Here is a 57671-nt window from a genome sequence, read left to right as displayed (position 1 = left end):
TATACGGCTGCCAGTTCTGGACGCTCGGCGTCTGCTCCATGAGCATAAAAGGCTGCCCGCCCTTAAGTCCCCGCATCAAGGCATGCGCCATAGCCGTATAGCTATATGGCGTATCCAGAGACGGGTAGTTGTCCCAGGATACAACATCCATCTCTTTGGCCCATTTGAAGTAATCCAGCTCCGGATAGAAGCCCATCAGATTCGTGGTCACCGGAATATCTGGCGTGATCCGCTTTAATTCATCCCGCTCCAGCTTATAGCAGTCCAACAGGCTGTCCGACTGGAAACGGCGGTAATCCAGGGATATGCCTTGGAAATTGGTCCGATTACCGGACCACTCCTCGCTTAATGCGTTAGGTACGACAATGTCGTCCCAGTCGTAGAAGGTATGTCCCCAGAAGCGGGTATTCCATGCCTTGTTCACGGCATCCAGCGTGCCGTAGCGCTGCTCAAGCCAAGTCCGGAATGCCGCAGCGCAATTATCGCAGTAACAATATCCGCCGTATTCGTTCGATACGTGCCAGATCAGGACGGCAGGATGATCCTTATAACGATCCGCCAGCTTGCCGGCCATGGCTTTGGCGTATTTACGGTAAGTGGGGCTGTTCGGGCAGGAGTTATGACGACCTCCGAATTTGCGTTTACGTCCCTCGTAGTCGACGCGCAGCACATCCGGGTATTTACGGGCCATCCAAGCCGGATGGGCCCCTGTGCTGGTTGCCAGACAGATATATACCCCGTTCCGGTACAGCCGTTCGATCGTCTCGTCCAGCCAGACAAAATCGTACGTATCCTCATTCGGCTGACTCAAAGCCCAGGAGAATACATTGACGGTGGCCACATCGATGCCCGCCAGCTTAAACATGCGGTCATCTTCCTTCCACGCTTCTGCATCCCATTGCTCGGGATTATAATCGCCGCCATACCACATTTTGGGTAACTTTTCGTTAATCATTTAGGGTTCAGCTCCTTTAGCTTTTTAATTCCGAATCCAGTTCGCCATCAACAAAGCATTCTACACTGTACGATCAATCGTGTTTGCGGCTACCTTCGGAAGTCGCTGGCGTGATCAGGTATATCGCTCCGCTGACCGTTTCAAATGAGCCCTGCTCATCCATCGTCACCACACTTCCGTCTTCCCTTTTAACGGCGAGAGGCACGGAACAGCTAATTCTACAGACTCGGCCATGCGTAGAGATTACGCGCGCAGACGTTAGGATGCCTTCGCTCCATTCCATGTCCACAATAAACCCGCCGCGAGCCTTTAATCCTCTTACGGATCCTGCTGCCCACGCTTTCGGCAGCGCCGGTAGCAGCTGAATAGCACCCAAGTGGCTCTGGAGCAGCATTTCCACAAGTCCGGCCGTGCCTCCAAAATTCGCATCGATCTGGAAGGGAGGATGGTCTCCAAGCAGATTAGGATGCATGGAGCGAGAAATCAGCGTCCGGACATAATCATACGCCTTGTCCGGCAGCTGTAGCCGGGCAAACAGGTTGATCAGCCATACGCAGCTCCACCCCGTGTGCCCTCCTCCATGGTCGATCCGCGACATCAGCGTACGATAAGCGGCTTCCGCAAGCTGCGGCGTATCCTGAAGGGTAATGTCGGAGCCGGGGTACAGCCCATACAAATGCGATACGTGCCGATGTCCGGGCTCCGCTTCCGGGTAAGGCTCGCTCCATTCCATGAGTTTGCCCTCGGCATCAATGGCGTAAGGCAGCAGCCTCGCTGCCGCTGCCCTCCACTCCTCCCGCAGCTCAGCATCCTGGTCCAGCAGCTGTGATGCTTCAATACAATTCTGGAATATATCCCGGATGATGGCCATGTCCATAGTGGAGCCTGCCGACACGCTGCAAGCCAGGCCTTCCGCGGTAAGGAACTGATTCTCGGGCGATGTCGATGGGCTGGTCACCAGATGCCCTTTCCCGTCTTCAATAAGCCAATCCAGGCAAAACAATGCCGCATCCCTCATAAGCGGATAAGCCGTTTCCCGCAAATATTCGAGATCCGGTTGGAATTGGTAATGCTCCCATAGATGCCGGCACAGCCATGCTCCGCCCATTGGCCAGAAAGCCCACATGGCCCTGCCATCGCTCGGGCTGGCCATTCGCCATAGATCCACGTTATGGTGGGCAACCCATCCACGGGCGCCGTAATGAATCTTCGCCGTCCGGGCACCACTTACACTAAGCTCCCGGATCATCTGGATCAGCGGCTCATGACACTCGCCCAGATGCGTCGTCTCTGCGGGCCAGTAGTTCATCTCAGTATTGATATTCGTTGTATAATCGCTGTTCCATGGCGGCTGTACATGCGGGTTCCATATGCCCTGCAGATGTGCTGGCTGTGTACCTGGCCGAGAGCTGGCAATGAGCAAATACCTTCCGAATTGAAACATCAGCGCCTCGAGAGCAGCATCCTTCCGTCCTTCCCGGTACGCTTCCATCCGCTCATCGGTGGCTAAAGCTTCTATGGAACGTCCATTCTCTGAACGGCCAAGCTGAAGCTCCACGCGTCTGAACAAGGCTTGATGGTCCTGGACATGCCGTGAACGCAATTCTTCAAAGCCACGCCGCCTCGCGCCCTGAAGCCTCTCTCTGCATATACCGGACGGATCGGTTCCTCCAGAACCCGGAGCTCGATCGAAGCCTTCAAAATTCGTGGCAGCCGCAATCAGCAACGTGACGGAGCCAGCGCCGTTGATGCGTATACCGCCGCTGTCATCCACCGTAACCTGCCCGCTATCCGTTAAGGCCAGCAGCCGCATTTCATACCGTATGCCAAGCCCGTCTTCATAGAGCACCGCCCCGGGGTGATCACCTCTGTAATTCTCAGCAATATGGGTGGGAGCGTGTCCATACAACACCAAGGATCCGTCTTCTGCACTGCGGGTATCATGCCGCAGCGGTGAACGAAGCCCGATCTCCAATTGGATGGTTCCGGCGTTCGTGCTCGTATAACGAATAACCGCTACCTGATCAGGCGCACTGATGAATACTTCCCTGCTGAAGCGACCATCGGAGCCGCCGGCTCGAAAGTGAGTAGATGCAATCCCTGTATCCAAATCCAGTTCGCGCCTATAGTCCGTCCAATCATCCCCAATTCCGCTCTGACTGATAACCAAATCTCCTAAAGGCAAAAAGGACTCCGTGTTTCTGCCGACCATCTTGCCCTCAATCAACTGTTCGGCTTCGGTATACTTTCCGGACGCAATCAGCTCTCTTGCCGATGCCAAATGCCGAAGAGCCTCATAATTATTCGTGTCCCGGGGAAATCCGGACCAAAGTGTATCTTCATTCCATTGAATGCGTTCTTCCTGTACGCCCCCGAACACCATGGCGCCAAGACGGCCGTTTCCAATCGGAAGCGCTTCTTCCCACTTGGCCGCGGGCTTCCGATACCACAATGTTGAGGCCTGCTGCTGTACTGAATTCAGTGTAATCCCCCCTTATTCCAATTTGATAAAGGTTTTCTCGAAAAACAGCTTAAATCCTTCATCTTAGGTTGTATTTATTCGAATAACTTAAGGCCCGCCGCTAGCAGCAACTGCCTTGAATATCGGCAAAAGGGGCCGCATACAGCCGGCCCCTTCTATTCGCCTCTATCCTAATTATTCCAGAGTTCCACGCGTTCGCGTACCAATTGGGTGTATTCCTGCTCCATCTTCTCGGCGCCGGCATCATTCAGTTCTTTGATGAACTGATCATACAGCGCGTCAAACTTCGCCGGATCGGCAAGAATGACTTCCGGAATCCGCTTCCGGGTAATCTCTTCCACCTTTTTATAGGTGATATTGATGTTGGAGTCGCTCGGTACCGGAATGTTGTAAGCAACGCCCCACGGCTTTACTTCAAATTCCTCTTGTTTCGGCCACAGGTCTTTCCACATTTCCGCGCCGTACGCTTTCAGCGTTTCCTTCGCGGATGGCGTATAGTTCTCTATGATCGTCTCCGGGAAGTTCGTTGTGTAATAGTTGTCCGTCGAATCCTTCACGCCGTCGCCGTAACGAGGGAACATGGCGTTGTACAAGCCGATTCCTGTTTCCTTGGTGAAGTTGGCGTTGTCATAGGTTTTGCGCTCTTGGACGTCCTCAGGAATAACGCGCTTGCCGTCCACCACGTTGTAATGTTCGCCTTCGATACCCCAATTCATCAAAACTTGCCCTTCTTCGGAAGCCAGATAATCCAGGAACTTGATGATTCGAACCGGATCCTTGGCGGATGTCGTAATGCCTACGCCCCATCCGGCGACGTAACCCGTGTCTTGGAACGTTGCATCCTTCGTCGACTCATCCAGCTGGATCGGGAATCTCGCATAGGTGCGGTTTTCCTTGCCGGAAGTTCTCAGTGCATTCGTTGCATTGCCGAAGCCCCACTCCTGATCAATGACGCCAAGGACGCGGCCGGAGGAAATTTTAGCTTCGTATTGGTCCGTCTTCTGCACGAACGTTTCTTTATCCAACAAGCCCTCGGCGTTCATATGATTCAGCCAGCGGAAGTATTCCTTCTCTTCCGGCCGCTTGTAATGAAGCTTCGCCTCGGTTGTTTCCGGGTCGATATAATACTCGCCGTCATCCGACACCCCTGTCGCGATAAACGCCGGGTTCGTTACCGAGATCATGATTCTCCATCCGTCCGCATTCAACGTCAGCGGAATCGTCGGCTGGCCGTCAATGGTCGGGTGTTTCTCGGCATACTCTTTCAGTGCGTTCTCATAATCCTTCACCGTTTTCAGTTCAGGGTAACCGAGTTCTTTCAGCACTTCATGCTGGATCTGGAACGTGCCGCCGGCATCAAGGGCCTGATGGTCCACCGCTGCAAGTGTCGGGAGGACATAGATGGCCTCATCCTCATTGCTCCATTTCAGACGGCTCATATATTCTCCATACACCTTTTTGATATTCGGCGCATGCTCTTCGATCAGATCTGTCAGATCAATAAACGCTCCGGAATCCACAAACAGATTGGCGTCACCCTTGGCAAATACCAAGTCCGGATATTCCCCGCTCGCCACCATCAGCGGGAGCTTCTGATTGGAGCCGTCCACCGCGTATTCGGCCTGGATCGTAATGCCGGTTTTCTCAGTCAGCTTCTTGCCGACCGCATCCTGCATGTTGGCCCAGTTTGCATTGGAATCCGCGCTGTAATACGTCATGGTCATCGGCTCGAGCTTCTCTTCCTGCTGCGTATCGTTGCCGCCGCTGCCTTCTTCGCCGCCGTTTGCGCTATTGTTGCTGTCGCCGTTACCGCATGCCGCCAGAACGAATGTGGCCATCATCATGATCGCGAGCAGCAGCGACAATCTCTTCTTATGTTTCATTGCTATACCCCCTAAATCGATTTTTAATCATCTATCGTATAACAGGACATGCTGCCTGCTGATACCATACTTGCGCTTAGCTTTTTACGGCTCCAAGCGTCATGCCTTTCACAAAATACCGCTGCAGGAACGGATAGACGAGCAATATGGGAACCGTAACCACAATCGTGATCGCCATTTTGATCGATTCCGGCGACACCTGCTTCACGATTTCGGCCATGTTCTGCCCCGACATCATGCCGCTGGTTTGTCCCTGCGTGCTCTGCAGCACCTTCATCAGCTCGAATTGAAGCGTCGTGAGATGGGGTGCGTTGCCGTTATAGAGATACGTATCGAACCATGAGTTCCACTGCCCGACGGCCAGAAATAAGGCGATGGTAGCCAGTACGGGCTTACAGAGCGGAAGAATGATTTTGTAATAGATCGTGAAATCGTTAGCTCCGTCAAGCTTAGCCGATTCCTGCAGCGAATATGGCAGGCTGTCGATGAAAGACCGGATAACGAATACGTTAAACGCGCTTACCATGCCCGGAATGATGTAGACCAGAAACGAATTCATCATGTTCAGGTCGCGGATCAGAATGAACACTGGAATCATTCCGCCGGAAAAGTACATCGTCAGCGCAAGAAAGGTCGACATGAACTTTCTTCCCTGAAAGTCCACCCTGCTGAGGACGTAGCCCAGCATAGTGCCGCTTAACAAGCCCAAGAATGTTCCTGCCAGCGTACGGAGAATCGTAATTTTGGCCCCTGTAATCAAACCGTCGTATTTGAAGATCTGCACGTAATTCTCAAGCGTAAACTCCCGCGGCCAGAGATAGATCCCCCCGCGTACTGTATCTACGGAATCGTTCAATGATATCGCAAGAACATTCAGGAACGGATACAGAGTAACGATCATGACCAGTGTCATAAAAGTAAAGTTACCAATATCAAACACGCGGTCGGAGAGCGTGGGCTTGAATGCTGTTTTGGTTCGTGCCATGCTGCTTCCCTCCCCTACATAATCGATTGCTTCGTGAATTTTTTGAATACGCCGTTAGCGAGCAGCAACAAGAGGATACTCACAATGGAGTTGAACATCCCGATGGCCGTACCGAATGAGAAACGACCCATCCCAAGGCCATAATTCAACGCATACAGATCCAGCACCTGGGAATAATCCACCACCAGCGGGTTACCCAGCAAGAACTGCTTCTCGAAGCCGATGCTGATCAGATGTCCGATGGACATGATCATTAGAATTGCAATCGTAGGGGCGATGCTTGGCAGCGTAATATGCCATATTTGGCGAAGTCGGCTCGCGCCGTCAACCTTGGCTGCTTCGAATTGCTCCTGATCAATGCCTGAAATCGCTGCCAAATAAATGATCGCGCTCCAGCCCATTTCCTTCCATATATCGGAGCCCGTTACGATGTACCAGAACAGGTTCCCCTGAGCCATGAACTGTATGGGCTGATCAATGAACCCCAGCCACATCAGCAGCTGATTGACAGCACCTCCATCTGTGGACAGCATTTTGGTCACGATACCGGCAACCACGACCCAGGACACAAAATGCGGCAGATAAGATATCGTCTGTACGGTCCTCTTGAATACGCTTCCACGAAGCTCATTCAACAAGACTGCGAATAGGATCGGAATCGTGAACCCAACGATCAATCCCATGAAACTCATGGCGAGTGTATTCCGCAACACCAGATAAAACTTATCGTCCGCGAAAAGTGCTGCGAAATGGTCCAGGCCCACCCATTTTTGTTCGAATATCCCTTTGCCTGGCTTGTAATTCTGGAATGCCATCAACCAGCCCCACACCGGCAAGTAGCTGAAAATGAATACTATGACGATGAATGGAAGCGACATTCCGTACAGTACTTTCTGCTCTTTGAAAGTGGCCCAAAAGCCTTTCTTTTTCTTTGCGGCAGGTTGGATGCTACCTTCTGTCTTTGTTACCGCTTTCAAACCAACCCCTCCTCTCTTGTATATCCTGATGATAAACCAAGCTGGGGCAGGGAAGTACCCGAAGGATTGGCTTAAAAATCATATAAAAATTAGACATTAACGGTGGGTGGAAAAATGCGAAAGACCTTTATGCCGCTCCGTGTCCGGATCGTATCTCCGATCGCTGTTAAATCCGGGAAACTTCGGATGGTAGGGTAAGGTTGTTTCCCGGCTTTAAAGGCGACCGCTGTCGCTTCTCCGATACGATTCCGGCCCCTCCGCTCTATGCTTCGCAGCATTTGAATTCCCCGATAATGCCTTGGGAAGGAAAGGGGGAAAACAAAAAGACGCGTACCTTAGTCGCGTCTAAAGGGCACGATATGAAAGTATTTATGTTTAGTCTGGTTGTAAGTGAGAATGTGGCGACTGATTACAAGTCCAGCTCCTTACGGAAATTGGATGGAGAGGTACCGACGTATTTTTTAAACTTGCTATGAAAATAGTCGACATTCGTATACCCGACCTTCTCCGCAACCTGATACACCTTCATGCCCTGCTTCAAAAAATCCTTGGCCTTGTCGATCCGGACCTTATCGAGGTACGTATTGAAGTATTCTCCGGTTGTATTTTTGAACATCTTCCCCAGGTATGCGCTGTTGTAATTAAATACGGAGGCCAGTGTTTCCAGTTTAAGATTCTCATTGTAATTACGCTGAATCAGATCCATGATCCGCTTCATCTCCTGATCCCGTCCGCCATTGCCCGCCTGCCAGATCAGCTCCTCCAGGAATTGGGACGAATGGCGGCACAAATCATAGGCTGTGCGCTGGCGGAATATCGCCGCAATCCGATCCGAGTATTCCTTCGTGCGGGACTGCAGCTCGGTATGATGCTGCATCAGCTTGTTGTGGACCCCGGTCAGAAGCTCCACGAAGGCGCTTTTCATCCTTTCCTCCGTATAATCTTCATTCACCATGGCATACGCTGCAGCATGCAGCAGCTTCCGCTGCACCTCCACATTACCCACATCTACGGCGTAATAGAGCTGTTCCATCAGCTGCTCCGGATCATAGGGCTGCCGTTCTTCATCCGTTATGCTGCCGGCAAACCGCTCGGATTCAGGGAATAACAACTCGCCGGGAGCATAGAAGAAGCGTTCGCGAATCCGTTCCTTGGCACAACGGTACGAATCCGCCACATCTTCCAAACGGTGGACCTGACGGCCCAAAGAGGCCGTTATCGCCGTGCCAGCCCGACTTGCGGCTTCCTCCACCATATGCAGCAATTCTTTACGCCCACCTGCCGTCAAGACCGGCGTGTGCATTAGGACGCCGAGCTGTCCATGCATGGAAAAGACCGCGCCGTGGCCGTTCTCTTCAAAAGCTTCGATCAGCTGGTTTTTCAACCGATCATCGGCCCCCTCAACGGATTCATCGTAGCCGTTATGATGAACAAGCAGCACTTGGTAGTGGTTCCATAACAGTCCTGATCGCTCGGCCATATTCCGCAAAGCTGCCGGATCGGGATTGCCCTCCGGGTTGAACCATGTCTGAATGAACTGCTCGCGGCTCATATCCGAGGCTGCCCTATTCAGTGCCTTCCGCTCCTGTTCCTGCTCGATGGCTTCTTTAATCTGCAGCAAATACATGCTCAACTCGTCCTCATCCACCGGTTTCAAAAGGTATCCGTCCACGCGGTGGGACATCGCCCGCTTAGCATAATCAAAATCGGCATATCCGCTCAGGATGAGCAGATGAATCTCGGAATCCAGGTTTCGGATGGCTTCGATCAGCTGCAATCCGTCCATTCCTGGCATTCGGATATCAATCAGCATCAAATCCGGATTGTACATCCCGTGCTTCTCCAACGCTTCGCTTCCGTTCGCTGCGGTTCCAACAACCTGGTACCCAAGCTCGGTCCATGGCACAATGCTCTTCAGCCCTTCGCGCAGCTTGGGTTCGTCATCCACGATTAATACTTTCATCATCGCTCTCTCCTCCTGTCGGGATACTGAATTCGATACGTGTTCCTATGCCCGGCTCGCTGTAAATGATCAGACCTGCATCAGGGCCGTAGGTAAGCTGCAGACGGACATGAACATTCCGGAGCCCGATCCGTCCTCCGTCCTTCTCATCGGTATCGTTCAAATAACCGTAGATCATCTGCAATCTCTCCAGGGTTATGCCCGCCCCATTATCCTCGGTAATCACGAGCAATTTCCCTTCACTTGCCGAGACCCTCACCCTGATGAAAGTGCCCTCTTCCTTGTGATCCATCCCATGTATGACCGCATTCTCCACAAGCGGCTGTATGATCAGCGGCGGGATTCTTACCCGATCGGCTTCGGGATCCACCAGAAGTTCATATTTCAGACGATCCTCATAGCGGAACTTCTGAATATCCAGATAACACTGCACCATTTCGATCTCGTCTTTTATCGTTGTTTTTCCGCTGCCGATCTCAAGATTGCTTCGCATCATTTTACCGAGCAGCCGCACAATCCGGGCGATTTCGTCCTCACCCTTGAGATGTGCCTCCATGCGAATAGACTCTAAGGCATTAAACAAAAAGTGCGGATTGATCTGACTGGCCATCATTTTGAATTTAATTTCGTTCTGCTTCTGTTCCATTAACCTTTTCTGTTCATTGGACTCCTGCACTTCGTTCATCAGGTCGTTAATGTTACCCACCATGGAGTTGAATTGGCGGGATAACTGACCGATCTCATCCTTGCCGTCAATTTGCATGGCAACGCCGAGGTTACCGGTACCTAACTTCGTAATATGCTTGCTGAGACGCAGCAGCCGGTTAGAGATCAATGAAGAGAAGCTATAGATCAGAAGAACGGCCAGCAGCAGGCTGATGATGATGACCGACATCGCCAGCTTGCTGATCCGATTGGCGTCCGCCACGATGCTATCAATTGAAAATATGGAAATAATGCGCAGGCCGTTAACCCCGGATTCCGTATTTAACGGTTCAATCAGTACCTTGGAGGCTTCGTCATGGATAACCGATTCATAGCTTCCGCTCGCATTGTATACAACCCCGCTGGTATCTTGAATCTCGGCTAGCGTTTTCCCGTACAGCTCCGGACGGTTAGCGGCGACAATATTGTTCTTGCTGTCCACAATAATGGTATCAAACGTTTCCTGGCTGAGGATCGTGTTCAGCATACCCGTATTGACATTGATCACAAGCACGCCACGGTTGTCTTTGCTTCCAAGATCAACCCCCTTGATTAAGCTGAGGTACACCTTCTGATCGCGTTCATCCATAATATAATCCCAGTAAATGACGCCAATATCATCCTCGGCTCGCTGATACCATTCCGTTCTCTTGATCTCCTCCTCGGGATAAAGAAACTCCCAATTGTTCAGCATGGTGGAGTTCTCGCTATAGAAACGGATATTCGATATTTCCTTGTACATCCGTATCGCCTGCTGTAAATCAGGATACTCCCTGTAAGCCACGAATACGTCGTATACGCTTTCATATTGCCGACTGGCAAGATTTCTCAGACGCTCGTCGTAGGATAGCCGATAGGATAAATCGTCTGCCACGTTGATGACTTCAGTTGACCGTTTCTTGACCCGGTCCACGTTCTGGTAAGCTTGCTCCAACGCATTGTTGAAGGCAAATTTGCGGAGCTCGCCCGTAAGGAATATCCCCACGATGGCTACCGGTACAAAGACCACGACAACAAAAGACAATATCAATTTGTTGCGGATTTTCATGTCATTCACAAGTTGAATGAAATAGGATAACATCGGACCGTCTTCGCTCCTGTCCTTTAATCTTCGGCAAGCCCTTTAAAAGAAAACGGTTACAACCATTCGTGAATAAACCTGCCGCAGGCCTATTATATCAGCACAGCCCTCCTTGCACGGCCAGCTAAAATATGGAAGAAGCCCGACTCCAGCATAATGCTGGTCCGGGCTTATCTTCGCTATGCTTTTTTCCTTATATCGAGCAGGTGTACCCAGAGCTTACCCTTCCAGAGTTGCCGTGAAATTCACCGCTTGTTGTCCGGCTTCCACTTGAATGCTGCCTTCTTGCAGGCTCACTCCCGAGCCCTCTACAGATGAGACGGCTCCGGTGTCATGCAGCTTCACGAAGAATGGCTTACCGCTGCCTTCCACCGTAAAGTCGATCCGGCTGCCCGCACGGACCGCCCGCACAATCAGCTCGCTTTCCCCGTTCATGTTGCGAACGGTGACCGAAGCTTCGCTGCCGTCCTCCAATGCATACAAGCCAAGCTCAACTCCGTCGGCATAGTCATATTCCGGACGGGTGTCGTTTGCGCCCAAAGCCAGGAACGAGTTGCCGCGTACAAACAACGGTAATCCGAGGAAATCGTACGTCTCCTTGCGCCAGGTTCCGCCATCCACCGTTTCTCCGGTTAACAGATGCGTCCAGCGGCCCTTCGGCAGATAGTACTTCACGTCGCCGTTCTCGCTGAACACCGGTGCCACAAGCAGGGAATCTCCCAGCATGTATTGACGATCCAGCATTTCAACTGCCGGGTCTTCAGGGAATTCCAGGAACATGGCGCGCATGCTTGGCACCCCTTGCTCCGATGCCTGTACGGCGGTATGGAACAGATAAGGCATCAGACGGCTCTTCAGCTTCGTGAAGAAGCGCGTAACGTCCACAGCTTCTTCGTCATAAGACCACGGCACCCGGTAAGAGCTGCTGCCATGCAGACGGCTGTGGCTGGACAGCAAGCCAAATGCCAGCCAGCGTTTAAACACATGCGCCGGAGCCGTATTTTCGAAGCCGCCAATATCATGGCTCCAGAAGCCGAAGCCGCCGAGACCGAGGGACAAGCCGCCGCGCAGGCTCTCCGCCATCGATTCATAATCCGCATAGCAATCGCCGCCCCAGTGAACAGGGAACTGCTGTCCGCCTACGGTTGCGGAGCGTGCGAATACCGCCGCCTGATTCTTCCCGAATTTCTCCACCAGCACATCAAAGACCACTTTGTTATAGAGCTGGGTGTAGTAGTTATGCATTTTATGAGGATCGGAGCCGTCAAAATACACAACGTCCGTCGGAATGCGCTCGCCGAAATCCGTCTTGAAGCTATCAACGCCCATATCTGCCAGCTCGCGCAGGTATCCTGCATACCATTCGCATGCGTCCGGATTCGTGAAGTCCACCAGCGCCATACCCGGCTGCCACAGATTCCACTGCCACACATCGCCATTCGCTTTCTTCACCAGGTAGCCTTTTTCACGTCCTTCCTCAAAGAGACGCGAGCGCTGCGCGATATATGGATTGATCCATACGCAGATTTTCAAGCCTTTTTCTTTCAAACGCTTCAGCATGCCTTCGGGATCCGGGAACACCTCTTCATCCCATTGGAAGTCCGTCCAGTTGAGCCCCTTCATCCAGAAGCAGTCAAAGTGGAACACTTCCAGCGGGATATCGCGTTCCAGCATACCGTCAACAAAGGAGTTGACGGTCGCTTCGTCATACTGGGTTGTAAAGGAGGTCGAAAGCCACAATCCGAAGGTCCATGCCGGCGGCAGTGCCGGTTTGCCTGTCAGGTTCGTGTATTTGTCCAGCACGCCTTTCGGATCAGGCCCGTCAATAACAAAGTACTCCAATGACTCGCCTGGCACGCTGAACTGCACCTTCTTCACTTTCTCCGAAGCCACTTCAAAGGATACGAGGTCCGGTTGGTTGACAAACACGCCATAGCCTTTGTTCGTCAGATAGAACGGAATATTTTTATAGGCTTGCTCGGAGCTTGTACCGCCATCCTGATTCCAAATATCCACGACCTGGCCGTTCTTCACAAACGAAGTGAATCGTTCGCCAAGCCCGTATACCCACTCGCCTACGCCAAGATCCAGCTCTTCGCGCATGTAGGTCTGTCCGCCATTTTCCACGATATGTGCCATGGATTTGGCTCTGCTGCCGGTTATGCGTTCTTCTCCTCTATAGAAGTGAACCGACCATTCCGGACCTTTCTTGATCACGACGCTCAAATTGCCGCTGCGAAGAACCGCTTCCTGATCGTTCTCTTCAATGACAGTATGGTCACCTTCCTGCTTGTACAACTCGAATGCAGGTCCTCTATCTCTTACGCCCGCATAGTGAACCAGCTTTACGCCGATAACGCCGGGTGCCGGAGAATGAAATTGCACGGTGATCAGCTGGGCGTTAATCGTTGCTCCTCTGCCCGGGATCGGGGCCGTGGAGGCATAGGCTGTCAACGTATCTCCTTTTACCGCAAAATCATAAGCCTGAACCGCTCCCGAAACGGAATATCCTTCCCGGATAAGCCAATTGCCGTCTGTAAATTTCATTTTTTAATCCGCCTTTCTATATTATGAAAATTGAACTTTAAGATGAAAGCGTTATAATATCATTATACTGATCTATTTTAAGCCTATCTAACAGTATTCCATTGTTTTATAGCACAATTTTGATATAAGATGACATCATTCAAGCGGCAATTCATTCCAAGGAGGTACATCATGGATCAATCCTTTCGCCAGTCCTTAAAAGAAAGCACCGTTCACGGGAATGAACGCTTCCCGTTTGGTGCCTACTGGTATCAATTTGCCCCCGGGGCCCATGTGGTAGACTCCCATTGGCATAAGGAAGCGGAAATTTTCCACGTGCTGGAAGGCGAGGTTCTGTTTCAGATCGACTCGGAATACATTCCTGTCCGGGCGGGTGAAGCAATATTTATCGATGGAGGAGATCTCCATACCGGTCATGCCCGGGGCGATCAAGGATGCAGCTTCTGCGCCATGGTGTTCGATCCCGGCATGCTTGCCAGCAGCAGCTACGATCTTGTACAGGAAGGAATGATTGTTCCCTTTCAGGAGCGAAGAGCCACCTTTCCGAGATGGATGACATCCGAGACCGATGAGCAGCTGCTTCAGCATATAAAGGAAATGACACGGCTGTCGAAGCATAAACCTGCCGGTTATGAGGTCGCTATTAAGGGACATCTGTTTCTCATGTTGTTTCAGGCCGCATCCTCTGGCCGACTGGTCAACAGGAGCCGGAGCGAAGCAGCGGATATGGTGAGAACGGAACGATTGAAGAAAGTCATTCTCTACATCCAGAATCATTATCACCGTCCTATCCGGCTGAGTGAGCTGGCTGATCTGATCCCGATGAGCGAAGGCCAGTTCTGCCGTTTCTTTAAATCCATGACCGGGCAAACGCCAGTGGACTATATGAATTCCTATCGCGTTCGCCAGGCTGCTGAACTCCTTCGTCAGCCAGACAATAAAATATCCGACATCGCACTCGATGTCGGATTCGGGCATATCAGTTATTTTGTTCGGGTCTTCCGTAAGATCATGGACTGCACGCCTTCGGAGTATCGGAGAAAATTATAATTTCGGCAGGCTCGGTATGGTCTGATTGCAATCTCCCGGAAGCGGCAGGTTTCGGCATACGTACTGGCCCGCGCTGTTCTCATTCGCTGCGCCTGACGGGGCGGGCTGATGAACGCGCTGTTTCCAGAGCTGCCACAGCATGAATCCATCATTCGCCCTTCCCTTATTTTTCATATAGTTCACCATCGTTTCTACATTATAATAGGGTGTTGCGATATTATTCTGACCGTTCATCATGTCGGCATCGTATACCGTGCCCGGCGCGGCATTCAGTTGCAGGACGGCCCCGCCGGATCCCTCCGGCGCAATTTGCATGCCCATGTTGATAGGTCCATTGTATATTGCCTTATACGATTCATAGCCTTCACGCGGATCGTAATAAATACCGCCATCGTAGGACATCAGATTGATGAAGTCGATCTTGCCGCCATGATCCTTAACTACGCGGTACATGGTACCGCCAAAAGGAGATCCCCATTGGACCTTGCCTTCCTCAAACGGCGTTCCTTTCATGTAATAAGCGCCCGTAGACCAACCGGCGATGGAAATCTGCAGATTCGCGTTTCTTGCATGGATTTCATTATAGAGACTCGTAATAATGCCCGCGATCTCTCCATCCTTGGTGCAGCTGAACTGGGAGGCTGTTCCTTTGTTGCAGCTGCTGCCGCTGGATTCCCAGTCAATGTCGACTCCGGCAGCGCCAAGATCGAGAGCCAAATCCACAATGTTCTTGGCATTGAATCCGGACCACTGTGAACCTTGGCTGTATGACCAGCCTCCTACCGATAGGAACGCTTTCGTTCCGCGGGCTCTGAGAGATGCGATATGGTTACGCAGATCCTGAGACTGCTGGGCTGTAAATTTACGTTGACCGTTCGGGGTGGTCGCCCCTTCCACAAATTCCAAGCCCGCAACGGCTTGATCAAACGCGTAGGACCCTTGAATATACGTGGTATCCGGCCTTACGAATGCAAGATTGAGATGGGTGATGTAATTGGGAATGCTCGCGGTCGTCAGATCGTAAATACTGGTGTTCCAAGAACTCGCATAAGCGACATACATACGGTCACCAGGCAGCGGAGGATCTACAGGAGGGTCTACTGGCGGATCCACCGGGGGATCGACGGGCGGTGTCCCGGGAGTGCAATTTCCAAGGTCCTCCCATACACCCCACGGACCCGTCGTTCCAGGCACCTCGCCCTGTGTCCACCATTTCGCTTTCCAGGCATGGCCGTTGAAGGATACGATATTCCCCCCGCCATATACGGCAGAACTGCTCCATGCAGGCTCCGTACAGGCCTCAGCGGCTTGAGCCTTGTGCACAGGGAACATACCAAGCACCAGCACGGCGATGAATCCGAGAATCCATCCTCTCATCGTTCTGGACAACCTTGTCATTCATCAAGCAACTCCTTCGCCAATTGATTTTGTTCATTAAAGCGGTTTCAAAGCTGGTGAAAGCCTCGTACCTTGCACACCTCCTAACGCATATAGATGAAATGATATGACGCACTTTAAGTGTAACTTGGTCATTTTTTGTACAACAAGGATAAGATTTACTTATTCAGGGGCAAAATCCTATACCCTGGCCAACCAGCGCTTTCACGCAAAAAAGCTGTCACACTGCGGATTACCGCGGATGAGGCAGCTCTTAAATAGAAAGCATGGTTAACCCTGACTCCGATTTAGGGTATGATGATAGCAACGTGTTATTTCTTATCGTTGATTGATCTCTTTGTGCCGCCTTGCAAACGGACATTTCGATAGTGACTCCGTGTTATCCCGCAAAAAATATTGCTTCCATTCATAGTTATCCTCCGCCCCGTAGAGCTTTAAGTCAGGGTGCGGTGGTACGGGATCATATTGGGCCAATCGCTGACGAATCAATCCCTTGGTGTGTTCTGCTTGCCTTGTTCGGGCATTGAACTGCTTCAGAACCCAACGAGGCGTAAAAGCAAGCATCATGTAGGGAAAGTATCTGCTCTGGCGAAGCTCATGTGCCGGTGTAGCGCAATAAACAAAATAAGGCTCGCCTGCAAAACAATATTCCCATAGATGATCCGTCGGTTCCTCCGGCAGATCCGTAGGCCAAGGTTCCGTATCATATTCGGTTGTTCGGCTTAAAAGCTGCCAGAACAAGCGCTCATAATACTGGACGCCTTCCAGGCTATCGCGGCCATGCTCCGTATAGATCATGACGACAAGTGAAGTATAGGGCCCAAAGTCCCTGGAGCCGAGCCCGAACTCGCGCAGCAGAGCAGCCAGCTGTTCCGCCGCAGCCTGTGATTCGCCCTGATGAATAAAGCCGTATCTAAAATGATTCAGTGCATGTCCTTGCACAGCCGGAATGCAGGGGAATTTGGCGTAACGGTCCGTCATTTTCTCGGTCAGCTTGGTTATCGCTTTCCGCTGCCATTCCTCATGCAATCCATGGACAGCATCCATATGATCCAACCTCAATAAACCGCTCATTACCAGTCCTCCTCTTCTACAGCATATAAGAGTGAGTAAAAATAGGTGACTGTCACGAGCGAAAAGCACATGAATTTCGAAAAGCGTTTCCCAAAAGCTTGAACTTTCTGATATCTTAAGTAGAGAAGAAATTAAAATGACCAGGCTTATGCCTTAATTACCATAGAGAGGATTCTTTCACATTATGTCTAAACCCCTGCTAACAGATCAGATTCAAACGGCCAAGCCCGCCAAAAAACCGAGGCCTTCCGCTCCACCCGTGCGCATCTTTGCGCTGGGGGGGCTTGGCGAGATCGGCAAGAACATGTACGGTGTGGAATTCAAAAATGAGATCATTATCATCGATGCCGGCCTGAAATTCCCGGATGCCGAAATGAGCGGCGTCGATTACATTATTCCGGACATTCGTTATTTACTTGATAACAAACATAAAGTAAAAGGTATGTTCCTGACCCATGGTCATGAAGATCACATCGGGGCTATTCCCTATGTGCTTCGTCAAATCCAGATGCCGATCTATGGCGGGGCCCTGACCATCGGCCTGGTTCGTGCGAAGCTGGAAGAGCATCGGCTGCTGGATCAGAGTGATCTGCGCGTCTTCCATGAAGACGAAACGATTGCATTCCGTCATCTTTCCGTTCATTTCTTCAGAACCACCCACAGCATTCCGGATGCCTTCGGGGTCGTAGTGGAAACACCGTACGGGCCGATCGTACATACCGGAGACTTTAAATTTGATTTTACGCCGGAGGACAAGCCCGCCAATCTGCATAAAATTCTGCATATCGGCGCACGGGGCGTCCTGGCCCTGATGGCTGACAGCACCAATAGCGAGCGGGACGGGTTTACCCCTTCGGAACGCACCGTCGGCGATTCCATCCTGCGTCTGTTCCGGGAATGTCCCGGACGGATCCTGTTTGCTACCTTTGCATCGAACGTTCATCGTTTGCAGCAGGTTGTTGAAGCTGCCATCCGGACAGGCCGCAAAATCGCCATCGTCGGCCGCAGCATGGAGAAGGTGTTTGTGATCGGTCAGGAGCTTGGTTATATTCGCGTACCGGACGGCATGATGATTGATGTTAAAGCCGTTAACCGTTATCGCGACGACCAGGTGCTGATTATCTGTACAGGCAGTCAGGGCGAACCTAATGCGGCGCTGACACGCATCGCTTCGGGTGCCCACCGTTCGATCCAGATTCATCCGGAGGACACCGTTATTTTCTCGTCTTCACCGATTCCTGGGAATACCCAGAACGTCAACCGCAGTATCGATCTCTTGATGCGGGCAGGAGCGGAGGTTAAATACGGCTCCATTCTCGATATCCACACTTCGGGTCACGGCTGTCGCGAAGATTTGAAGCTTATGATCAGCAGCTTGCGTCCCAAATATTTTGTGCCGATCCACGGGGAATACCGGATGATGCTGAATCATCGTCACCTCGCCGTGCAGGTTGGGGTTCCTGACAGCAACGTTTACTTGATGAACATCGGGAATACGCTTTCCCTATTCCGCAACTATGCGCGTAAAGGGCGGAACATCCCCTCCGGAGATGTCTACATCAACAATGGTGAGCTGCGTACCCATGAGAAGGAATTGCTCGAGGAACGGGTACAGCTCGCTCACGATGGCGTTGTCATTGTCGCTATCACCATTCATCGCGAGACCCGCAAGCTGCTCTCCGGGCCGGAGCTTATTACCCGCGGGTTTGTGTATATGCAGGACTCCAAGCCTCTTCTGCGCCGGGCTGAAGCGATGCTGCGCAAGCAGCTGAACAAAGCCGGTGAACAGCGTGAATACAACCGCGCTGCCTGGGAACAGATGACGAATAACACGCTCAATCGTTATTTTAAAAGGGAACTGGGCCGAAGCCCGTACATTATGCCTTCCATTATGGAAGTATAAGTCTCATTGACTTTGAGCCTTAACTGTATCTCAAACATAAAAAGGGTGGATCCAAGGTAATTTGAACCTTTGGATCCACCCTTTTCTTCCGATATCAGAAAGCATACACTTCGAAGCATGTCCTGCTGTTTTGCAAGAAAAACGTCATTAACGGGGGCTCTTTAGCCTTAGTCCGCAAGCTCCAGCCCTTTCGTTTCCTTACCAAGTACCAGTACGCCGAGGGCACCGATCAGGATGGTCACAAAAAACATCACGAAAATGAATTCGATAGGGGTGCCATTTTGCTTCAGCACACCCACGAGCAGCGGCGCAATAACGCCCCCGATCCGTCCGAACGAAGTGGCAAGCCCTACCCCCGTTGAACGAACCTTCGTCGGATAGAGTTCCGGACTGTAGGCATATAAACCTCCCCATGCTCCCAGATTGAAGAATGACAGGGAAATGCCTGCTGCGAGCAGCGAACCTTCCGTGTTGGCGTAGCCAAACCAGATTGCGCTAAAGGCCGTTAGCACCAAATAGGTAACGAGCACGAATTTCCGCCCGAACTTTTCTATAAAATACGCGGCCGTAAAATAACCCGGCAACTGGGCAAGCGTCATAATCAGCACATATTGAAAGCTCCTGACCAGACTGAACCCTTTATCGACCATGACGGTCGGAAGCCACAGGAACATGCCGTAATATGAAAATACGACCGTAAACCACAGCACCCAGAGCATAATGCTCGTACGCCGATGTTCCACCGACCAGACCGAAGCCACTCGCTGCCCGAAGGTCAGCTTACGGGTAACTTTGGCTTTCTGCTCGATATACCTTGGCGAATCCTCGATGGCACGCCGCAGATAGAGCGCATAAAAAGCAGGCAGAGCTCCAATAACAAAGGCTGTCCGCCAGCCGTAATCCGGGATGACGAAGTAAGCAATGAGTGCGGATAGTATCCAGCCTGCCGCCCAGAAGCTTTCCAGCAGCACAACCGCTCTTCCCCGTTCATGAACCGGCATGCTTTCCGATACCAGCGTGGATGCAACCGGAAGCTCTCCTCCGAGTCCGAAGCCGGCAATAAAGCGCATCAGACACAGCATAATAAAACCGGTAGCCAGCGCGGATAGACCACTCGCAATCGAGAATATGAGCAGCGTCCACAGCAGAACATTTTTCCGTCCATATTTATCGGCCAGGAATCCTGCCATAGCCGCGCCGAATACCATTCCGATCGATGTGGTGCTTGTCAGAATACCTACCTGCTGTGAGCTCAACGACCATTCCGCTGCCAGTGCCGCAACAACAAACGAAATCATGCCGACATCCATCGCATCGAACATCCAGCTGGCACCCGCACTGAACAGCAGCTTACGCCGCTTCGGTTCTTTTAACAATTGCATATTGCCCATATTAGCCGCCCCCTCTCCTATATCTTTCTATAATGTAGAGCGAACCATACGTCTGGTCAAGCTAGATTATGCAGAGCGGCAGGGTAACCTTTATGGTTGTTCCTTCCTGAAGCTTGCTGGACACGTGAACCTGCCCCTTGTGGTCCTCGATCATTTTTTTGCTGATCATGAATCCCAGGCCATTCCCTTTCTCCTTCGTCGTGAAGAACGGTTCCCCTAGACGGGAGAGGATCGCTTCCGGAATCCCGCAGCCATTATCCATGAAGTAGATGGCCACGGTGTGGTCATTGCCTCTCTCCAACCGAATGGTCAATTCCCCGCCACCCGGCATGGATTCCACCGCATTTTTAATAAAATTGATGAACACCTGCTTCAGATGATTCACATCACCTTCCACATTGGCCTCTCGCTCTCCGAAATCCGTTATAATCTCGACGTTATGTATGATGGCCTGCGTATTTAGTAACGTAATCACTTGGTCCAGGAGCTGCCGGATATCGGCACGCTCGAATTTCACGCTTTGCGGTTTCGCCAAAAACAGAAGCTCACTGACGATCAGCTCGATCCTTTCGATCTCCGAGGAGATAATATCGAAATACTCATCCTTCCGGCCAGCGCCGGAGCGAATGAGCTGCACGAACCCTTTAATGGAAGTCATAGGGTTACGAATTTCATGGGCGATCCCTGCCGCAAGTTGACCGGCCATGGACAGCTTATCGGACTGGATCAGCCGCTCCTCTTCTTGATGGGCCGCCTTTTTCATGTCGGTAATATCCGTAAAATGCGCCACATAGCCGAGTGTAGTTCCTTCCCTGCTGCGAGCTGTGCTTAGCATACAAGATACCCACCTGATATCGCCTTGTTTATGTATCAGTCTCTTCTCCAATTGCAAAGAAGCGGTCTTACCCGACTTTAGCTTCTCCATTCTATCTTTATCCTTATTCACATCCTCCGGATAAATCCAATGGTAATAGGGATGATGCAGACACTCTTCCGCCTCATACCCCAGCATGACGCAAGCAGCGGGATTAATTTTGATAATGCTCCCCTCTGAATCGATGAATACCGTTCCAATCGGCGCTACTTCAATCGCTTGGACCATAAAATCATAGCTGAGACTTTCACTATTCATCATCGTTTGGAGATCCTCCTGTCTTTCATTGTTCCATCGTTTTACCTATTTCGAGATATCGGATTGCTTCTCCTTTCCTATCGCCTATTGAAAAATATAAATAAAGCAAACCAAAGGATAATTTGGACATGAAGCGAATATATTGTTATGAGGTTTCTAATTTTTGGTGGCAATCCCAGCGCTATTCTAGTGAAATTGAGAGAAAATGGTTTTTTTTGACTTGAACGCTATGGCTTTTTCGTTTATTGTGAAAGAAAGCAAGTCATTTACAATTGCTAGTCGTTAGGACCGTTAACAAAGGAGTTTGCGAGTATGTACACGGAACAAGATATTTGGATTGTGCTTACAGGCACGGGCACCTGGTTCAGCAGAATGATCCAATATTTCACGAAGGCCCCACTCAACCATGCATCCATCGCGTTTGATTCCGAATTACGCGAAGTGTACAGCTTTGGGCGAAAGAAGGCGAACAATCCGTTTGACGGCGGTTTAGTTCGCGAAAACCTGCGCGACCCCTTCTTCTACACTTCGGAATGCGCGGTTTATCACTTCCGCGTCAGTAAGGAAGACTATCAACGCATGCACAACCTTGTCAAAGAGATGATGCGTGATCAGGACCGCTACAAATATAATCTGCTAGGGCTGCTGGGTATATTGTTTCGGATTCATATTGATCGTGACGATGCTTTCTTCTGCTCCCACTTTGTTGCTACGGTGCTGGAGCAAGCAGGCCTGCGGCCTGTAAACAAGCCTTGTCATCTCGTAACGCCGGAGGATTTCTCCCATTCACCGCAGTTGAATGAAGTCTACCGTGGACCTCTCCACGGGTATCTTGCTCAAGACATGACATCCCCGCTGTCCCCATCACCGACGTTTACTCCTGTGACAACGAAAGGCCGAGGCAAGTTCTTCAGATTCGGAAAAACGGGTTAATACCGAAATATTTAGCTATCATATAAATATGTTTCTCTGATACCTTGGAAAAAAGCAGCCGGGCTCTCACCCGGCTGCTTTTTTATATGATTCTCACGGGAGCGTAGCCACCACGTCAATGTTCAGCGTTAAGCCGATGGAGTCTGGTCCGACGCCTGCTCCAATACCGTCTTTTCGACCACAACTGGACTAGATTCACCAGCAGTTTCAGCGAGCTTTTCCTGCTCCATCTTCTTGCGCTTGCGTTTGCGGTTAAAGTACACACCGATCAACAGAAGCGGAACGGCAATAAGCGCAATGTATAACGATACGTCCTTAACCATGCCTTCTGCCGCGTTACCGTACAGGTAAAACAAGGTACCTACAACATAAAACTTGGTGGCTCTGCCCACAGCGGCATAAGCCAGAAGTCTCCATAACGGGAAGTTCAAACACCCCGATAGAATCGTGAACACCTTAAAGGGCACCGGCGTGAAGGAACCAATCAATATCGCGGCCTCGCCATTTTTCTGAAACATGTTCGTTGCAGCGTCAATCCACTCTTTTTTCAAAATCTTGTATAGTACCGACTTCCCAAGCAGCTTTCCGATTAAATAACCCAGCGGCGTCCCCAGCAAGCACCCGATAAAACCGTACGTTGCGAGCCACAGCGCATCCTGCGGGTGCATGATGCTAAGCGAAACCTGCAGAAAAAAAGCGGGAACCGGAAAAATTACAGCATCAGCAAACGAATGAATAAACAATCCCCATGGACCAAAATTTTTCAAAAATTCCAAAATGTCCTGAAACATGTCTCAACCCCTAAACATTTTCTTCCTGCTTCTATCAGACCCTTTATAAATTATAGCACATAATTATACTGGAAAGGACCTAAGCGGCTCTATCCCTGTGTAAAAACCGCGTAAAACGAAGCATGCCATAGCTCCTATACACTATATGCAGCGAGTTCAACTAACAACAAAAAAACCTTTCTTCTTGGAAGAAAGGTTTTCGATCACTCCTGCAAGCCGAATTCCATGCATGAATAAGCTTGCAAAAAAGTGTATTTGGTTTAATTTGCAGATAAACTGCGGTGCGCGGAATGTCTTGTCGGACCTACGAACTCATTCAGCGGGAAGCCATTGGAGATGGCTTGGGTAATGAATGCCTTCGCTTGCTGTACCGACTCGCGAACAGTCAAACCTTTGGCAAGATTAGCCGTAATGGAAGCGGATGACGTGCAGCCTGCACCATGGGTGTATTTCGTTACAATGGTATCGGCCTCGAACCATTCAAAGCTGTTTCCGTCATAGAGCAGGTCCATCGCTTTGCCTTCGCGGATCTTGCCTCTGTCTTTAATCAGCACATTCTTCGCGCCGCGCTCATGAATGATGGCCGCCGCCTCCTGCATTTGATCCAGGGTCGTGATCGGGCCGGACTTGGCCAGCTGGGACGCCTCGAACAGGTTTGGCGTTACCAGATCGGCACGCGGGAGCAGGAACTCCAGCATCGCTTCCGTATTTTCCGGCTGCAGCACTTCATCCGTGCCTTTGCAGACCATCACCGGATCGATGACGATCCGCTCCAGATTATAGCGGTCGATATACTGGGACACGAGCTCGATGATCTCTACGGATCCAAGCATGCCGGTCTTCATAGCGTCGATGCCAATGCCCTCAAGCACGGTTTTCAACTGCGTTTCTACAATATCCAGCGCCACCGGGAAAACCTGATGATCCCATGTCTTTGGTTCCATGCAGACAATCGTGGTCAGTGCGGTCATACCGTATACGTCAAATTCCTGAAACGTCTTCAGATCCGCCTGGATGCCAGCGCCCCCGCTCGTGTCCGAGCCGGCTACGGTTAGTGCTTTTCGTATCGTCATGTTCCATGTTCCCTTCGCTTGTAAAATGATTACTCTATTATAAGAAAAACTCAGAGTGACGTCTATTCATTGATCGCGTATTCGCAGATGTCGAATCGTAGTCTATTCAAAGACGAATTCTGAGCTAATGCATCACTCCGCATGCGGATTGTTCTTCCGATCGCTGTTGCCCCCAGATTTCCCTTGAATCACGATATATATCGTTGAAATCCGGGGGCAAAGGCGAACGCTTCGCTTCTACAGAACAATTCCGCCTGCTCCGTTGGAGCATTTCTTTTTTTTAGACCTTAATGAAAAATTCACTTGCGACTATTCTCAAATGTCGAATTCTGCATGGTACCGCATTACTCCACATGCGGTTTGTTCTTCCGATCGCTGTTGCCCTCAGATTTCCCTTGAATCACGATATATATCGTTGAAATCCGGGGGCAAAGGCGAACGCTGCGCTTCTACAGAACAATTCCGCCTGCTCCGTTGGAGTCTTCCTGTAGGCACAATCTCGGATGCGTCTGTATACGCATTGCCTGAACACAGCCTCGTAGCTTGTACATCCGCTTACCTCCATAGGAGCAACGCCCCTACGGAGTCGCATCTTATTGCTCCGTCAAGATCACCGGGCCATCCTTGGTAATGGCAAGCGTATGCTCATACTGCGCGGACCATTTGCCGTCCACCGTTCTTGCGGTCCATCCGTCTGAATCGATCTTGCATTGATATGTGCCAAGATTCAGCATCGGTTCAATGGTGATGACCATGCCCTCTTTAAGACGCGTCCCGCGGTTGGGCGGGCCGTAATGCGGCACCTGGGGCTCCTCATGCATATTTTCGCCGATTGCATGCCCTACGAAGTGGCGGACGACCGATAAATTTTGGGATTCCGCATAGGTTTGAATCGCATGGGAGATGTCTCCGATTCGATTGCCGATTACCGCTTGCTCAATGCCAAGATACAGGGATTTCTTCGTTACATCCAGCAGATGCTGCGCTTCCTCGGACACGTTTCCGACCGGATAAGACCACGCGGAATCAGCGAGCCAGCCATCATACTTCACCACCATATCAATGGTAACGATATCCCCGTCCTTTAATGGCTCCTTGCTCGGAAAACCATGGCAAATCACATCATTAACCGACGCACAGGTGGCATACGGATATCCGTGATACCCCTTCTGCTCCGGTGTCGCGCCGCGCTCTGCCAGAAACCGCTCGACAAATTGATCAATCTCCAATGTCGTCACGCCCGGTTTAATCATCTTGGCAATCTGCCGGTGGCATTCGGCGAGAATGTCCCCTGCCTTATTCATCTTGGCGATTTGTTCTGGTGTTTTAAGGATTATCAATCCTGCTCACTCCTTCTCATATGGCTGTTATCTCCTATTCAAATCAAAAAGCCTTAGCTGACCGAAGATTCTGAAGGACAGGCATCTGCCTTTCCCACTCCCCGGCCAATAAGGCTGATTCACAATCACAAGGTGTATCTGCTTTCTTCTGGTCTGTATCCAAAAAAGAAAAGCGAAAAGCGCCCTACCTCATCTTATTCTACTCCTAAGCCAAAGGAACCTCAATCATTTCCATTAGGAATGTCTGCCTTTCGGTTTACACCCGGGTAGGCACGGGAACCGAGGCGTATGCTTGTTGCATCCTCGGAGGCAGCTTCAACTCGGCTGTAGCCCAGAAAGTCAAATGGCTCTCAATGACCATGAACAGAATCAGGGCACGCAGCATTGTATCTAACTTCGAACTTCATTTATCCAATGACAATCGTTTCTCCTCATATCATAAATATAATGTAAGGTTGCGCAGAAACGATAATTTTACACGCGAGATCACGATTCCTTTCTTTTTTCCTATGTTCATTATATCAAACGGGCCGTTTCTTTAGCTTTCCACTTGTTTCCGGCAGCGTCAGGGCAGGGCAACGGCAGCCAAAACCACATCAACTGCAAATGCAATATCGCAAGCTCTACCTTTAATACGAATCCAAAGGCAGAAGGAAACAAAAAACCTTTACCCCGTTTATCGGCGATAAAGGTTCCATCTTATCAGAAATAGCCGAAAGATATGTTTCTGCCACGAAATGACGACTGTGCTGCAACAGCTACTCCCGTTCACTTGAATTACAAGAGTTACAGCAAAGCTGTTTAGCCGCGCAATAAGAGTTGCTGAATTTTTTACATCCCTATATATTTCTCTTATTCTTCCTCCAAAAATAGAGCCATCCCCCCGCTGCCAGCAGCACTGCTGCAGCTATCCACAAGATGGACTTCAGTAAGAATGGAGATTGACCTGCATCCTGACCCTCAGCTGGAGGGCCGCCCTCAGCGAGTATATCGGGCCCTGATTCACTCGGAGCAGATGCGTCCTCTGGAGGATATCCATCTCCAAGCTCAGTTAGTCCTTGCCTGCGGTGGAGAGGAGCTTCGTACCATCGCACATCCCTGTTCTCAGCTGACCCGATTCGGCAGACGCGAACACCAGGAATTCGCTTCCTACGGCAAACTGATCATAACCGCAGCTGGCTGATGACACCGCCGTTGTAAGCTGCGTCATTCCAGCTAATTCGCCCTTCCATACTTCCGTTACTTCTAACGTAACATGGACCGGATCTGCCGATGACATCACCAGCTTCGCCTTCGGGCCAACCAGCTTGGTCACTTTGCCTGCAAATACCGCTGCACTCCGTTCCAGGCCCTCCTCAACCGTAGGCGGCCCCGCACAGGAGCAAGCAAATACGTTGGCTGGTTTGACCGCGTACAGGCTCATGAGCAGCAGCAAGCAGCTTAGTATGATAGCCATGGATTTTCTCATCAATGAATCACCTCAATCCTTAGACGGCCCCCTCCCCCAAAATGTTCCAGCTGTGTATCCATAAATACACCCAAGCTGCGATCTACCTCCGCAGATCACGGTGAGGCGGCGCTGGACGGCAAGATCTAAAGGGGAGAGGGCATCCAGCAAGAGGCTTCATTGTCATTGGCTATTTACTGGCGATGATCAGATAATGACGCTCCGTAGGATACTCGATTCCTTCCACATGCAGCCCTGCTTGCTCCAACATATCCTTCATCACATGTGGATCAACCCGATTCGGACGGGGAACCCGCTGCTCGGCTGGGTCCTCCTGCCACTCCAGACACAAGCATCGCCCTCCTGGCCGCAGCACTCTTGCCATCTGGCGGATGGATTGCTCCAACTGCTCGGTAATATGAAGGATCAGGGAGGCAATGACTCGATCCACAGCTTCATGCTCAAAAGGAAGGCTTTCCAGCAGCCCCTCCATCACCTTAATATTCGCAAGTCCCTGTTCCTGTGCACGCCTCCGCATCATGTCCAGCATGGCCGGCTCGGTATCCAGCGCGTAAACCGTCCCTGTCGTTAACGAGGCTGCCGGTATAGAAAAATAACCGGTACCTGCCCCGATGTCAAGGACATCCACCTCGCCGCTCACTTGGAGCTTTTCCAGCAGCGAAGATGCCGGTAACTCCTTCTTCCTTTCCGGACTTTCCAATCGGTCTATGAGTGACGGATCAAAGCTCTCTTTCATGGTATCGCTCTCCTCCTCGCATGATTGCATTTTGCTCATATGTACGTTTATGAACCCTGTGAGGGGAAAAATCCCCCTGTCGATCTACCATACCGTTGATAGGAAACGATGTAAACCGGTTCGTCGTTTAATCACTGTAACATCCATATTTCACTATATCGATCCTTATATGACTGTACTGATAAGATTTACGCTGTTTGAGAACCATTTTATATAATAACTGATCGCAATGAACACGCTGAATGATGGTAAATCAGACTTAAAAAAGGCACCCCCACGATCATAATGACCATGAAGCTGCCCCATTTGTACCATTCGTCACGGCTTATCCTCAATCAGCACCTGCTCAGCCAGAAAATCTGCAAGATGAACGGCCTCTACGCCATTTTGCATGCCGGCACGCTCGATCCCCCACTTCATCTGCAGCAGACATCCCGGGTTCGAAGTTACGATGACCTTGGCTCCGGTAGCCTCCACATGTTCCATCTTGTGATCCAACAGCGTGGTCGACATTTCCGTCTGGGTCAGATTGTAAATGCCGGCTGAACCGCAGCATATCTCAGCCCCCTGCAGCTCGCACATCTGTACGCCCGGAAGCTGCTGCATCAGCTGGCGCGGCTCTCCTTGCACCCGCATCACATTACGCAAGTGGCAGGAGTCCTGATAGGTGACATTTAATGCCTCGTTCTGTGCACTTTTCGCATGAACCGGCGTAAGCGGCCTACCGAGGCTGTGCAGCAGCTCGGAAATATCCTTCACCTGATCTGCAAAAAGAACAGCCGCTTGCTGAAGCCGCTCATCCGGTTCGGCATGCATCAGATGATCATATTCCTTCAGCAGGGCACCGCAGCCACCCGCATTGCTTGCAATGTAATCGACGTTCGCTTCTCCAAAAGCCCATATGTTCCGGCCGGCCAGCTGTTTGGCATCGTCCATTTCACCGGCATGGGCATGCAGCGCACCACAGCATACCTGCTCCTCCGGAATGACAATCTCGAACCCGGCCTGACGCAGCAGCCGTACGGTGTTTACGTTCGTGGATGCAAACATGACGTCCATAATGCAGCCACGGAACATGCCGACCCGGCCGACTTTAGATCCGGCTGCAGGGATAACCATAAGCCCCGAACCGCTGTCTGATTTCTCGCGGCGGTAGGGCAAGCCAGCCTTGCTCCACAGCTCTTCCAGGCCATCGCCTGTTACGTCAGGCAGCGCCTTTTCCAGCTGCTGAAGATGGTCGGGAAACAGCTTCATGGCCCCGGAGCTGCGCGCAAACTTCTGCAGCCCGGATTTCTGATAGAACGAAAGTGTCTTTCCGATCAGCTTCAGTCTACCGCGATGCGGGAATATCCCTTGCAGGAACGTCTTACGGACGACTCGTACCGGCAGCGAATAAGGCTTCTCCGCCGCAATGGCCGCCCGGGTCTGCTCGATCAGCTGACCGTATTTCACGTCGGAAGGACAAGCAGGCTCACAGGCTCTGCAGCCCAGACAAAGATCCATCTGGCTACGAAAGCTTTCATCCGGTTCCATCAAACCATCCACAACCGCTTTCATAAGCGCAATCCGCCCGCGCGGGGAGGCAGCTTCGAGCCCTGTCTCAAGGAATGTCGGACAGGCGGTCTGGCAAAACCCGCAGCGCATACAGTTTGTCAATTGATCCTCATCCAGCGTCAGCTTCAGCGATTGTGCAAGCTTCTCATGGGTTGAATTCATGCGCTATCGCCTCCTCTCACGATGTTTCGATCTTCTGATCCTGATCCGAAATCGAGCCCCGCTCTGCCTGCTCCGTCCGCTCCTGGAATACAATCCGCTTCCGGGTTTCCGCAAACAACTTGCCGGGATTCATGATCTGATGCGGATCGATCGCATCCTTAATGGATTTCATCATTTGGATGCCGGCTTTGCCCACCTTCCATTCCAGATAAGGGGCCTTCACGATACCAACGCCATGCTCGCCGGTAATGGTACCCCCCATGGCAATCGCAGCCTCAAAGATTTCGGCGAATGCCTCCTCCACGCGGTGAATCTCTTCCGGGTCACGGGCATCCGTCATCGCGGTCGGATGCAGGTTGCCATCTCCGGCATGGCCGAATGTGCAAATCTGCACGTCGTATTTCTGTGCGATACGCTGAACTTCAAGCACCATGTCCGCAATCTTCGAACGCGGAACCGTCGCGTCCTCCAAGATCGTGGTCGGCCGCAATCGGGACAGCGCCGCAAGCGCGCTCCGCCTTGCCTCCATTACCTTCGCACCTTCTTCCGGTGTCTTGGCGATGTTAAGCTGAACCGCCCCGGAGGCGAGACATATCTCTTCCAGCTTCTTCAGATCCCGCTCCACATCATCGATGCTGCCGTCCTGCTCGATCGCCAGCATCGCTTTGGCGTGTACCGGCAGTCCGATTTTGGCAAAATCCTCAACCACCTGGAGGGTCGGCTGATCCATAAATTCCAGGGTACACGGGAAAATATGATTCGCTATAATATTCGAAACCGTTCGGGCCGCCGCGTTGAGATCGTCATAGACGGCAACCATGGCCTTCCTGTAAGAAGGCTTCGGAATCAACTTGACCGTGGCCTCGGTCAGGATCGCCAGCGTACCGCCCGATCCTACCAACAGTCGGGTCAAATCGTACCCTGCGGCGTCCTTCACCAGCTTGCCGCCTGTGCGCAGGATGCTACCGTCCGGCAATACAGCCTCCAAGCCGAGTACGTAATCCTTGGTCGTTCCATACTTCAAGCCGCGCAGGCCACCAGCCCCCAGAGCGATGTTGCCGCCCATCGTGCAGATGATCATGCTGCTTGGATCCGGAGGATAGAATAATCCCGTCCGTTCAACCGCCAGATGAAACTGCTTCGTATTCAGACCCGTCTGGAAGGTCGCGGTAAGATTATCGGCGTCGATTTCCAGCAGCTTATTCATACGGGTCATGACCACGATCAGGCCGCCCTGAAGCGGAATGGTCCCGCCGCACAGATTGCTGCCTGCGCCCCGCGTAATCACGGGTATGCGATGTTTTGAGCAAATTTTGACGATGTCGGAGACCTCCTGCGTACTTCCGGGAAAGATAACCCCGTCCGGCATCGCTTGATATAACGGCGTAGCATCATAACTGTAAGAAACGAGGCTCTCCGGATCATCCTTGAACCACTTTCCGCCAACCACGGCGGCCAGCTGCTCGCGAATGACAGATTCCAGCATGTTGTTTCTCCCCCTCCCCTATAGGGTTTGACTGTAATAAAGATAATCCACTAATTAACCAATCGGTTCCAACATCATCTATGAACATCGCTAGGCTCTTCCGTTTGCTGGCTTTAATGAAGGTTTATGGCAGCGCCAGCTTCCCCATTACGGTCGGTCTGTTCGCTCCGGTAGCTGCCGGCAAATTGTTAGGAACGCCGAGCATGAAGTCATTGCCCAGCAGCGCAAAAATCACGGCTTCCTTGGCATCGTCATCGAAGCCCAGCGCCTTGGAGGTCATCACCTTCTGCTCCGGCAGCAGCTCTCCTAACATCGAGAGCAGCGTCTTGTTATGGGCCCCTCCGCCGGTTACGATCACTTCATCGATTGCGTGGCGTGGAAACACGTATTTCACATAGCTATCCGCAATGGAATATGCCGTAAACGCCGTGGCCGTGGCCATCGTATCCTCATCTGAGAGGTTCCTGAGCCTGGCCTGCTCCAGAAACGAAACCGCATAGTTGTGACCGAACAGTTCCCTGCCCGTTGATTTCGGCGGTTCTGCATGAAAATAGGGGTGCGCCATCATCTCTCTTAACAAATCCTGATCCGGGTTCCCTCGGGCAGCCCATTGTCCGCTGTTGTCATACGCAAGCTGCCCTCCGGACAGCATTTGAGCTACGGCATCCATGATCATATTGCCGGGTCCGGTATCATAGGCCAGCACATCCGAAGGATCCGCCCCTGCGGGCAGCGCCGTGCAATTGCCGATCCCGCCGATGTTCTGCAGCAGTCTTCCCCGCTCCGGGTGCCGAAACAGGATCAAATCTCCGTAAGGCGCAAACGGGGCTCCTTGCCCCCCAACCGCCATATCCGCCGGCCGGAAGTCTCCTACCGTAAGTTTGCCGGTGTGCTTGGCGATAACGGAAATATCGCCAATCTGTAAAGTCGAAGCGACAGCATAAGGATCCCCTTGTTCGGGTATGGGCTGATGCCAAATCGTCTGTCCATGAGAGCTTACCAAATCCACCTCATCGATTCGCATGCCGGCATCGGCAACCGCTTCCAGGACAGCCGCTCCAAACTGATACCCCAAGTATGCATTCATACTGCAAACAGCAGCGCTATTGGAATTCTCTTCACTGCACAAATCGCGCAGCCGCTGACGAAGTTCCGGTTCGTAAGTCTGGTTATAGTAATGCAGCAGCTCAACCGATGCCTCGAAGCCGCTGCCGTGTATGCGGACGATGGCCGCATCGATGCCGTCAAGCGAAGTGCCCGACATCAAGCCGGCCACAACGGTAGGCCTTCCATCCTTCCATGGCGAGAACAGCATGCTTTACGCCTCCCCGTACAGCAGATAAGGAGCCCGCATCGTTCTCCACTGCTCCGCATCCTTGCCCCACTCGGCAATTATGCGCTGAAGTCCGGCTTCTTCGTGGATATGCCGTCGAACTTCCTCACTGCCCGTCAGCAAATCAATAAAGTACCGACTACGTCCTTCTGGCGGGCTAAGCCACTGGAACTGATCCGGGTACATCCGGCTGACCAGATGAAGCAGCACAAGCCCTGTGCGCACAGCCTCCACTTCTGCCGGATGCGTGACAAAGAGCATCACCCCGCCGCAGCCTTCGCCCTGATGCTTCGAGAAGGTAGGCGTCATGTACATGGAATGGGCATGAACACCTGGCAGTTCGTACGCGTTGAACGTCTTCGCCAGCTCTTCGCCATTGACCCATGGAGCGCCGATCCATTCAAACGGCCGGGTCGTCCCCCGGCCTTCCGAAAGATTGGTCCCTTCGAAGAAGCAGGTCCCGCTGTACAGCCGTACCGTATCCATCGTAGGGATGTTCGGTGACGGCAGTACCCACGGCAGGCCCGTGTCGGTATATTCCATACCGCGCGTCCAGCCTTCGAGCCCAATAACATCCAGATCGCAGCCTGTTCCCCGCATGTCATTGGCCATGCGCGCGAATTCGCCAATGGTCATCCCGGTGCTAATCGGAATCTGCCATCCGCCCACCATGGATTCATATCCCTGCTTAAGGAAACCTCCTTCAACACGCTTGCCGCCCAGCGGATTCGGCCGATCGAGGACAAGCAGGCTCTTCCCATGCTCGGCGCAGGCCTCCATGACATACAGCAGCGTTGTCATGTACGTATAAAAACGCACGCCAAGATCTTGAATATCGAAGATGACCGTATCCACGTCCTTCAGCATGTCGGCGTCCGGTTTACGCCGCGAGCCATACAGGCTGTACACCGGCACGCCGAATACCGGGTCCACTTCATCATCGACGTGCTTGCCTGCTTGCAGCTGGCCGCGCAGCCCGTGCTCGCAAGCGAATAAAGCCTTCAATTCCGATTCGGGCAAGCCTGCAATCACCTCGATAGATGAACGAAAATCCGACGTGAGCCCCGTCGGATTCGTAATGACGCCAAGGCGACGACCCGTGATTTTCTCATGCTTGATGTCCGGCAGCACATCAATTCCGCTTCGTACGTTACCTCTTGTCATATGCTTACACCTCCTGCTTTCGAGGCTACAATACCGTCCTCCGCCGGTTTGGCCTCTTCCGGATTCAGTACATTATACGTAACCTTATGCTGGTATATGGCCCACATGCCGTTAAACAAAAATCCGAAGCCAACGACCGTAACCATCAGTGGAATCGCAACGCAGAAGGCTTGAAAGCATGCGCCCAGCGTATACGCCGGAAACTTCAGGAACAGCTTCACGCTGTGGGCCATGGCCTTGAAGATGCCCATCCCTTCCTGAAGGACAAGCTGAAAGGTGTAGAATTGGGAGATGAGCGCCATGATAACAAAATAGGTCTGGAACACGCCAATCGCAAGATAACCGATTCCCTCTTTGCCCCCGTAGTACCACCAGGTGGACCACAAGATGAGCACCATCACCACGAAGAAGAAACCCATGACTACCGCAGGTCCTAATCCCTTAAGCGCACCTTGAAACACATCCTTGAGTCTCGACTTGCCCCGTTCCGTTCTGCGGTGATACGCATAACAAACTCCGTAAAACAACGGCATGTACAGAATCGGCAGCAGCACCAGCGCTGTCCATAGCGGAACGAACATAACCACCGTAACGAGCACCAGCGAGGTAATCATGCTGTATAAGGCCACCGCCGTAATCTCACGGTAAATCTCAACCCCGGTCTTCTTCAACACATCATTCAGCTTGCGCATAGCTTACCTCTCCTCTTCGTCGTTGTTTACCAATCGATACGCTGCTCCGTCTCAGGATCGAAGAAATGCACTTTATCGAAATTGAAAATGAAGGTTTTGTCCATGCCCGGATAACCCGTCGTTTCAGGGTGAACCTTCGCCGTAACCGTCCGGTTCCCTACGCGGAAGTACACCAGATTCTCCGAACCCAAATGTTCGACGACCTGGACCTTCGTGGAGTACTTGTAATCCAGATTGGTTGTGCCCGGCATATCCTTACCCGTAATATGCTCAGGGCGGATCCCCAGGATAAGGTGCCCGTTATCGTATTTGCTCAGCGCATCCGCCATCGAATCCGGGATGGTAAATGTGCCGCCTTCCATCCGGAGCACGTTCCCTTCCTTCTGCACATCGATGAAGTTCATCGGCGGGGAGCCGATAAAGCCAGCTACGAACATATTTTGCGGATTCGCATACAGCTCGGTAGGTGATGCGATCTGCTGGATAATTCCGTTGTTCATCACGACGATCCGCTCACCGAGCGTCATCGCTTCAACCTGATCATGCGTGACGTATACAATGGTGGCTTCCAGGCGCTTGTGCAGCTCGGACAGCTCCACCCGCATCTGGACGCGAAGCTTCGCATCCAGGTTCGACAGCGGCTCGTCAAACAGGAACACCTGCGGATCGCGCACGATGGCCCGCCCTACCGCAACGCGCTGACGCTGTCCGCCGGACAGCTCGCGCGGCTTCCGGTCGATCATCGACTCCAGACCGAGAATGGTGGCTGCCTGCGATACCTTTTGCTCAATATAAGCCTTTGGCTTCTTCAGGTTCTTTAAGCCGAAAGAGAGATTCTCGCGAATGGTCATATGGGGATACAGGGCATAGTCCTGAAACACCATCGCGATATCGCGATCTTTCGGGTGAAGATTGTTTACCACTCTGTCGCCGATGATGATATCCCCGGACGTTTGGCGTTCCAGCCCGGCAATCATGCGCAGGGAAGTGGTTTTGCCGCAGCCGGAAGGACCGACGAAAACAACGAACTCTTTATCATTGATCACAAAGTCCGACCCCGCTACAGCGGTAAACGTCCCTTTGTTGTCGTCTACAAATTCTTTTCGTATATTGCGGAATTCTACGCGTGCCATAACTTTGCCTCCTTCTAGCCTTTAACGGCTCCAATGGTGATGCCTTGCAGGAAATAGCGCTGAAGCGAGAAGAACAGAATCATCATCGGCAGTGCCGCGACGGTTGCCCCAGCCATAAGTGCGCCGAAATCGGTCGTGTCCGCATAGACGAAGGAAGCAAGACCGACCTGAATCGTCCTCATCTCCGTCGAGTTAGTCACGAGGAAGGGCCAGAAGAAATCGTTCCATGATGCAACAAACGTGAAAATTGCCAGCACGGCGAGACCCGGTTTCGCCATCGGAAGAATAACCTTCCAGAAGATGCCGAATTCGCCGCAAGCGTCGATACGCGCTGCATGAATCAGAGAGGTAGGCAGTGATGACATGTACTGCTTCATCAAGAAGATGTTGCCCACGCTTACAATGCCGGGAAGAAGAATAGCCGTATATGTATTCCCGAGATCAAACACGTCAATCATCAAAATATAGAGCGGAATCAGCGTCACCTGCGCCGGGATCATCATCGTACTGAGCAAAATCCAGAATACCGCTTTGTTCCCCGGAAACTTCAGCTTCGCAAAAGCATAACCTGCGAGCGAAGCCAGGAATACGTTGGTCACCGTCAGGATGGATGAGATCAATAAGGAGTTAAAGAGCCACCTCATGACGTCGGTTTTGCCAAAAAAACGCTCGTACGGGGCTACGGAGAATACCTCCGGTATCATTTTCGGGATAAACGATGCTGCTGACTTCGTGTCCTGCACAGAACCGATCAGCATCCAGTACATCGGAATGATCGTCAGAACGCTCCATACCACCAGGATGACCGAGGCCACAATCAGCATGATCACTTTTGATCTTGATTTCATAGGTGCACCCCCTTTTAGCTTCAGAAATAAACGTTAGTACTCCACGTCGGACGAGAAGTACTTGAACTGAATGATGGAAATGACAATAATCAATGCAGCCAGTACAAAAGATTGTGCTGCCGCGAGTCCAAACTCGTAGAAGTTGAACGCCGTGCTGTAAATCAGATAGGCGATCGTTGTCGTCGCGAAGTTCGGTCCGCCCTGCGTCATCAAATACACGGAGATAAACACCTGGAAGGATGTTATGACGCCCGTCACCAGCAGGTATAATGTGGTTGGTTTCATCAGCGGCCACGTAATGCGCCAGAATTTGGACCAGCCGCTGGCATGGTCGATGTCCGCCGCTTCATACAGCGATTTCGGAATCCCGCCCATGGCGGCCAGATAGAGAATAATACCTGCACCATGCGAACCGAGCCAGTTCATTAAAATGAGTGAGAAGAGCGCGGTGTTCGATTTACCGAGCCATATGACCGGGTCCAATCCGAACAAACCGATAAAACGATTCAACAGCCCGGCATGCGTCGGGTCGTAAATCGCGAGCCACACGACCGAAATGGTGACGCCGGAAGCAACGGCCGGCAGGTACATTGTAGCCTTGAAGAATGTTTGCCATTTGTTCTTCATCTGAAAAATAAAAAAGGATAATGCATACGTAATGACAATGTTGACCGGAACCGTGCCGATCGTGAATATGACTGTATTCTTCATGGATTTCCAGAACACTTCATCCTGTACCATCCGTGTGTAGTTGTCCGTTCCAATCCATTCGGAGCCCATTACGCTGTATTCCTGGAAGCTCATCAGAAAAGCGGAGGCGACAGGGTAAAGCGTAAATACCAAGAACAACAAGACTGGAGCCAGAATGAATAAATACGCCCATCCATATTCGCGTAAGTACCCCTTCATGGGGGGACGTGATGGCCGGGCTTGCGCCGGGGCAGTCTGCATTTGATTTCCTCCTTTGCGCACAGGTGAAGTATTTTCATGAAGCCCTTATAGAGCCTGGAGCGATTGGTTTAAAAAGGGAGTGCCCCGATCGTTCCTGCTAAGGACAACGGGACACCCCCTTATAACTTCAATTACTGTCCTAAAATTTGTTTGCCTTTGTCCTTGAAGTCTTGTGCGATCTGCTCCGGCGTCTTCTCACCCGAGAACAGCGCTTGTATATTCGGCTTCACCACTTGCTCCTTGAACTTCTTCTGATTTCCTGAAGCTTCTGCATCAAGGTTCAGAGTCACCGGAATTTCCTTGAAGTTTGCGAAAATTTCCGCTGCCTTAATTGTAGATTCCGTACCGAGTCCTTTACCTTCATAAAACTCCGCCTGGGATTTACGTACGAAAGGCAATACCAATTCATTGGCGGAATTACCGGCTTTCGCTCCGCTCAATCCTTCCATGATCAGGAACGTGTTCTTTGCATGCTCTTCGCCTTTATCCTTCTTCTGCTTGAACGCTACGTAACCTTCACCAAACATGGATGTCTTCCGCTCAGCCCCGTCATTATGCGGAACCGGCAGCAGAACGAAGTCGATTTTCGCGCCTTGGACCGTACCGCTGTCGATATCCTTCGCACGGTTCTGCAGCATCACGTCATAGTAAGGGATCGCCTTGGACACGATCGCGGCTTCCTCGGCGTAGAACAGGTCCATCCGTTTTGCCGGCGTAATCGCGGCAGTCTCGGCAGGCAGATGACCGGCTTTCATCAGATCCGACACGAAGGTCATCGTATCCAGAATCCGTTCGTCGTTCCATTGGAACTCGCCTTTATCGTTCAGCACGTCCGGCATGCCGTTGCTGCGCGTCAGCATTTCCATGAAGTCCAGCGAAGTTCCGTCCGTTACCAGCGCATATTGCGTATTGCCATTAGGAAGCTTCTTGGTCAGCTTCTCTGCAGCTGCCTTGAACTCGGTCCAGGTCCAGCCTTTCTCTTGAATGGCCTTCCAGTCGATTCCCGCTTCTTCGAGAATTTTCTTGTTGCCGCCCCAAGCCCAAAGGGATTGGTACAGCGGAAGCCCATACTGCTTGCCCTGGATTTGACCCAGCTCAAGCGTTCCCGGCAGGTAGTCGTTTTTGATCTCGTCCGTAATATAAGGGGTCAGTTCCAGTGCCAGGCCTGTATCTACATAAGCGCCATCCACCGCGTGGAAGTAAAGATCAGGCGGGTTGCCGGCATTCAAGGCCACATCGAACTTCTTTGGACCTTCGGCCCAGGAGAGCACTTCGGTTTGGACCGTAATATGCGGATATTTTTCTTTCAGATCCGCTACATGCTCTTTCAACTCATCTTCGTATTTACCATGTACCGGATAAGTCCAGACGACAACCGTATCCTGCTTCGGTGCGGCTTCACCGTTTCCTTCCGAAGTGGTTCCTGTTCCGCCTTCCGGTGCCTTCGCCCCGCCGGAACCGCCGCAAGCTGCGGTAAACACGAGCATTAAAGAAGCCAACAATGTAAGCCAACCTTTTTTCTTCATGTACTACTCCCCTTATCATTTATATATTTGTGGTTTTCGTAATGAACTACAACCGCTTGATCGCTTGCCGGCTCTCATCCAGGTATTTCACTGAATTCTCGTAATTCCGGCTGGCGACGCCAAGATATAAAATATCGATAAGATTAAGCTGCGTAATACGAGAGGACATCGCGCCACTGCGAATCTCGTTCTCCGTGGAGGAAGTGTACAAGGGAATGTCCACCGATCGGCTCAAGGTAGAATCGCCGTATTTGGTAATGCCAATCGTCTTGCATCCCTTCTCCTTCGCAATAGCTGCCGCGCGGATTACTTCATCCGTTTCACCGGAGTAGGAAATGCATACGGCCGCATCATCTGGAGTCAGCAGCACCGCCGAGGTGAGCTGAACATGAGGGTCCGGAAAAGATATGCATACCTTATTAATCCGCAAAAATTTCTGTTGGGCATCCATCCCGATCAGATTTGAAGCCCCTACCCCGAACATAAAAATGCGCTTCGACTGATCGAGGGCCAGAACGGCCTCTTCCACCTTCCCTTCCTCCATAATCTTCATCGTATCCCGAATCGATTGAATGTTGTTGTTCGAGACGTTCTGTATAATTGCAGAAATGCTGTCATTGGGCCGGATATCCTGATACCCGGTGGCTAATGGCTCCTGCAAGTCTCCGGCTACCTTCAGCTTCAGATCCTGATAGCCTTTGAAACCCATCGTTTTGCACAGGCGCACAATGGCAGCCTGACTGGAACCGCTTCGGACTGCAAGATCCGCGACCGACATCTGTATCATCTCTGCCGGTTCCTGCAAAATGAAGGCTGCAACTTTGCGCTCGGACGGATTTAATGAATCATACACCTCACGCAATCGAACCAATCCGCCGTTCATTTCTTGCCCCCCTTTACAAATCATCCTCTGACGGTCACTACTATGTAATATTACTTTACACATCTTGAATGAAAGCATTACTGGTATCGCTTTCAATATCAGTGGATTGAGTTCATTATAAATTGTATGAAATTATATTTCAATACTTAATTAATGATTTAAAATTTTATTTTACAACACTTCTGTTTTCTCCTATACTGGATATAGAAAGCGAAGTGGTTCAATATGGAAATTTTTATCGGTGTTGATGGTGGCGGTACCAAGACTGAAGCAACCGCTATCAATAGCGCTGGAGAAGTGTTGTCCCGGTATACCGGAGGTTCCACCAATCCTTATATTGTAACCTTTAATAAAGCGATGGAGGAACTCCGAACGGTGTTGGATGGGCTTCTGGCACCTCTTTTTGATAAGTCATTATTATTCACATCAATATGTCTTGGGATGTCAGGTGTGAGCTCTGCAGAAGAACGGAGCCAAGTTCAGTCTTTCCTTCATTCCTATCTCCAGCAGCGGCAGCTCTCGATGCATATTTACATGCGCTCGGAAGCCGAAATTTCATTAATGGCCGTACTGGAACGGCAGTATGGAATCCTTGCGATCTCGGGAACCGGATCCAATACCTACGCTATAACCAAATCGGGAGACATTCACCGCGTCGGTGGCTGGGGACATCTTCTTGGAGACGAAGGCAGCGGTTATCAGATCGGACTTCAGACTCTGAAAACTGTCATTAAGAGCCATGAGGGCATTTTGCCACCCACCATCATGAGCAGCCTGATTGTTGCAGCCTATCCTCTCCAGCATATTACCGATCTCAAATCTTACATTTACCAGCCCGCTATAACGAAACAGGATATCGCTTCCTTCGCCCGCTGCTGCATAGAAGCAGCCGAAGCCGGTGATGAAGCGGCAGACCGTATCCTCCGGCAGCAGGCAGCAGAACTGGCCGATACAACAAGCGCTCTCATCAGGCAGCAAGCTGAATTCGCTGAGAGTGAACTCGTGCGGATCGGCTCGATCTTCAAACATTCGCCATTGTTCCGGGAAACGTACGCCGGCATTCTGCTATCGCGTTATCCCCGCCTCCGGTTCCCTGAAGGAAATCGTGAACGTACCCCCGCCCATGGTGCGGCTCTGTTAGCCTGCAAGCTATTTACAGACGGCGTCTCTGACTTGCTGTAGCTTTACATCAGTGCCCGTCCATATTCCAAGGCAAAAAAGGAGACCTGTCTCATGACGAATATTCTAAGTCAATTGACAACCGAACAGCCTCATGAAAATACGCAGAACATTGATCAGTTGAGCTCAGAACAAATTATGATCCTCATCAATAACGAGGATAGCCTGATCACGGATGCGATCCGCGAGCTTATTCCTCTTATAGCCAGAGCTGCAGATCTCGTTGTGGAAGCTTTCCAGAAGGGCGGCAGATTGTTCTATATAGGTGCCGGAACCAGCGGCCGAATCGGGATTCTGGACGCCTCCGAGTGTCCGCCTACCTACGGAACAGACCCTTCCATGGTGCAGGGATTGATCGCAGGTGGTTTCAGAGCCGTGAAGGAAGCTATCGAAGGTGCCGAGGATAGCGAAGAGTTAGGTGAGCAGGATATCAATGAAAACGGTATCAACGAAAAGGATGTGGTCATCGGCATCGCTGCAAGCGGCCGCACGCCCTACGTTCTTGGGGCGATGAGACGCGCCAAGGAGCGTGGAGCCGTTGTCATCGGACTCTGTAATAACTACGAATCGCCGATGCATCAGTATGCGGAATTTGTAATTGAGGCTGTTGTCGGACCCGAAGTAATTATGGGCTCCACGCGTATGAAGGCCGGTACTTCGCAAAAGCTGATTCTGAACATGCTGACAACGACCGCCATGATTCGAATCGGCAAGGTGTACAAAAACCTGATGGTCGACCTCAACCCGTCCAATAACAAGCTTGTGCACCGAGCCAAACGAATCATTACCCTGGCAACCGGAGCATCAGAGGATGCTGTGGAGAAGGCGTACCATGAAGCCGGCGCCCACGTCAAAACCGCTATCGTGATGCTGCTGGCTAATGTCAGTGCCGCGGAAGCGTCCAAACTGCTTGACGGCACCAGCGGATTTGTGCGCAGCGCGATCGATATGAAAACGACGAAGTAATTTCAAGTGTGAACTTCTATGGCCTATGATGAACATCTAACGTAAAATGAAACGGGATATCCTCAGATCATGTTGATCTGGAGATATCCCGTTTATTCGTTCGTCATTATACTTGTAGTCGTCACCATACTGTAGGCCGGTTGGTCTCGTCGTTCCTTATTGATCGTTCATGCCCTTATTAGATCATTTCAGTTATAACCTTACTCGTGGAGCCGGGCCTTTTGGAACGCGTAAATTCATCGACCCTGGTCCGGTTTCCATCCTACCTGTTGTTCACTCCACTCCCACAGACGAGCGGCCAGCTTCGGATCCCTTGCCTTCTCGGTGATTTTGGCCGGTTTGCATTTGACGTAGTATTCCCCCGTCACATGCTCCACTTCAGGACTTGAAGCCAAGTATATCGCTGTCCGAGCTCCTTCAAGCGGCGTTAAGAAGAACGGGCGAAGCAGCTTGTGAACCGCATTGCCAAAGCCTGTGTCCCTGTTAACGCCAATGCTGGTGCTGACGGCACCGGGGTGGAGCGTATTGACCGTGACCCTTGTTGGCTGCAGCCGGCGCGCCAGCTCCTTCGTGAATAAAATATTCGCCAATTTGGACTGCGCGTACCCTTTGGCCACATTGAATCCCTTACCGAGATTAGGGTCATCAAAATGGATGCTGCCCACTTTATGCGCGCCAGAGGATACGTTCACGATCCTTCCCTGCCGGGCATGCTGTAGAGGCTCCAGCAGTTCGTTCGTCAACAAAAAATGCCCCAGATGATTGACCCCCATCATGGCCTCGTATCCGTCCTGCGTCAATTCCCGCTTGATGGTAACCACACCCGCGTTGTTCACCAACACATCGAGTCTGTCGTATTTGGCCTTAAAGTCGGAAGCAAACGCTCTGATGCTATCAAAAGACCCTAAATCCAGCGTCATCAACTCGATGTCCGAGCTGCCGCTCTCCTGCTGAGCTTCGCGAAGAGCCGCTTCACCCCTTGATTGACTACGACAAGCCATGATCACATGCGCTCCGCTTTTTGCCAGCTCCACTGTCGTAGCCAAACCCATGCCGGAGTTCGCCCCTGTTATCATGACGATTTTGCCTGTCATATCATTCATGCACAACCTCCTGTTCGTATCCTTCTACCATTGTAATAAGAAAAACGACTATCGACGTACTTTCTCAGAAGACAGACCGCATTTAGCGGAAGTTTTTCTTGCGATATCAGGAAGGTCCATGCTTCGAAGTTTATACTTTCTGATATCTAAAGAAAAACGACTATCGACGTACTTTCTCAGAAGACAGACCACATGTAGCGGAAGTTTTTCTTGCGAGATAAGGAGGGTAAGCCTCTGAAGTTTATACTTTCTTATCTCAAAAAAAGCCTCGCCACCAATATCCATTTGGAGACGAGACTTCAATAACGGAACGGAAAATGCTTATATCAGGCTTAAACGCCTCAGGCGGCGCCATTCATGGCAAGTATGATGGCAGCCAGACCGAAACAAAGATTCAGCAAGCACAGAAATACCAATGTCTGCTTCTGATTGAGCCCCGTTGCCAGCAAACGATAATGCGCCTGCGATGCATCGGCCTGATAGATCGGCTTGGACTGAAGCATTCTGCGGATGACCACAATGATATTATCGAAGATCGGCACGCCCAGTGCGAAGATCGGAACGAATAAGGACGCCAGGGTTGCACCTTTAAACGCACCATCCAGGGCAATGATCCCGAGGATGAACCCGAGGAAGGTTGCACCGGCATCCCCCATGAACACTCGGGCCGGCGGCTTATTATATCGTAAATATCCCAGCGCAGCACCTACAAGAATGACGGCCAGCAGCGCGGATTCGCCTCTGCCCAGCGTAATCGCCACAACAAACAGCGTGCCTCCGGATATGGCGGAGAGCCCTCCAGCAAGACCGTCGATGCCATCCGAGAAATTAATAACGGTCGTTACGCCAAAAATCCACAAAATCGTTAAGATGAGCTGCAGCCATTCCGGCAGGTTAATATACTGACCCGTAAACGGATTGTTGAATCCTTCAAACGCGATGCCATAGCTGTATACAACAACGGCTGCGCTGACCTGTACAATGAGCTTCGGCAGCGAGGCCAGCTCCTTGCCCTGGGACTTATACCAATCATCCACAAGTCCAATGCCAAGAATAAGAGCACTACCGATAAAAATGCCTACCGCTTCCCTTGAAATGGCGCCGGTAAGCGCAAAATAAGTGATGAAAAATCCGATAAATATGGCGACCCCCGCTGTCAGCGGTATCGGCTCGCGGTGTATTTTCCGCTCGCTGTCCGGTCTTGGCTTGTCCACAAAATCAAGCTTGATCGCAAGTTTACGAAATGGCGGAATCAGCACCAATACCAGCACCATGGATATGACAAACGCTGCAAAATAGAGCATGGTTTCCTCCCAATAAATGATGAATAATGGAGAACATTGCATTCTAAGTATATGACTTATAGCGAACTCTATCAACCTATCAAAAGAAAAAGACTGCTGCATCAGTAGAATTTCTACTTAGCAGCAGCCCTCCCGGACTCACAGGTTAAGACTCCTTCTTCACCGCAAGTCCAATGATCATAACGATAAGTGCCAGCAAAGCAATCAACTGATCGATGGTCATGGCCAAAAGCCTCCTTCAAGCAGGATGGCTCTTGCCCGGGCTACACATCTCCCTCTCCCGTTAAATGCCTTACGTTTTCCCCACTACCATCTTATGAGGGCCCCCACCCGTTTTATGACGGGACCTCCAAAAAAACCTGCTCCCGTTCATAAAACACGGGAAGGCAGGTTGTATCGGCATAGCTTGGAAAATGAGTTGTTCCGAATATGACTCGCTACGGATTAGGCTTCCCTTACTCCGTCACGATGTCATAAATCAATACAGGCGCATCCGCATGATCTGCAATCCGAATGCTTTCATACAGCTTCTGCTTCACGTCATCCACGTTCTCGCGATTAGCATGAATGGTTACAAGGGAATCACCCTTCTTCACGGCATCGCCGACCTTCTTGTTCAGCATCAGGCCTACAGCCAGATCAATCTCGGATTCCTTCGTCGCGCGGCCGGCTCCAAGCAGCATCGCTGCGGTACCGATCTCATCCGCTACCAGCTCTGCGACAACGCCGTCCTGCTGGGCAGGAAGCTCAATCAGATATTGCGCCTTCGGCAAACGGTCCGGATGATCCACCACGGACGGGTCCCCGCCCTGGTTCTGAATGAATTCCTTGAACTTCTCCAGTGCCTTGCCGTTGCGGATAACCTCTCTTAACATCTCTTCGGCATCTTCAAGCGAATCTGCCTTCTGCGCAAGGTAAACCATCTGCCGGCCCAGAGCCAGGCACAGCTCCTCCAGATCCTTCGGTCCCTCGCCGCGAAGTGCATCGATCGCTTCCTGCACCTCCAGCGAGTTGCCAATCGCAGCGCCAAGCGGTTGGCTCATATCGGAGATGACCGCCATCGTTTTGCGGCCTACGTTGTTGCCGATGCTGACCATGGCGTGTGCCAATTCCTTGGCATCCTCCACCGTTTTCATGAACGCGCCTGCGCCGGTTTTAACATCCAGCACAATCGCATCCGAGCCGGCGGCGATCTTCTTGCTCATGATGGAGCTGGCAATCAGCGGAATGGAGTTGACGGTGGCCGTCACATCCCGGAGCGCGTACAATTTTTTGTCCGCTGGGGTGAGGTTTCCGGTTTGGCCGATGACGGCGATTTTATGTTGATTCACAAGGTTCACAAATTCGTCTTTGCTGATCTCCACATGGAAGCCCTCGATGGATTCCAGCTTGTCGATCGTTCCTCCGGTATGGCCGAGGCCGCGTCCGGACATCTTCGCTACCGGAATATCCAGAGCCGCTACGAGTGGAGCCAGTACAAGCGTCGTCGTGTCGCCTACGCCCCCGGTGGAATGCTTATCGACCTTGATTCCCTCAATTGCGGACAGATCAATCGTTTCGCCGGAGTTTACCATCGCCATCGTCAAGTCCGCCCGCTCCCGGTCGGACATGTCCTGGAAGTATATCGCCATGTTCATGGCGCTCACCTGGTAGTCGGGAATGTCTCCCTTGGTATATCCGTCGATAAAGAAATTGATCTCTTCTGTTGTCAGTTCCTTGCCGTCGCGTTTCTTCGCAATTAAATCAACCATTCTCATCGTACATTCTCCTCACTGTTTGCGATGATTGTATTCCTTGGGCATCACTACAAATGCGGATCCTATCGCTGTTGCCCCCAGATTCCTTAGATTGTTAATATTGTTGGAATCCGTGGGCAAAGGCGACCGGTTCGCTTCTCCAAAACCAATCCGCTTTCTTCGTCGGGACAGTTTGATTACAACGAAATCGCCGTATCCAGGGCCACTTCCATCATCTCGTTAAACGTCGTTTGCCGCTCCTCGGAAGAAGTCTCTTCCCCTGTGAGCAAATGATCGCTTACGGTCAGGATCGTCAGGGCGTTTACGCCGAAACGTGCGGCAATCGTGTAGAGCGCCGTTGTCTCCATTTCCACGCCGAGAACCCCATGCTGCATCAGCTTCTCCACCACGGATTTGTCCTCGCGGTAGAACACATCGGACGTGAACACGTTGCCGACATGCATCTTCAGGCCTTTCTCCTTGCCGCGCTCATACGCACCCAGCAGCAGCGGGAAGCTGGCGATCGGGGAGAAATCATAACCGTTAAAGTGGTGACGGTTCATGCCGGAATCCGAGCAAGCCGCCTGGGCCAGAATGACGTCGCGCACACGAACATGCTCCTGCATCGCGCCGCAGGTTCCGACACGGAACAAATTTTTTACGCCATAATCCCGAATGAGTTCATTGACATAAATCCCGATGGAAGGCACGCCCATGCCCGAACCCTGCACGGAGATGCGTTTTCCTTTGTAGGTTCCCGTAAATCCGAGCATGCCCCGCACTTCGTTGTAGCAGGTCACATCCTCCAGATACGTCTCAGCAATAAATTTAGCCCGCAGCGGGTCGCCTGGCAGCAGAATCGACTCGGCGATATCTCCCGGTTTCGCTCCAATATGTGTACTCATGTCCCATTCCTCCACTTGTTCGATTATTTCAAATCATTCAAAAAGCTGGTTCCGTTCTCCGGCAGCTTCACGCCGAAGTTGTCGGCAACCGTGGCGCCGATGTCGGCAAAGGTTGTGCGAAGCGGCAGTTCCTTGCCTTCCGTAAAGCGAGGGGAATATACAAGCAGCGGCACGTATTCACGCGTATGGTCCGTGCCCTTGTAGGTAGGATCATTCCCGTGGTCGGCCGTGATGATCAGAAGATCATTCTCCGTCATTTTCTCGAACACCTCAGGGAGGCGCCGATCGTAATCCTCCAACGCTTGGCCATATCCTTTCGGATCGCGCCGATGTCCGTACACGGCATCGAAATCCACGAGGTTCAGGAAGCTCAGACCCTTGAAGGATTCACCCAGGGTTTGCACCATTTTATCCATGCCGTCCATGTTCGATACGGTTCTGACCGCCTTCGTAATGCCTTCGCCATCATAAATGTCGGAGATTTTACCGAGGGCGATGACGTCAAGACCAGCATCTTTCATCTCATTCATCGTGGTACGTCCGAAAGGCTTCAAGGCATAATCATGCCGATTCGCCGTACGCTTGAAGCTTCCCACCTCGCCAATGAACGGACGGGCGATGATCCGGCCGAGCATATAAGGATCTTCCAGCGTGATTTCGCGGCAGAACTCGCAGATTTCATACAGCTCTTTCAGTGGAACGATATCCTCATGCGCAGCGATTTGAAGCACGGAATCCGCCGAGGTATAAATGATCAGCGCTCCCGTTTTTACATGCTCTTCGCCAAGCTCTTCGATAATCTCCGTTCCGCTGGCCGGCTTGTTGCCGATGACCTTCCGTCCGGTCTTCTCTTCGATCCGCTGGATCAGCTCGTCCGGGAACCCGTCCGGGAATACGCGGAATGGCGTATCAATATACAAGCCCATGATCTCCCAGTGCCCCGTCATGGTGTCTTTGCCATTCGAAGCTTCCTGCATCTTCGTATAGTACGCCCGAGGTTTATCCGCGGCCGGAACTCCTTCGATCTCCCGGATATTGGACAGCCCGAGCGCTGCCATGTTCGGCATGTTCAGCCCGCCGCACTCGCGGGCAATATGACCCAGGGTGTCGGATCCGATATCGTCAAAATCAGCCGCATCCGGTGCTTCGCCGATACCTACAGAGTCCAATACAATTAAATGAATTCGATCAAAACGTTCCATATCCAAGTGATCCCCCTCATATATGAGTTTTTACATCAAAACTATCCATAAGGCTCGCTTGTTGTTATCCTTCCATGACTTGCTTACAGGAACAGTCCCGCAATCGTTGCCGACAGCACGCTCACCAGCGTTGCGCCGTACAGCAGTTTGAGGCCGAAACGGGCAACCACGTTCCCCTGCTTCTCGTTCAGGCCTTTGACCGCGCCGGCAATGATGCCGATTGAGGAGAAGTTAGCAAAGGACACCAGAAATACCGATACGATTCCCACGGTGCGTTCGGACATATCCGTGAAGTTGGCCAGGTCGAGCATCGCGACGAACTCGTTCGATACCAGCTTCGTAGCCATGATGCTGCCTGCATCCACTGCCTCTTTCCAAGGCACGCCCATGACAAAAGCAAACGGGGCAAAAATGAACCCTAACAACTCTTGGAAGGTAATCCCGAAAATCATATCAAAGATGCCGTTGATCATCGCAATCAACGCAACGAAACCGAGGAGCATCGCAGCAACGGTAATCGCTACCTTGAAGCCATCCATGATGTATTCGCCCAGCATCTCGAAGAAGGATTGCTTCTCCTCCTCCTGCACCTCCAGGATATCCTCATCCTTCTCGACCTTGTAAGGGTTGACGATGGAAGCGATGATAAATCCGCCAAACAGGTTAAGCACAAGCGCAGTCACCACGTAACGCGGCTCAATCATCGTCATATACGCGCCGACGATCGACATCGATACGGTGGACATGGCGGAAGCACACAATGTATACATCCGATGCTTCGGAATGAGGGCAATCTGTTTTTTTACCGAAATAAACACCTCGGATTGCCCCAGAATCGCCGAAGCTACCGCATTGTAAGACTCCAGCTTGCCCATGCCGTTGACTTTACTCAAGACGAGACCGATATATCTTACGATAAACGGCAGTACCTTAATATATTGAAGTATACCAATCAATGCGGAAATAAACACGATTGGCAGCAGGACATTCAAGAAGAACGGACCCGCACCTTCATTGGCAATGCCGCCAAACACAAACTCGATCCCGGCTCCGGCATAGTCAAGCAGCGCTTTAAACGTATTCGCTATCCCTTTAACAAGATACTCGCCGAAATTCGTGTTCAGCAGAAAAAATCCAAGGATCAGCTGCAGCACAATCATGACAGCCAGCGGACGGTAACGGATGCGGCGCTTATCATTGCTGATAAGGAACGCAAGACCGAATACGACCAGCAAACCTAGTATGGCGATTATAAATTTCATCGTCGTTGTTCCCCCATAGGTGTTTTTTTTGATATGACACGTCTACCGAATCATCGAAAACCGGATATTTGCAACATCATTTAGTAGGAAGAGCTGGATTGACCGCCCTCCATAATTTTCACGCCGGAGCTGGCACCGATACGCGTTGCGCCTGCTTCGATCATGCGGTCCATATCTTCCTTGCTGCGGACGCCGCCGGAAGCCTTCACGCCGGTGTTCTCGCCAACGGTTTTGCGCATCAAGGCTACGTCTTCCGGTGTGGCTCCGCCCGTGGAGAACCCTGTTGACGTCTTCACAAAATCCGCTCCCGCTTTCACGGACAGCTGGCACGCACGTACCTTCTCTTCTTCTGTCAGAAGGCTAGTCTCAATAATAACCTTGACCAGGGCTTGGCCCTTTGCTGCATCCACTACAGCCTGAATATCGTTCAGTACAAGCTCATCGTTACGATCTTTGAGCGCACCGATGTTAATGACCATATCAACCTCCGTTGCTCCGTTAGCGATGGCATCCTTCGCTTCAAAAGCTTTTACTGCGGATGTCGTAGCTCCCAGAGGGAAACCGATGACCGTGCATACTTTGACGTTGGTGTCCGCTAGCTGCTCAGCACAGTAGGATACCCAAGTCGGGTTCACGCAAACCGAAGCAAATCCGTACTTTTTGGCCTCTTCCGTAATTTTCGCAATCTCGGCTTGGGTTGCATCCGCCTTCAAGAGCGTGTGGTCGATCATTCCTGCTATATTCATCTGGTTAAAACACTCCTTAATCTGTTTTTTTAGTAACTTGTAAAAGCGCTATCATAACGCTTAATCCTTTAGACGGGACCATCATATCACAGCCTTGAACATATGTAAAATACATATTGAAAATATGTTCATTCCGATTTATGGCAATGATATTTATCATTGTTAACTAAAACGACAATCCATCATTCAGGAATAATCTAACAATTCCCTCCGTTTACTATGCTCTATACCCGATCAGGGTAAACAGAAACAAAGAATCGGCCTCCTATTAAGCAAGGGTCATTCAATTTCTGCGCACAAAAAACACCCCGTCCAGGTAAGTTTGAAGCCGTAACCGGTTCGAATCTCCCTGAACAAGGTGCTGTAAACTTTGACAATATGTCAAACTTTTTATGATAACAAGGCTTGCGCCGTAAACTGGTCCGTCACCAGGATGTTTGCATATTTGCCGATCAGCGCGGCTCGAATGGCATCTACCTTACGCTGCCCGCCTGCCACGAGAATGGATTTCTCCTTGTGGCGCAAATCTTCCAAATCGATGCCCACCGTACGGTTGTTAATATCCTCGCTGCACACCGTGCCCTCCGCATCAAAAAACCGGGAGCAAATATCGCCGGCGCCGATCCGCTGCAGCAGCTTCTGTTCCTCCTTGCTAAGATAGCCAAGTCTGAACAGAAGCGCATCCTCATGAACGGTACCCACCGTGAACATGGCGATGTTCGCTTGTTTGCCTAATTGGATAATCCGCTGGATATGCCGGTCCCTCTCCACCATCTCTTTCAGCTCGGTGGTGTCAAAGATGACGGGCAGCGGCAAATATCTCGCCATCGTGTGGTACGCCTCGGCAAACAGATTGACGATCTCTGCGGCATACGTGTTCACATGCGAATGACTGACGCCGCCCTTCAACTGCACGACCTCGACGCCCCGAACGGGCTTCTGCTGCAGCTGAAGCGCCACGGCATGCATGGTCGTTCCCCAGGTCACGCCGATGATGTCGGCATCCTGGACCGTTTCATGCAGGTAATCGGCTGCCCTTTTGCTGATATGCTTCTGGATTTCACGGTATTCATTGATAGGGGAATAACTCACCAACACCTGTTCCAGGCCGTACTTCTTCTTCACTCCTTCGCCCAAAGCGTCCAGGTCCTCGAGAGGGTCCACGATGCTGATCTGCACGTAGCCCTGCTCCTTGGCATGCTGAAGAAGCCTGGAGACCGTGGGACGTGAAACGCCGAGCCTTGTCGCGATATCCTGCTGGCTGTAATCCGACATATAATACAATCTTGCCGCCTCAATGCTAAGGCGCTGTTTATCCTGATCCATGATCCAACCCACTTTTATTATGTCGTAATCGAATTGGGTCCATTATACATCGTTATGCTGATGATTTCGATAGCGGACGTCGTTATGAACAAACAAGCGCCCGCTCAACGGTTGTATTCCTGATGTCTCAGGGATACACCGTTGATATGGACGCTTGCAAAGGATCAGCCTATACCGGCTGAACGTATTCGAGCGGAGATACCCGGCCATAGGAGGTCTTCACGCCCTGGATCGGCGCCGCCCAGGCCACGGCATTGGCAATTACCTGTTGAATTTCAGGTTGATGGTAAGTAGGGAATGCTTCATGACCCGGTCTGAAATAGAACAGCTTGCCGCGTCCGCGCTTGTAGCAGCAGCCGCTGCGGAACACCTCGCCGCCTTCGAACCAGGAGACAAACACCAGTTCATCCGGTGCCGGGATTTCAAAGCGCTCACCGTACATTTCCTCCTGCGGAACCTCGATATATTCTCCAAGTCCGCTTACGATCGGATGGCTCGGATCGATGACCCACAACCGTTCCTTCTCGCCGTCATCGCGCCATTTCAACGCGCCTGTGTTCGTGCCGAGGAGGCGCTGGAAAATCTTCGAGCCGTGACCGGAATGCAGGACGATGATTCCCATGCCGTCCAATACGCGCTGGCGCACTTTTTCCACGATATCATCCCGTACTTCACCGTGAGCCACATGCCCCCACCAGATCAGAACATCCGTTGAAGCGAGCACCTCATCCGTCAAGCCGTGTTCCGGATCATCCAATACGGCGGTGCGTACGACGAACTGAGCATCTTTTCCCAAAAAATCGGCAATCGTACGGTGGATGCCTTCAGGGTAAATCTTAGCGATCTGTTCATTATGTCTCTCGTGCCGGTATTCATTCCATACCGTTACATTGATATTAGCCAAGGGTAGTGGCCTCCTTTAATATTGAAATCCAGCGACCTCTTATACATTCATCCCAAGTATAGGCTGTGTTACAATGAACGGGAATGTGTGAAAGTTACTCTTTTTGTACAAAAACGACTTCGCGTTTTTTTGGGGAGAGAGGGTGGAATTCGTGCTATCGATGAACGCTGACTATGTGCCAAGAATCAAACTGATGGGATTTGTCTCCTACAAGAACCCCTGGATTCATTTCAAGCGGAACACACACGAGTATATTCTGTATTTCGTGAAGAGCGGCGAGCTTCATATGCGGGAGAACGGCGTTTCCCATGTGCTGAAAAAAGGCGACTTACTGGTCCTAGAACCGCATCTGGACCACGAGGGAACCCAGAAGCATCCCTGCGACTACTACTATATTCACTTTGAACACCCCGATATTCGTCAAGCGCCCGAGCGTCCCTTACCCTTGCTGGCCAAGCAGTGGATCATGGGCGAGAACGAGACGGCAGGCAAGAACGACAGCAGGCAGCTATATTTCCCCAAGACCTGCACGCTAACCCAGAAAAAAAGCCTTCATCATATGTACCATGCCCTCGGCGAAATGCTGCAGCTATATAGGCGGAAGCACTTTAACCGCAGTTTGACCGCGCTCAAATTCATGGAAATGCTGATCGAGCTGTCCCGGGAGAGCCTGTTCGATGAGATGGAGAAGAACAGCCCACATACCAAGTCCTATATGAAGGTGCATGCGCTGCTCGACTACATCCATGAACATTACGCCGAGAAAATCATCAGCTCGGATATCGAACAGCGCTTCGAATGCAATTATGATTACATCAATCGGGTATTCGCCAAGCTTACCGGTCATACGATCATGCGATATGTGAATCAGGTAAGAATCAATCATGCGAAGGAATTAATCGAGGCCACGCACCTTAGCTTCGGTGAGATCGGGTATCTGACCGGCCTGGAGGATCCGTTCTATTTCAGCAAGATCTTCAAAAAATACGTCGGCATGTCCCCGAATCAATACTATAAGCAGGTCCGCGAGAAGGAATAAGCTTGGCATAAAGCAAGCGTTTAATACGGTTGACCTTCGGCGTTGGGGATAACCCGCCACCCCTCCAAGTTAATAGGGAGTTATCCTTGCACTTCTCCACATTTGTTCACAAACGCTGGATAACTTCCTTGTATTAAAAGATCGGAAATTCAGTTTGTGCGGAACGAACGGGGATAATGTTTATAACTCTGTGTATAACGAACTTATTCAAGATGTTATGCACAGTTCTTCCGGTGTGAGGTAAGTCTGCCGTGTTAATTATCCACATGCGTTGATTTGGATTTTTCCGCATGAACCCGGAATCATGGCATATAAAAAAAAGCGAGAACAGGGAAGCCTCCTCCCTGTCTTCGCTTTTTAATAGTAAGGTGCCCGTCCGCTCATAAAGACATCGATATCTAAAACCACCCTTTATATAGCTTCAAACGGCTTCCTTCTGCTGCCCTCGTTACTTGCGCCCGTAATCGGCCTTAATCTCGCCCCAGCTCTTCGTTTGCCATTTCAGAACCTTGTTCTCATATGTATTGGTTCGAAGCCAGTGCTCGGCCCGGTCCACCAGATCCCAGATCTCTTGGGTTGACGCGTCGCGCGGAAGCGTGGTCGCCACCTTCTTCTGTTTCAGCCATTTGATTGCATTCATGGAATCGCTGTACACCGTTTTGGTGCTGCCGATTTTCTTCAAATAAGCCAGCGCGTGAACGATGGCCAGAAACTCGCCGAGATTGTTCGTTCCCTTCGATATCGGTCCGCACGAGAACAGAATATCTCCCGTCTGCGTATCCACGCCTTTGTACTCGACGGGTCCCGGGTTTCCTCGCGTCCCCACATCTACGGAAATGCTGTCATAATCGATCTCGCCCGGTTCTTCGGCAGCAGATGCGCTGCTTCGCTTGTAGTTTTTGGAGCCTGAACTGCCCGATTTGCCTCCGAACTGCTGCCCCCAGTAATTTTTATAACCGGCCGCATATGCCTGTTCCGCTTCGCTCCGGGATTCGAACGCCTTGAACTTCGCACCTATAAACTGATTGACCTGCTGTTGGCATTCGCCCCAGCTTGTATAAATTCCGGGCACTTTACCTACCCAGACTACATAATATTTTTGCTTCGCCATTATAAACCTCCATTCCGAACTAACCTCTCTAGCGTACTATATCACATCCTCCGAAACCAACAAAAAAAGCGCCATCGTCTCCGATCCGCTTTCTGTGTTTGATCTTATTCAATTGTTCCTGTTTCGTCGGCTTTACTCTCACATGCTGTGACAGCGCGCTGTAATCTTCGTTGGTCTTTCTCATTGAGACAGCTGACCATGTTCCGGCACGTTCCGCTTTGCGGAGCGCTTTTTGCGTTTTGGTACGGGCCATAAGGCTCACACTCCTTGTATTATAGAATTCCCTTATATTGTACGGCAAAATGGATGGGAATGGAACAAAAGGCAGTCCGGGATTTCCTCTCCTTCTTCATAAAACCTATGATATAATACGGAATCATTGGAGAATAGGTCCAATTAAGATAAGAGGGGTTGAAGCGATATGAAACTAGAGCGGCTCATATCCATGATTTATATGCTGCTGAACAACGAGATCCTGTCCGCGTCTGCCCTGGCAGAGAAATATAACGTGTCCCAGCGAACCATATACCGCGACATTGATGCAATCTGCGCAGCCGGCATTCCCGTTGTATCGTATCAGGGAGTGAACGGCGGTTATGGCATTATGGAGCAATACAAGATGGACAAAAGCTTGCTTGGCTCCTACGATGTCAGTGCCTTGATCACCATCCTGCACAGCATGTCCACGGTGTTTGAGGATGAACGGGCCATGGATACCATTCAGCGTCTGCAGACCATCGATCGTTCCGCCAATTCGGCATCGCAGGGATTGTCCATGGATATCGGGAGCTGGCGCTCTTACAACGAAAGCCTCCGACTTCTTCGCCGCGCCATTACCGACAAGCATGTGATCTCCTTTCAATACATAAGCGCCAAGAATGAACGCATTCACCGTAAAGTCGAGCCCCTGCGACTCATGTATAAATTCGGTTCCTGGTATTTGTACGGATTCTGCAGAACAAGGGCCGATTACCGCGAATTCCGAATTTCGAGGATATCGGAGCTGTCCCCCTCCGCCGAGCCCTTTTTGCACCAGCATTCGGAGGAGCACACGCACGGTCCTCATCTTCAAGAGCAAAATCAGCACGACCGAGGGGAGCATCATCCCTGGGAGCCTTCATCCGATGCGATGGAAGTCATCCTTCACGTATCCCCCCGGGCCTTGGCGAAAGCGATGGATCAATTCTATGATGTGCAGCGGGAATTTTATGAAGACGGCTCGCTCCGTCTCACGTTCAAGGTCCAAGATCCGGATTCCTGGTGGTTCTGGTCGACCCTGCTGAGCTTTGGCGAGGATATCGAGATCATTGAGCCGGCTGGCTTAAGGACGCTCATGCAATCCAAATTAGAAAAAATGCTGCAGGTATACGCAAAAGTATGACAGTCCGCTGTCATACTTTTTTATTTACAATGTTCCCAAGAAAGCAAAAACGAAGAAGCCAAAGGGGACGATAACAATGAATTATCCTGTAAAAATGTATGAGTATCATGTATGGGCCAACCAAGCGATATTCAACCGTCTGCTGGAGCTGCCGGGGGAATTGTACAATCAGAAAATAACGAGCATTTTCCCAACCGTATCCGAGGCGTTGATTCACATTTACACGGCGGATCTTGGATGGATCAACATTTTGTCGGGGATGGATATGAAGCAGGCTTTAACAGAGGCCTTCCAGCTTCGGGAAGAGCTTGAGTCCATTTCACTGGAGGACCTAAACCTCCGGTTTATCGAACTATCCGAGCGATTCGCGGCCTTTCTGGGCCAAAATCCTGACCTGGAACGGATCATCCGATTGGATAATCCTTATGCCGGGATCCGGGACACCCGCCTCTCCGAGATCATACTTCATGTCGTGAACCACGGCACCTATCATCGTGGAAATATTGCTGCCATGATGCGCCAGCTCGGAAGCTCCTCCGCGATGACCGACTACGCTTTTTTTTGGTACCAGAGTGAACCGGAGTTGGTCTTGCCTAAATAACTCGCAGCACTAGTGGCAATCCCCTGATCCGAAAATTCCATGCCGGTTCAGCCCGGCAAAAGCCTGATCCGAACGGGTTCGAAGCAGGCTTTCCTGTTTCCTGTTAAAAGCGTGTTACAGTTTGCGTCCTTCCGTCAATCGCACCCAGAAGCCGCCTTTAAAGCTCTTCGGTTCATGGGAGATAATGAACGCCTGCGGCGACATTTTGGATAGTGACTCCATCAACCGCCGCTCGTTCTTCCGTTTCACGAGAACTTGAAGCACGAGCCGTTTGCCATCCTTGCCGTCCGCTTCCCAGGCAGTCACGCCATACCCCTTCTCCCGCAGGTTCATCGCCAGGTTCGTCTCAACGGAATTCACGATAACCTGTACCACGATGTACCCGAGTGCCAGATACTCTTCGATACGACTGCCGGCATATACGCCAAGGCCGAAGCCCAGGCAATAGGCCGCCATATTAAAGGGATTGTCCAGATTTTGCAGGACGAGATTAAGGCCGAGCAAGTAAACGAATACCTCCAGCATGGCCAGGAGAGAGGCGATCCCTCTCCTGCCTTTGATCATCAGAATCAGACGCAGCGAAAAGATTGAGACATAAACCACGTTGATGCCGATGATGGAGCCGATAAGTGACAGCGAGATCATAAAGAATCGCGGGTGGCGATGTACTCTGGCCTTGGCTTCTGGCCCGAATACGGCTGCTTGACCTTATTCTCCACGCTGTTATAAACCATGAAAATATTGCTGCGCGGCTTCGGCGTAATATTGCTGTTCGAACCGTGCATAATATTGCAGTCAAAAATCACAATTGAACCGGCTTTGCCGACAGGCGTGTCGATACCGCTTTTCTGCACCATGCGTGTCAGGCTGTCATGATCCGGAACGCCGTACTCCTGTTTGCGCAGGGAATCCTTGAAATGATTCTCCGGCGTTTGGCCGATGCAGGCCACGAATTCCTTATGCGATCCAGGCACAACCATAAGCGGTCCGTTATAAGAGTAGTTATCCTCCAGAGCAATGGAGCAGCTCAAGGCTCTCATACGAGGCATGCCATCCTCAACATGCCATGTTTCGAAATCGGAGTGCCAATAGAACTCTTTGCCCGTGAAGCCCGGTTTGTAATTAATCCGCGATTGATGGATATACGTCTCGCTTCCCAAGAGATACTCCATGATCGCCAAGAGTCTCGGATGCCGGGACAGCTTCTTGAACACTTCATGGCTCTCATGCACCGCAAAGACCGATCGAACTTCGTTCCCGCCCGGCTCCCGGATCACTTCATCCTGGTTCAGCTCTCTTGCCGATAC

General features: G+C 51.3%; 48 protein-coding genes (2 of these 48 cut by a window edge). 8 read left to right on the top strand and 40 right to left on the bottom strand.

The features are described 5' to 3' along the window. The 8 genes from M4D81_RS23535 to yicI all read right to left on the bottom strand — a co-directional run. Window positions 1-955, bottom strand: partial view of a beta-galactosidase gene (locus M4D81_RS23535; RefSeq protein ID WP_260068225.1) — the 5' portion only. 1079 nt of this gene lie to the left of the window's left edge; 955 of the gene's 2034 nt are visible here — the first part of the coding sequence; it begins with the start codon at window positions 953-955; the stop codon falls past the left edge of the window. 73 nt (window positions 956-1028) lie between these two features. Next, window positions 1029-3407, bottom strand: coding sequence for a glycoside hydrolase family 95 protein (locus M4D81_RS23530; protein ID WP_260068224.1), 2379 nt, complete (start codon window positions 3405-3407; stop codon window positions 1029-1031). Window positions 3408-3607: 200 nt separating this feature from the next. After that, the gene (locus M4D81_RS23525; RefSeq protein WP_260068223.1) at window positions 3608-5320 is read right to left on the bottom strand and encodes an ABC transporter substrate-binding protein; all 1713 of its coding nucleotides are present in this window, start codon (window positions 5318-5320) and stop codon (window positions 3608-3610) included. 76 nt (window positions 5321-5396) lie between these two features. Further along, the gene (locus M4D81_RS23520) at window positions 5397-6305 is read right to left on the bottom strand and encodes a carbohydrate ABC transporter permease (RefSeq protein ID WP_071219671.1); all 909 of its coding nucleotides are present in this window, start codon (window positions 6303-6305) and stop codon (window positions 5397-5399) included. Window positions 6306-6319: 14 nt separating this feature from the next. Further along, on the bottom strand, window positions 6320-7282 hold the full coding sequence (locus M4D81_RS23515; protein WP_071219672.1) for an ABC transporter permease: 963 nt from the start codon (window positions 7280-7282) through the stop codon (window positions 6320-6322). 409 nt (window positions 7283-7691) lie between these two features. Beyond that, window positions 7692-9248, bottom strand: coding sequence for a response regulator transcription factor (locus M4D81_RS23510; protein ID WP_260068222.1), 1557 nt, complete (start codon window positions 9246-9248; stop codon window positions 7692-7694). Continuing rightward, window positions 9223-11031, bottom strand: coding sequence for a sensor histidine kinase (locus M4D81_RS23505; RefSeq protein ID WP_260068221.1), 1809 nt, complete (start codon window positions 11029-11031; stop codon window positions 9223-9225). The genes M4D81_RS23510 and M4D81_RS23505 overlap by 26 nt, the downstream gene beginning before the upstream one ends. A gap of 219 nt (window positions 11032-11250) precedes the next feature. Beyond that, the gene (gene yicI, locus M4D81_RS23500) at window positions 11251-13578 is read right to left on the bottom strand and encodes an alpha-xylosidase (RefSeq protein ID WP_260068220.1); all 2328 of its coding nucleotides are present in this window, start codon (window positions 13576-13578) and stop codon (window positions 11251-11253) included. 171 nt (window positions 13579-13749) lie between these two features. Here yicI and M4D81_RS23495 point away from each other — a divergent pair, with 171 nt between their 5' ends. Next, window positions 13750-14628, top strand: coding sequence for a helix-turn-helix transcriptional regulator (locus M4D81_RS23495; RefSeq protein ID WP_194544634.1), 879 nt, complete (start codon window positions 13750-13752; stop codon window positions 14626-14628). Here M4D81_RS23495 and M4D81_RS23490 read toward each other — a convergent pair. After that, entirely contained in the window at window positions 14623-16026 is a 1404-nt protein-coding gene (locus tag M4D81_RS23490; protein ID WP_260068219.1) for a glycosyl hydrolase family 18 protein, read from the bottom strand. The two genes, M4D81_RS23495 and M4D81_RS23490, sit on opposite strands and share 6 nt — an antisense overlap. 318 nt (window positions 16027-16344) lie before the next feature. Further along, window positions 16345-17100: a YqcI/YcgG family protein gene (locus tag M4D81_RS23485; RefSeq protein WP_260068218.1), complete on the bottom strand. Its 756-nt coding sequence runs from the start codon at window positions 17098-17100 to the stop codon at window positions 16345-16347. A 184-nt stretch (window positions 17101-17284) separates the two neighbouring features. Here M4D81_RS23485 and rnjA point away from each other — a divergent pair, with 184 nt between their 5' ends. After that, window positions 17285-19003 carry a ribonuclease J1 gene (gene rnjA, locus M4D81_RS23480; RefSeq protein WP_260068217.1) on the top strand — a complete coding sequence of 573 codons (1719 nt, stop codon included), beginning with the start codon at window positions 17285-17287 and terminating at the stop codon, window positions 19001-19003. A gap of 167 nt (window positions 19004-19170) precedes the next feature. Here the strand turns inward: rnjA and M4D81_RS23475 are convergent, their stop codons facing one another. Next, the gene (locus M4D81_RS23475) at window positions 19171-20394 is read right to left on the bottom strand and encodes an MFS transporter (RefSeq protein ID WP_194544638.1); all 1224 of its coding nucleotides are present in this window, start codon (window positions 20392-20394) and stop codon (window positions 19171-19173) included. Window positions 20395-20455: 61 nt separating this feature from the next. Next, complete coding sequence (locus M4D81_RS23470; protein WP_260068216.1) at window positions 20456-21529, bottom strand: ATP-binding protein; 1074 nt, start codon at window positions 21527-21529, stop codon at window positions 20456-20458. 309 nt (window positions 21530-21838) lie between these two features. Here M4D81_RS23470 and M4D81_RS23465 point away from each other — a divergent pair, with 309 nt between their 5' ends. After that, a complete protein-coding gene (locus tag M4D81_RS23465; protein ID WP_071219685.1) occupies window positions 21839-22459 on the top strand; it encodes a hypothetical protein in 621 nt (206 codons plus the stop codon). Window positions 22460-22587: 128 nt separating this feature from the next. Here the strand turns inward: M4D81_RS23465 and M4D81_RS23460 are convergent, their stop codons facing one another. The 15 genes from M4D81_RS23460 to M4D81_RS23390 all read right to left on the bottom strand — a co-directional run bounded on the left by M4D81_RS23460 (window position 22588) and on the right by M4D81_RS23390 (window position 39599). Further along, window positions 22588-23250 (bottom strand): YqaA family protein, encoded by a 663-nt coding sequence (locus M4D81_RS23460; protein ID WP_260068215.1) that lies wholly within the window; start codon window positions 23248-23250, stop codon window positions 22588-22590. A gap of 260 nt (window positions 23251-23510) precedes the next feature. Beyond that, window positions 23511-24323: a pyridoxine/pyridoxal/pyridoxamine kinase gene (gene pdxK / locus M4D81_RS23455; RefSeq protein ID WP_076325345.1), complete on the bottom strand. Its 813-nt coding sequence runs from the start codon at window positions 24321-24323 to the stop codon at window positions 23511-23513. Between the two features lie 593 nt (window positions 24324-24916). After that, entirely contained in the window at window positions 24917-25663 is a 747-nt protein-coding gene (gene map / locus M4D81_RS23450; RefSeq protein WP_260068214.1) for a type I methionyl aminopeptidase, read from the bottom strand. Window positions 25664-26714: 1051 nt separating this feature from the next. Beyond that, a complete protein-coding gene (locus M4D81_RS23445; RefSeq protein WP_260068213.1) occupies window positions 26715-27131 on the bottom strand; it encodes a hypothetical protein in 417 nt (138 codons plus the stop codon). A 169-nt stretch (window positions 27132-27300) separates the two neighbouring features. Next, window positions 27301-27867, bottom strand: coding sequence for a class I SAM-dependent methyltransferase (locus M4D81_RS23440; protein WP_260068212.1), 567 nt, complete (start codon window positions 27865-27867; stop codon window positions 27301-27303). Window positions 27868-28185: 318 nt separating this feature from the next. Continuing rightward, complete coding sequence (locus M4D81_RS23435) at window positions 28186-29583, bottom strand: (Fe-S)-binding protein (RefSeq protein ID WP_260068211.1); 1398 nt, start codon at window positions 29581-29583, stop codon at window positions 28186-28188. Between the two features lie 16 nt (window positions 29584-29599). Next, window positions 29600-31069 (bottom strand): FAD-linked oxidase C-terminal domain-containing protein, encoded by a 1470-nt coding sequence (locus tag M4D81_RS23430; RefSeq protein ID WP_260068210.1) that lies wholly within the window; start codon window positions 31067-31069, stop codon window positions 29600-29602. Window positions 31070-31193: 124 nt separating this feature from the next. Continuing rightward, the gene (locus M4D81_RS23425; protein WP_260068209.1) at window positions 31194-32384 is read right to left on the bottom strand and encodes an anhydro-N-acetylmuramic acid kinase; all 1191 of its coding nucleotides are present in this window, start codon (window positions 32382-32384) and stop codon (window positions 31194-31196) included. Window positions 32385-32387: 3 nt separating this feature from the next. Continuing rightward, window positions 32388-33566, bottom strand: a complete 1179-nt coding sequence (locus M4D81_RS23420; RefSeq protein WP_260068208.1) for an exo-beta-N-acetylmuramidase NamZ family protein — start codon at window positions 33564-33566, stop codon at window positions 32388-32390. Continuing rightward, on the bottom strand, window positions 33563-34258 hold the full coding sequence (locus tag M4D81_RS23415) for a hypothetical protein (protein ID WP_260068207.1): 696 nt from the start codon (window positions 34256-34258) through the stop codon (window positions 33563-33565). The genes M4D81_RS23420 and M4D81_RS23415 overlap by 4 nt, the downstream gene beginning before the upstream one ends. Before the next feature lie 26 nt (window positions 34259-34284). Then, window positions 34285-35391, bottom strand: coding sequence for an ABC transporter ATP-binding protein (locus M4D81_RS23410; protein WP_260068206.1), 1107 nt, complete (start codon window positions 35389-35391; stop codon window positions 34285-34287). A gap of 14 nt (window positions 35392-35405) precedes the next feature. Next, on the bottom strand, window positions 35406-36239 hold the full coding sequence (locus M4D81_RS23405; RefSeq protein WP_009590118.1) for a carbohydrate ABC transporter permease: 834 nt from the start codon (window positions 36237-36239) through the stop codon (window positions 35406-35408). A 33-nt stretch (window positions 36240-36272) separates the two neighbouring features. Next, window positions 36273-37190, bottom strand: a complete 918-nt coding sequence (locus M4D81_RS23400; RefSeq protein WP_260068205.1) for a carbohydrate ABC transporter permease — start codon at window positions 37188-37190, stop codon at window positions 36273-36275. A 131-nt stretch (window positions 37191-37321) separates the two neighbouring features. Then, entirely contained in the window at window positions 37322-38716 is a 1395-nt protein-coding gene (locus M4D81_RS23395) for an ABC transporter substrate-binding protein (RefSeq protein WP_260068204.1), read from the bottom strand. 46 nt (window positions 38717-38762) lie between these two features. Beyond that, window positions 38763-39599, bottom strand: coding sequence for a MurR/RpiR family transcriptional regulator (locus tag M4D81_RS23390; RefSeq protein WP_036643553.1), 837 nt, complete (start codon window positions 39597-39599; stop codon window positions 38763-38765). Between the two features lie 225 nt (window positions 39600-39824). Between M4D81_RS23390 and M4D81_RS23385 the strand changes: the two genes are divergently transcribed. Both M4D81_RS23385 and murQ read left to right on the top strand, forming a co-directional pair. Continuing rightward, a complete protein-coding gene (locus M4D81_RS23385; RefSeq protein WP_260068203.1) occupies window positions 39825-40781 on the top strand; it encodes a BadF/BadG/BcrA/BcrD ATPase family protein in 957 nt (318 codons plus the stop codon). 51 nt (window positions 40782-40832) lie between these two features. Continuing rightward, the gene (gene murQ, locus M4D81_RS23380; protein ID WP_071219701.1) at window positions 40833-41744 is read left to right on the top strand and encodes an N-acetylmuramic acid 6-phosphate etherase; all 912 of its coding nucleotides are present in this window, start codon (window positions 40833-40835) and stop codon (window positions 41742-41744) included. 236 nt (window positions 41745-41980) lie between these two features. Here the strand turns inward: murQ and M4D81_RS23375 are convergent, their stop codons facing one another. The 9 genes from M4D81_RS23375 to M4D81_RS23335 form a co-directional block, all read right to left on the bottom strand. Beyond that, the gene (locus tag M4D81_RS23375; protein ID WP_260068202.1) at window positions 41981-42847 is read right to left on the bottom strand and encodes an SDR family oxidoreductase; all 867 of its coding nucleotides are present in this window, start codon (window positions 42845-42847) and stop codon (window positions 41981-41983) included. A 341-nt stretch (window positions 42848-43188) separates the two neighbouring features. Further along, window positions 43189-44151, bottom strand: coding sequence for an MraY family glycosyltransferase (locus M4D81_RS23370; protein ID WP_071219702.1), 963 nt, complete (start codon window positions 44149-44151; stop codon window positions 43189-43191). A gap of 455 nt (window positions 44152-44606) precedes the next feature. Continuing rightward, window positions 44607-45908 carry a pyrimidine-nucleoside phosphorylase gene (locus M4D81_RS23365; protein ID WP_071219703.1) on the bottom strand — a complete coding sequence of 434 codons (1302 nt, stop codon included), beginning with the start codon at window positions 45906-45908 and terminating at the stop codon, window positions 44607-44609. Between the two features lie 176 nt (window positions 45909-46084). Further along, on the bottom strand, window positions 46085-46792 hold the full coding sequence (gene deoD, locus M4D81_RS23360) for a purine-nucleoside phosphorylase (RefSeq protein WP_076325327.1): 708 nt from the start codon (window positions 46790-46792) through the stop codon (window positions 46085-46087). Window positions 46793-46815: 23 nt separating this feature from the next. Then, entirely contained in the window at window positions 46816-47994 is a 1179-nt protein-coding gene (gene deoB, locus M4D81_RS23355) for a phosphopentomutase (RefSeq protein WP_260068201.1), read from the bottom strand. Between the two features lie 83 nt (window positions 47995-48077). Continuing rightward, window positions 48078-49256, bottom strand: coding sequence for a NupC/NupG family nucleoside CNT transporter (locus M4D81_RS23350; protein ID WP_071219706.1), 1179 nt, complete (start codon window positions 49254-49256; stop codon window positions 48078-48080). Window positions 49257-49336: 80 nt separating this feature from the next. Further along, window positions 49337-50002 (bottom strand): deoxyribose-phosphate aldolase, encoded by a 666-nt coding sequence (gene deoC, locus M4D81_RS23345; protein WP_260068200.1) that lies wholly within the window; start codon window positions 50000-50002, stop codon window positions 49337-49339. 390 nt (window positions 50003-50392) lie between these two features. Next, a complete protein-coding gene (locus M4D81_RS23340; protein WP_260068199.1) occupies window positions 50393-51328 on the bottom strand; it encodes a DNA-binding transcriptional repressor DeoR in 936 nt (311 codons plus the stop codon). Window positions 51329-51497: 169 nt separating this feature from the next. Then, window positions 51498-52232, bottom strand: coding sequence for a ThuA domain-containing protein (locus tag M4D81_RS23335; RefSeq protein ID WP_260068198.1), 735 nt, complete (start codon window positions 52230-52232; stop codon window positions 51498-51500). Window positions 52233-52392: 160 nt separating this feature from the next. On the opposite strand from M4D81_RS23335, the gene M4D81_RS23330 reads away from it, so the two are divergent. Then, entirely contained in the window at window positions 52393-53271 is an 879-nt protein-coding gene (locus tag M4D81_RS23330; RefSeq protein WP_260068259.1) for an AraC family transcriptional regulator, read from the top strand. A 448-nt stretch (window positions 53272-53719) separates the two neighbouring features. On the opposite strand, the gene rnhA is transcribed toward M4D81_RS23330, so the two are convergent. Both rnhA and M4D81_RS23320 read right to left on the bottom strand, forming a co-directional pair. Beyond that, window positions 53720-54382 carry a ribonuclease H gene (gene rnhA / locus M4D81_RS23325; RefSeq protein ID WP_260068197.1) on the bottom strand — a complete coding sequence of 221 codons (663 nt, stop codon included), beginning with the start codon at window positions 54380-54382 and terminating at the stop codon, window positions 53720-53722. A 28-nt stretch (window positions 54383-54410) separates the two neighbouring features. Next, window positions 54411-54635, bottom strand: a complete 225-nt coding sequence (locus tag M4D81_RS23320) for a hypothetical protein (RefSeq protein WP_054404324.1) — start codon at window positions 54633-54635, stop codon at window positions 54411-54413. A 168-nt stretch (window positions 54636-54803) separates the two neighbouring features. Between M4D81_RS23320 and M4D81_RS23315 the strand changes: the two genes are divergently transcribed. Both M4D81_RS23315 and M4D81_RS23310 read left to right on the top strand, forming a co-directional pair. Next, entirely contained in the window at window positions 54804-55763 is a 960-nt protein-coding gene (locus M4D81_RS23315; RefSeq protein ID WP_260068196.1) for a helix-turn-helix transcriptional regulator, read from the top strand. A 76-nt stretch (window positions 55764-55839) separates the two neighbouring features. Next, window positions 55840-56364, top strand: a complete 525-nt coding sequence (locus M4D81_RS23310; RefSeq protein ID WP_260068195.1) for a DinB family protein — start codon at window positions 55840-55842, stop codon at window positions 56362-56364. Window positions 56365-56478: 114 nt separating this feature from the next. On the opposite strand, the gene M4D81_RS23305 is transcribed toward M4D81_RS23310, so the two are convergent. Together M4D81_RS23305 and thpD are read right to left on the bottom strand one after the other, a co-directional pair. Further along, complete coding sequence (locus M4D81_RS23305) at window positions 56479-57009, bottom strand: DUF2179 domain-containing protein (RefSeq protein ID WP_015737571.1); 531 nt, start codon at window positions 57007-57009, stop codon at window positions 56479-56481. Beyond that, window positions 57006-57671 carry the 3' portion of an ectoine hydroxylase gene (gene thpD / locus M4D81_RS23300; protein ID WP_260068194.1) on the bottom strand. The gene runs 243 nt beyond the window's last position, so the window shows 666 of its 909 coding nt (coding positions 244-909); its start codon lies off the right edge, out of view — the gene reads right to left on this strand; its stop codon occupies window positions 57006-57008. The genes M4D81_RS23305 and thpD overlap by 4 nt, the downstream gene beginning before the upstream one ends.

The organism is Paenibacillus sp. p3-SID867 (assembly GCF_025142895.1).
GTDB lineage: Bacteria > Bacillota > Bacilli > Paenibacillales > Paenibacillaceae > Paenibacillus_AQ.
This window is presented reverse-complemented; position numbering and strand designations above follow the sequence as displayed.

Excerpts from the sequence above, each read along its gene's own strand:
- M4D81_RS23440 (WP_260068212.1), bottom strand. The coding sequence starts at position 27,867 with ATGAAAGAGAGCTTTGATCCGTCACTCATAGACCGATTGGAAAGTCCG.
- deoC (WP_260068200.1), bottom strand. The coding sequence starts at position 50,002 with ATGAATATAGCAGGAATGATCGACCACACGCTCTTGAAGGCGGATGCA.
- M4D81_RS23475 (WP_194544638.1), bottom strand. The coding sequence starts at position 20,394 with ATGGGCAATATGCAATTGTTAAAAGAACCGAAGCGGCGTAAGCTGCTG.
- M4D81_RS23505 (WP_260068221.1), bottom strand. The coding sequence starts at position 11,031 with ATGTTATCCTATTTCATTCAACTTGTGAATGACATGAAAATCCGCAAC.
- M4D81_RS23435 (WP_260068211.1), bottom strand. The coding sequence starts at position 29,583 with ATGAATTCAACCCATGAGAAGCTTGCACAATCGCTGAAGCTGACGCTG.
- M4D81_RS23520 (WP_071219671.1), bottom strand. The coding sequence starts at position 6,305 with ATGGCACGAACCAAAACAGCATTCAAGCCCACGCTCTCCGACCGCGTG.
- M4D81_RS23410 (WP_260068206.1), bottom strand. The coding sequence starts at position 35,391 with ATGGCACGCGTAGAATTCCGCAATATACGAAAAGAATTTGTAGACGAC.
- M4D81_RS23370 (WP_071219702.1), bottom strand. The coding sequence starts at position 44,151 with ATGCTCTATTTTGCAGCGTTTGTCATATCCATGGTGCTGGTATTGGTG.
- M4D81_RS23510 (WP_260068222.1), bottom strand. The coding sequence starts at position 9,248 with ATGATGAAAGTATTAATCGTGGATGACGAACCCAAGCTGCGCGAAGGG.
- M4D81_RS23350 (WP_071219706.1), bottom strand. The coding sequence starts at position 49,256 with ATGAAATTTATAATCGCCATACTAGGTTTGCTGGTCGTATTCGGTCTT.
- M4D81_RS23395 (WP_260068204.1), bottom strand. The coding sequence starts at position 38,716 with ATGAAGAAAAAAGGTTGGCTTACATTGTTGGCTTCTTTAATGCTCGTG.
- M4D81_RS23460 (WP_260068215.1), bottom strand. The coding sequence starts at position 23,250 with ATGTTTCAGGACATTTTGGAATTTTTGAAAAATTTTGGTCCATGGGGA.
- M4D81_RS23320 (WP_054404324.1), bottom strand. The coding sequence starts at position 54,635 with ATGGCCCGTACCAAAACGCAAAAAGCGCTCCGCAAAGCGGAACGTGCC.
- M4D81_RS23465 (WP_071219685.1), top strand. The coding sequence starts at position 21,839 with ATGTACACGGAACAAGATATTTGGATTGTGCTTACAGGCACGGGCACC.
- M4D81_RS23400 (WP_260068205.1), bottom strand. The coding sequence starts at position 37,190 with ATGCAGACTGCCCCGGCGCAAGCCCGGCCATCACGTCCCCCCATGAAG.
- murQ (WP_071219701.1), top strand. The coding sequence starts at position 40,833 with ATGACGAATATTCTAAGTCAATTGACAACCGAACAGCCTCATGAAAAT.
- rnjA (WP_260068217.1), top strand. The coding sequence starts at position 17,285 with ATGTCTAAACCCCTGCTAACAGATCAGATTCAAACGGCCAAGCCCGCC.
- M4D81_RS23365 (WP_071219703.1), bottom strand. The coding sequence starts at position 45,908 with ATGAGAATGGTTGATTTAATTGCGAAGAAACGCGACGGCAAGGAACTG.
- M4D81_RS23375 (WP_260068202.1), bottom strand. The coding sequence starts at position 42,847 with ATGAATGATATGACAGGCAAAATCGTCATGATAACAGGGGCGAACTCC.
- deoD (WP_076325327.1), bottom strand. The coding sequence starts at position 46,792 with ATGAGTACACATATTGGAGCGAAACCGGGAGATATCGCCGAGTCGATT.
- M4D81_RS23495 (WP_194544634.1), top strand. The coding sequence starts at position 13,750 with ATGGATCAATCCTTTCGCCAGTCCTTAAAAGAAAGCACCGTTCACGGG.
- M4D81_RS23310 (WP_260068195.1), top strand. The coding sequence starts at position 55,840 with ATGAATTATCCTGTAAAAATGTATGAGTATCATGTATGGGCCAACCAA.
- M4D81_RS23340 (WP_260068199.1), bottom strand. The coding sequence starts at position 51,328 with ATGGATCAGGATAAACAGCGCCTTAGCATTGAGGCGGCAAGATTGTAT.
- rnhA (WP_260068197.1), bottom strand. The coding sequence starts at position 54,382 with ATGGCGAAGCAAAAATATTATGTAGTCTGGGTAGGTAAAGTGCCCGGA.
- M4D81_RS23425 (WP_260068209.1), bottom strand. The coding sequence starts at position 32,384 with ATGCTGTTCTCGCCATGGAAGGATGGAAGGCCTACCGTTGTGGCCGGC.
- M4D81_RS23315 (WP_260068196.1), top strand. The coding sequence starts at position 54,804 with ATGAAACTAGAGCGGCTCATATCCATGATTTATATGCTGCTGAACAAC.
- M4D81_RS23445 (WP_260068213.1), bottom strand. The coding sequence starts at position 27,131 with ATGAGAAAATCCATGGCTATCATACTAAGCTGCTTGCTGCTGCTCATG.
- yicI (WP_260068220.1), bottom strand. The coding sequence starts at position 13,578 with ATGAAATTTACAGACGGCAATTGGCTTATCCGGGAAGGATATTCCGTT.
- M4D81_RS23430 (WP_260068210.1), bottom strand. The coding sequence starts at position 31,069 with ATGCTGGAATCTGTCATTCGCGAGCAGCTGGCCGCCGTGGTTGGCGGA.
- M4D81_RS23490 (WP_260068219.1), bottom strand. The coding sequence starts at position 16,026 with ATGACAAGGTTGTCCAGAACGATGAGAGGATGGATTCTCGGATTCATC.
- M4D81_RS23330 (WP_260068259.1), top strand. The coding sequence starts at position 52,393 with ATGAACGCTGACTATGTGCCAAGAATCAAACTGATGGGATTTGTCTCC.
- pdxK (WP_076325345.1), bottom strand. The coding sequence starts at position 24,323 with ATGACGATACGAAAAGCACTAACCGTAGCCGGCTCGGACACGAGCGGG.
- M4D81_RS23405 (WP_009590118.1), bottom strand. The coding sequence starts at position 36,239 with ATGAAATCAAGATCAAAAGTGATCATGCTGATTGTGGCCTCGGTCATC.
- M4D81_RS23525 (WP_260068223.1), bottom strand. The coding sequence starts at position 5,320 with ATGAAACATAAGAAGAGATTGTCGCTGCTGCTCGCGATCATGATGATG.
- M4D81_RS23385 (WP_260068203.1), top strand. The coding sequence starts at position 39,825 with ATGGAAATTTTTATCGGTGTTGATGGTGGCGGTACCAAGACTGAAGCA.
- M4D81_RS23390 (WP_036643553.1), bottom strand. The coding sequence starts at position 39,599 with ATGAACGGCGGATTGGTTCGATTGCGTGAGGTGTATGATTCATTAAAT.
- M4D81_RS23420 (WP_260068208.1), bottom strand. The coding sequence starts at position 33,566 with ATGACAAGAGGTAACGTACGAAGCGGAATTGATGTGCTGCCGGACATC.
- M4D81_RS23485 (WP_260068218.1), bottom strand. The coding sequence starts at position 17,100 with ATGAGCGGTTTATTGAGGTTGGATCATATGGATGCTGTCCATGGATTG.
- M4D81_RS23470 (WP_260068216.1), bottom strand. The coding sequence starts at position 21,529 with ATGATGAATAGTGAAAGTCTCAGCTATGATTTTATGGTCCAAGCGATT.
- M4D81_RS23305 (WP_015737571.1), bottom strand. The coding sequence starts at position 57,009 with ATGATCTCGCTGTCACTTATCGGCTCCATCATCGGCATCAACGTGGTT.
- M4D81_RS23415 (WP_260068207.1), bottom strand. The coding sequence starts at position 34,258 with ATGCGCAAGCTGAATGATGTGTTGAAGAAGACCGGGGTTGAGATTTAC.
- deoB (WP_260068201.1), bottom strand. The coding sequence starts at position 47,994 with ATGGAACGTTTTGATCGAATTCATTTAATTGTATTGGACTCTGTAGGT.